58 protein-coding genes (2 of these 58 only partly in view) are annotated in these 57,671 nt (G+C 42.7%); 52 read left to right on the top strand and 6 right to left on the bottom strand.

Going from position 1 to position 57,671, the window contains the following annotated elements; translation table 11 throughout:
• The 13 genes from argJ to DQM55_RS07945 all read left to right on the top strand — a co-directional run.
• Positions 1-180: the final stretch of a bifunctional glutamate N-acetyltransferase/amino-acid acetyltransferase ArgJ gene (gene argJ / locus DQM55_RS08010; protein ID WP_111676073.1), read on the top strand. Its footprint begins 1,014 nt before the window's first position; the window shows 180 of its 1,194 coding nt (coding positions 1,015-1,194); its start codon lies beyond the left edge, outside the window; the stop codon is at positions 178-180.
• 11 nt (positions 181-191) lie between these two features.
• Positions 192-929 (top strand): acetylglutamate kinase, encoded by a 738-nt coding sequence (gene argB / locus DQM55_RS08005; RefSeq protein WP_111676072.1) that lies wholly within the window; start codon positions 192-194, stop codon positions 927-929.
• Positions 930-931: 2 nt separating this feature from the next.
• Positions 932-2,074, top strand: coding sequence for an acetylornithine transaminase (locus DQM55_RS08000; RefSeq protein ID WP_111676070.1), 1,143 nt, complete (start codon positions 932-934; stop codon positions 2,072-2,074).
• Between the two features lie 156 nt (positions 2,075-2,230).
• Positions 2,231-2,440 (top strand): helix-turn-helix transcriptional regulator, encoded by a 210-nt coding sequence (locus DQM55_RS11885; RefSeq protein ID WP_032909616.1) that lies wholly within the window; start codon positions 2,231-2,233, stop codon positions 2,438-2,440.
• Between the two features lie 97 nt (positions 2,441-2,537).
• Positions 2,538-3,302: a DUF3169 family protein gene (locus DQM55_RS07990; protein ID WP_002904127.1), complete on the top strand. Its 765-nt coding sequence runs from the start codon at positions 2,538-2,540 to the stop codon at positions 3,300-3,302.
• 28 nt (positions 3,303-3,330) lie between these two features.
• Positions 3,331-3,873, top strand: coding sequence for a DUF3267 domain-containing protein (locus tag DQM55_RS07985; protein WP_111676068.1), 543 nt, complete (start codon positions 3,331-3,333; stop codon positions 3,871-3,873).
• Positions 3,870-4,571, top strand: coding sequence for a CPBP family intramembrane glutamic endopeptidase (locus DQM55_RS07980; protein ID WP_002896027.1), 702 nt, complete (start codon positions 3,870-3,872; stop codon positions 4,569-4,571). Before DQM55_RS07985 ends, DQM55_RS07980 begins: the two co-directional genes overlap by 4 nt.
• Before the next feature lie 21 nt (positions 4,572-4,592).
• Complete coding sequence (locus DQM55_RS07975) at positions 4,593-5,246, top strand: CPBP family intramembrane glutamic endopeptidase (RefSeq protein WP_002896025.1); 654 nt, start codon at positions 4,593-4,595, stop codon at positions 5,244-5,246.
• Positions 5,247-5,406: 160 nt separating this feature from the next.
• Complete coding sequence (locus DQM55_RS07965) at positions 5,407-6,324, top strand: diacylglycerol/lipid kinase family protein (RefSeq protein ID WP_172454746.1); 918 nt, start codon at positions 5,407-5,409, stop codon at positions 6,322-6,324.
• A gap of 351 nt (positions 6,325-6,675) precedes the next feature.
• Complete coding sequence (locus DQM55_RS07960) at positions 6,676-7,611, top strand: helix-turn-helix domain-containing protein (protein WP_002904132.1); 936 nt, start codon at positions 6,676-6,678, stop codon at positions 7,609-7,611.
• A gap of 181 nt (positions 7,612-7,792) precedes the next feature.
• Positions 7,793-10,216, top strand: a complete 2,424-nt coding sequence (locus DQM55_RS07955; protein WP_002902691.1) for a GBS Bsp-like repeat-containing protein — start codon at positions 7,793-7,795, stop codon at positions 10,214-10,216.
• 94 nt (positions 10,217-10,310) lie between these two features.
• On the top strand, positions 10,311-10,925 hold the full coding sequence (locus DQM55_RS07950) for a DUF6287 domain-containing protein (protein ID WP_002900765.1): 615 nt from the start codon (positions 10,311-10,313) through the stop codon (positions 10,923-10,925).
• Positions 10,926-11,002: 77 nt separating this feature from the next.
• Positions 11,003-11,308 (top strand): hypothetical protein, encoded by a 306-nt coding sequence (locus tag DQM55_RS07945; protein WP_002900763.1) that lies wholly within the window; start codon positions 11,003-11,005, stop codon positions 11,306-11,308.
• A 58-nt stretch (positions 11,309-11,366) separates the two neighbouring features.
• Here DQM55_RS07945 and nrdF read toward each other — a convergent pair whose 3' ends face one another.
• The 3 genes from nrdF to nrdH form a co-directional block, all read right to left on the bottom strand.
• Entirely contained in the window at positions 11,367-12,326 is a 960-nt protein-coding gene (gene nrdF, locus DQM55_RS07940; RefSeq protein WP_002910202.1) for a class 1b ribonucleoside-diphosphate reductase subunit beta, read from the bottom strand.
• Positions 12,327-12,482: 156 nt separating this feature from the next.
• On the bottom strand, positions 12,483-14,642 hold the full coding sequence (gene nrdE, locus DQM55_RS07930) for a class 1b ribonucleoside-diphosphate reductase subunit alpha (RefSeq protein ID WP_002915596.1): 2,160 nt from the start codon (positions 14,640-14,642) through the stop codon (positions 12,483-12,485).
• Between the two features lie 160 nt (positions 14,643-14,802).
• Positions 14,803-15,021: a glutaredoxin-like protein NrdH gene (gene nrdH, locus DQM55_RS07925; protein WP_002897920.1), complete on the bottom strand. Its 219-nt coding sequence runs from the start codon at positions 15,019-15,021 to the stop codon at positions 14,803-14,805.
• A 598-nt stretch (positions 15,022-15,619) separates the two neighbouring features.
• Between nrdH and DQM55_RS07920 the strand changes: the two genes are divergently transcribed.
• From DQM55_RS07920 to DQM55_RS07760, 32 genes are all read left to right on the top strand, one after another.
• Positions 15,620-15,883 carry a phosphocarrier protein HPr gene (locus DQM55_RS07920; protein ID WP_002896017.1) on the top strand — a complete coding sequence of 88 codons (264 nt, stop codon included), beginning with the start codon at positions 15,620-15,622 and terminating at the stop codon, positions 15,881-15,883.
• A 1-nt stretch (position 15,884) separates the two neighbouring features.
• Entirely contained in the window at positions 15,885-17,618 is a 1,734-nt protein-coding gene (gene ptsP, locus DQM55_RS07915; RefSeq protein WP_002896016.1) for a phosphoenolpyruvate--protein phosphotransferase, read from the top strand.
• A gap of 233 nt (positions 17,619-17,851) precedes the next feature.
• Positions 17,852-19,276, top strand: a complete 1,425-nt coding sequence (locus DQM55_RS07910; RefSeq protein ID WP_002910196.1) for an NADP-dependent glyceraldehyde-3-phosphate dehydrogenase — start codon at positions 17,852-17,854, stop codon at positions 19,274-19,276.
• A gap of 385 nt (positions 19,277-19,661) precedes the next feature.
• Positions 19,662-21,572, top strand: a complete 1,911-nt coding sequence (gene glgB, locus DQM55_RS07905; protein ID WP_002902694.1) for a 1,4-alpha-glucan branching protein GlgB — start codon at positions 19,662-19,664, stop codon at positions 21,570-21,572.
• Between the two features lie 6 nt (positions 21,573-21,578).
• Positions 21,579-22,721: a glucose-1-phosphate adenylyltransferase gene (locus DQM55_RS07900; protein WP_004187682.1), complete on the top strand. Its 1,143-nt coding sequence runs from the start codon at positions 21,579-21,581 to the stop codon at positions 22,719-22,721.
• Positions 22,711-23,850: a glucose-1-phosphate adenylyltransferase subunit GlgD gene (glgD, locus tag DQM55_RS07895; RefSeq protein ID WP_002906940.1), complete on the top strand. Its 1,140-nt coding sequence runs from the start codon at positions 22,711-22,713 to the stop codon at positions 23,848-23,850. The genes DQM55_RS07900 and glgD overlap by 11 nt, the downstream gene beginning before the upstream one ends.
• Positions 23,847-25,277 (top strand): glycogen synthase GlgA, encoded by a 1,431-nt coding sequence (gene glgA, locus DQM55_RS07890; RefSeq protein ID WP_111676064.1) that lies wholly within the window; start codon positions 23,847-23,849, stop codon positions 25,275-25,277. Before glgD ends, glgA begins: the two co-directional genes overlap by 4 nt.
• 213 nt (positions 25,278-25,490) lie before the next feature.
• Positions 25,491-27,887 (top strand): glycogen/starch/alpha-glucan phosphorylase, encoded by a 2,397-nt coding sequence (locus DQM55_RS07885; protein ID WP_111676063.1) that lies wholly within the window; start codon positions 25,491-25,493, stop codon positions 27,885-27,887.
• A 142-nt stretch (positions 27,888-28,029) separates the two neighbouring features.
• Entirely contained in the window at positions 28,030-28,530 is a 501-nt protein-coding gene (locus DQM55_RS07880; RefSeq protein ID WP_111676061.1) for a phosphatase PAP2 family protein, read from the top strand.
• 125 nt (positions 28,531-28,655) lie between these two features.
• Positions 28,656-29,597: a mannose-6-phosphate isomerase, class I gene (gene manA, locus DQM55_RS07875; protein WP_111676059.1), complete on the top strand. Its 942-nt coding sequence runs from the start codon at positions 28,656-28,658 to the stop codon at positions 29,595-29,597.
• Positions 29,598-29,860: 263 nt separating this feature from the next.
• On the top strand, positions 29,861-30,061 hold the full coding sequence (locus DQM55_RS07870; RefSeq protein ID WP_002896005.1) for a F0F1 ATP synthase subunit C: 201 nt from the start codon (positions 29,861-29,863) through the stop codon (positions 30,059-30,061).
• Between the two features lie 35 nt (positions 30,062-30,096).
• Positions 30,097-30,813, top strand: a complete 717-nt coding sequence (gene atpB / locus DQM55_RS07865; protein WP_111676057.1) for a F0F1 ATP synthase subunit A — start codon at positions 30,097-30,099, stop codon at positions 30,811-30,813.
• Between the two features lie 18 nt (positions 30,814-30,831).
• Positions 30,832-31,326, top strand: coding sequence for a F0F1 ATP synthase subunit B (gene atpF / locus DQM55_RS07860; RefSeq protein WP_004187674.1), 495 nt, complete (start codon positions 30,832-30,834; stop codon positions 31,324-31,326).
• The gene (locus DQM55_RS07855; RefSeq protein ID WP_002904151.1) at positions 31,326-31,862 is read left to right on the top strand and encodes a F0F1 ATP synthase subunit delta; all 537 of its coding nucleotides are present in this window, start codon (positions 31,326-31,328) and stop codon (positions 31,860-31,862) included. Before atpF ends, DQM55_RS07855 begins: the two co-directional genes overlap by 1 nt.
• Positions 31,863-31,877: 15 nt before the next feature.
• Positions 31,878-33,383 carry a F0F1 ATP synthase subunit alpha gene (gene atpA / locus DQM55_RS07850; protein ID WP_111676055.1) on the top strand — a complete coding sequence of 502 codons (1,506 nt, stop codon included), beginning with the start codon at positions 31,878-31,880 and terminating at the stop codon, positions 33,381-33,383.
• A gap of 15 nt (positions 33,384-33,398) precedes the next feature.
• Positions 33,399-34,280: a F0F1 ATP synthase subunit gamma gene (locus tag DQM55_RS07845; RefSeq protein WP_002895995.1), complete on the top strand. Its 882-nt coding sequence runs from the start codon at positions 33,399-33,401 to the stop codon at positions 34,278-34,280.
• Between the two features lie 38 nt (positions 34,281-34,318).
• Positions 34,319-35,725, top strand: coding sequence for a F0F1 ATP synthase subunit beta (gene atpD, locus DQM55_RS07840; protein ID WP_002895993.1), 1,407 nt, complete (start codon positions 34,319-34,321; stop codon positions 35,723-35,725).
• Between the two features lie 7 nt (positions 35,726-35,732).
• Positions 35,733-36,155, top strand: a complete 423-nt coding sequence (locus tag DQM55_RS07835; RefSeq protein WP_002900740.1) for a F0F1 ATP synthase subunit epsilon — start codon at positions 35,733-35,735, stop codon at positions 36,153-36,155.
• Positions 36,156-36,329: 174 nt separating this feature from the next.
• The gene (locus DQM55_RS07830; RefSeq protein ID WP_002897901.1) at positions 36,330-36,560 is read left to right on the top strand and encodes a DUF1146 family protein; all 231 of its coding nucleotides are present in this window, start codon (positions 36,330-36,332) and stop codon (positions 36,558-36,560) included.
• A gap of 67 nt (positions 36,561-36,627) precedes the next feature.
• Positions 36,628-37,908, top strand: a complete 1,281-nt coding sequence (murA, locus tag DQM55_RS07825; protein ID WP_002912081.1) for a UDP-N-acetylglucosamine 1-carboxyvinyltransferase — start codon at positions 36,628-36,630, stop codon at positions 37,906-37,908.
• On the top strand, positions 37,901-38,083 hold the full coding sequence (locus tag DQM55_RS07820; protein ID WP_002912082.1) for a DNA-directed RNA polymerase subunit beta: 183 nt from the start codon (positions 37,901-37,903) through the stop codon (positions 38,081-38,083). The genes murA and DQM55_RS07820 overlap by 8 nt, the downstream gene beginning before the upstream one ends.
• Positions 38,084-38,141: 58 nt before the next feature.
• A complete protein-coding gene (locus DQM55_RS07815) occupies positions 38,142-39,002 on the top strand; it encodes a DNA/RNA non-specific endonuclease (protein ID WP_111676053.1) in 861 nt (286 codons plus the stop codon).
• A gap of 177 nt (positions 39,003-39,179) precedes the next feature.
• The gene (locus DQM55_RS07810; RefSeq protein WP_111676051.1) at positions 39,180-39,899 is read left to right on the top strand and encodes a matrixin family metalloprotease; all 720 of its coding nucleotides are present in this window, start codon (positions 39,180-39,182) and stop codon (positions 39,897-39,899) included.
• Positions 39,900-39,903: 4 nt separating this feature from the next.
• On the top strand, positions 39,904-40,269 hold the full coding sequence (locus tag DQM55_RS07805) for a hypothetical protein (protein ID WP_061602940.1): 366 nt from the start codon (positions 39,904-39,906) through the stop codon (positions 40,267-40,269).
• A gap of 252 nt (positions 40,270-40,521) precedes the next feature.
• Positions 40,522-42,417: an ABC-F family ATP-binding cassette domain-containing protein gene (locus DQM55_RS07795; RefSeq protein ID WP_111676049.1), complete on the top strand. Its 1,896-nt coding sequence runs from the start codon at positions 40,522-40,524 to the stop codon at positions 42,415-42,417.
• Between the two features lie 173 nt (positions 42,418-42,590).
• Positions 42,591-43,148, top strand: a complete 558-nt coding sequence (locus DQM55_RS07790) for a hypothetical protein (protein WP_002919352.1) — start codon at positions 42,591-42,593, stop codon at positions 43,146-43,148.
• Between the two features lie 88 nt (positions 43,149-43,236).
• Positions 43,237-43,968, top strand: coding sequence for a hypothetical protein (locus DQM55_RS07785; protein ID WP_002919351.1), 732 nt, complete (start codon positions 43,237-43,239; stop codon positions 43,966-43,968).
• A 90-nt stretch (positions 43,969-44,058) separates the two neighbouring features.
• A complete protein-coding gene (locus tag DQM55_RS07780) occupies positions 44,059-44,730 on the top strand; it encodes a hypothetical protein (protein WP_111676047.1) in 672 nt (223 codons plus the stop codon).
• A 169-nt stretch (positions 44,731-44,899) separates the two neighbouring features.
• Complete coding sequence (locus DQM55_RS07775; protein WP_111676045.1) at positions 44,900-45,805, top strand: beta-carotene 15,15'-monooxygenase; 906 nt, start codon at positions 44,900-44,902, stop codon at positions 45,803-45,805.
• 69 nt (positions 45,806-45,874) lie between these two features.
• Positions 45,875-46,579 (top strand): hypothetical protein, encoded by a 705-nt coding sequence (locus DQM55_RS07770; protein WP_111676043.1) that lies wholly within the window; start codon positions 45,875-45,877, stop codon positions 46,577-46,579.
• 215 nt (positions 46,580-46,794) lie between these two features.
• Positions 46,795-47,691 (top strand): hypothetical protein, encoded by an 897-nt coding sequence (locus DQM55_RS07765; protein WP_111676041.1) that lies wholly within the window; start codon positions 46,795-46,797, stop codon positions 47,689-47,691.
• 58 nt (positions 47,692-47,749) lie between these two features.
• Positions 47,750-48,409: a hypothetical protein gene (locus DQM55_RS07760; RefSeq protein WP_049547893.1), complete on the top strand. Its 660-nt coding sequence runs from the start codon at positions 47,750-47,752 to the stop codon at positions 48,407-48,409.
• A gap of 40 nt (positions 48,410-48,449) precedes the next feature.
• Here DQM55_RS07760 and DQM55_RS07755 read toward each other — a convergent pair whose 3' ends face one another.
• From DQM55_RS07755 to murT, 3 genes are read right to left on the bottom strand one after another with little or no spacing between them, the layout of a single operon-like run.
• Positions 48,450-48,707 carry a lipopolysaccharide assembly protein LapA domain-containing protein gene (locus tag DQM55_RS07755; protein ID WP_111676039.1) on the bottom strand — a complete coding sequence of 86 codons (258 nt, stop codon included), beginning with the start codon at positions 48,705-48,707 and terminating at the stop codon, positions 48,450-48,452.
• Positions 48,708-48,725: 18 nt separating this feature from the next.
• Positions 48,726-49,511, bottom strand: a complete 786-nt coding sequence (gatD, locus tag DQM55_RS07750; RefSeq protein WP_111676038.1) for a lipid II isoglutaminyl synthase subunit GatD — start codon at positions 49,509-49,511, stop codon at positions 48,726-48,728.
• Positions 49,511-50,854 carry a lipid II isoglutaminyl synthase subunit MurT gene (murT, locus tag DQM55_RS07745; RefSeq protein WP_111676035.1) on the bottom strand — a complete coding sequence of 448 codons (1,344 nt, stop codon included), beginning with the start codon at positions 50,852-50,854 and terminating at the stop codon, positions 49,511-49,513. Before murT ends, gatD begins: the two co-directional genes overlap by 1 nt.
• A gap of 232 nt (positions 50,855-51,086) precedes the next feature.
• Between murT and cdaA the strand changes: the two genes are divergently transcribed.
• The 7 genes from cdaA to DQM55_RS07710 form a co-directional block, all read left to right on the top strand.
• Positions 51,087-51,935: a diadenylate cyclase CdaA gene (gene cdaA / locus DQM55_RS07740; RefSeq protein WP_111676033.1), complete on the top strand. Its 849-nt coding sequence runs from the start codon at positions 51,087-51,089 to the stop codon at positions 51,933-51,935.
• Positions 51,923-52,687 (top strand): CdaR family protein, encoded by a 765-nt coding sequence (locus DQM55_RS07735; protein WP_002925361.1) that lies wholly within the window; start codon positions 51,923-51,925, stop codon positions 52,685-52,687. Before cdaA ends, DQM55_RS07735 begins: the two co-directional genes overlap by 13 nt.
• Positions 52,688-52,781: 94 nt before the next feature.
• Complete coding sequence (gene glmM, locus DQM55_RS07730) at positions 52,782-54,134, top strand: phosphoglucosamine mutase (protein WP_004187618.1); 1,353 nt, start codon at positions 52,782-52,784, stop codon at positions 54,132-54,134.
• Positions 54,135-54,263: 129 nt separating this feature from the next.
• Positions 54,264-55,949 (top strand): Ig-like domain-containing protein, encoded by a 1,686-nt coding sequence (locus DQM55_RS07725; protein ID WP_111676031.1) that lies wholly within the window; start codon positions 54,264-54,266, stop codon positions 55,947-55,949.
• A 117-nt stretch (positions 55,950-56,066) separates the two neighbouring features.
• Positions 56,067-56,195, top strand: coding sequence for a DUF4044 domain-containing protein (locus tag DQM55_RS07720; protein ID WP_002895969.1), 129 nt, complete (start codon positions 56,067-56,069; stop codon positions 56,193-56,195).
• Between the two features lie 50 nt (positions 56,196-56,245).
• Entirely contained in the window at positions 56,246-57,556 is a 1,311-nt protein-coding gene (obgE, locus tag DQM55_RS07715) for a GTPase ObgE (RefSeq protein WP_111676029.1), read from the top strand.
• 11 nt (positions 57,557-57,567) lie between these two features.
• Positions 57,568-57,671 carry the 5' portion of a hypothetical protein gene (locus tag DQM55_RS07710; RefSeq protein ID WP_111676027.1) on the top strand. The gene runs 58 nt beyond the window's last position, so only the first 104 of its 162 coding nucleotides appear in the window; the start codon lies at positions 57,568-57,570; its stop codon lies beyond the right edge, outside the window.

Raw genomic sequence — 57,671 nt, 5'->3', positions numbered from 1 at the left:
ATTCCAGTTATGCAGGCTTCTAGCCCTGTGGCTTTTGACCCCGAGGAAACAAGTGATGCCATGGCTAGAGAGCTGCTAACCTTGACCATTGACCTACACGATGGGGACGCTGAAGCTCAGGCCTGGGGCTGCGATCTATCCTATGATTATGTGAAAATCAATGCCCTCTATAGAACCTAAGGAGAAATGCAATGAAAGATGTGATTGTTATAAAAATTGGCGGTGTTGCTGCGCAAAAGCTGTCTGATAAGTTTATCAAGCAGATGCAAGAGTGGATAGCAGCTGGTAAGAAAATCGTGGTCGTTCATGGGGGTGGTCTGGTCATAAATCAACTCATGAAAGAGCGCCAGCTGCCTACTCGCAAGGTTAAGGGGTTGCGGGTAACAGCTAAGTCTGACTTACCCATTATTGAGCAGGCCTTGCTAGGTCAAGTTGGCCGGACACTGACACAAGAACTGAACGACTCAGATATTGAAAGCCTTCAGCTGGTTTCACATTTGGGAAAGACAGTTTCGGCGGACTTTATTGACAAAGATCTCTATGGCTATGTCGGTGATGTGACGGCGATTCAAACTGCTTATCTAGAGCAGTTGCTGGCTGCGGACATGGTCCCAGTGCTGGCTTCGCTAGGGGAAAATGCGGCTGGCGAGCTCTTAAATATCAATGCAGACTATCTAGCCGCAGCAGTTGCTAGCAGCTTGCAGGCAGAGAAGCTGATTCTGATGACAGATATAGAAGGGGTTCTGGAGGACAAAAAAGTCCTGCCCCAGCTTCTGACCAGTCAGGTTTCCAAGAAGATTCAGACAGGTGTCATCAAGGGCGGCATGATTCCTAAGATTGAGAGTGCTGTTCAGACTGTGCTTTCCGGTGTCGGACAGGTTCTGATTGGTGACAATCTTTTGACGGGCACCTTGATAGCAGAGGGATAACGATGACTTATTTATTTGAAAACTACAAGAGGGCACCCATTGAGTTTGTTAAAGCAGAGGGCTCCTATCTGATTGACAATGAGGGAAAGGCTTATTTGGACTTTTCATCGGGGATTGGTGTAACCAATCTTGGCTTTCACCCGCAGATCCAGCAGGCTTTGATCCAGCAAGCAGGGCGCATCTGGCACAGTCCCAATCTCTATCTTAGCTCTCTGCAAGAGCAGGTGGCTCAGGAACTGGCTGGTTCTTATGATTATTTGGCTTTTTTCTGCAATAGCGGAGCAGAAGCCAATGAAGCAGCTATTAAGCTAGCCCGCAAAGCTACTGGCAAGCAAGGCATTATCACTTTTCAGCAATCCTTTCACGGTCGAACCTTTGGCGCTATGGCCGCAACAGGACAGGATAAGATTAAGGAAGGATTTGGTGATGGGGTTCCCCATTTCAGCTATGCGATTTACAATGATCTGGCCAGCGTAGAAGACTTGGCCAATCAGGATACGGCAGCTGTCATGCTGGAATTGGTCCAAGGAGAATCGGGGGTTTGTCCAGCAGAAGCAGCTTTTGTCAAAAACTTGGCTGATTTTTGCCAACAAGAGGGGATTTTGCTGATTGTTGATGAGGTCCAGACAGGTATGGGGCGTACGAGTCAGCTTTATTCCTTTGAGCACTATGGGATTATACCGGATATTGTGACTCTGGCTAAGGGTCTGGCCAATGGCCTGCCCGCAGGTGCTCTATTAGGAAAATCCAGCTTGGCTTCCGCTTTTGGACCTGGCAGTCATGGTTCTACCTTTGGTGGCAATAAATTAGCCATGGCAGCCGCCTTGGAGACCTTGCATATCATGAAAGAAGCGGGTTTTCTAGAAGAAGTCAGATCTAAGAGTGATATCTTATTGGAGCAGCTGCAGCTTGCTTTTCAGAATCATCCAAAGATTTCTGCTGTTCGAGGCCTGGGCATGATGATCGGGATTGAAACAAGCGCCAGTCTGTCAAAGATTGTTGAAGCCGCTCGTCAGAAAGGCTTGATTATCCTGACCGCCGGAGAGAATGTTATCCGTCTCCTGCCACCATTGACTATCAGCATGGAGGAAATCCAGCAGGGGATTGCTGTTTTAAAAGAGGTATTTTCAGAAGTAGATGAATAAAGGAAAAGGATTCAGTTTGAGCTGGATTCTTTTTTGTCTATGATAATAGCGCATTTGACAATGATTATTATTTTTTTGACAAAGATACTTGTCAAAAAGAAAAGAATCTGTTACAATGATTTTATCCAAGGGAGAATAATAAATAAGGAGTTTATGATGCAGCTTAGAAATCGACTCAAGGAGTTGAGGGCGCGTGACGGTCTCAACCAGACAGAACTGGCTAGGCTGGCCGGTGTTTCCAGGCAGACAATCAGCCTTATAGAGAGAGGCGAATATACCCCGTCGATTGTGATTGCCCTTAAGATTGCCCATATTTTCAATGAAAACGTTGAGAATGTCTTTCGGCTGGTGGAGGAAGCAGAATGAAGAACCAATTAAGATTCATTTCAACAGGAGCTAAAACAGTCCTTCAGCCTCAGCATTCTTGTATCATCTATTGTAAAAAAATAAAGGAGAAGAAGTCGTGAAAGAGCAAAAACGTATATCTACACAGAAAAGAGTTTTATATAATGTCCTTATATTTCTAGCTGGAGCTTTAATAGGTGGTCTGTCTATTTTGTTTTCTGAAACTGGTCTGCTAAAAAACATCAGTTGGTCGACTATTTTTTCTGTTCAACTGCTGCGCCAGCTAGGTAGGGCCAGCCTTATCATCCTCTATCCCTTGGTCTTTTTCTTGATTTATCGGACTCGTAAATACAATGAAGCCTATGAAAAAGAAGCAGATGAGGATAAGAATTATGAATGGTACCGGCTAACCTTTAAAAATCTGGAATATGCGACTATTGTCTTTAATATCAGCAGTGCTATCGTTCTTTTTACGATTTTAGTTGGAGTTGTTTTTATTGGAAATATTACTAATCATAAGAGCCCTCTTCAGTGGAGTTTTATAGATTATGCGATTGCCTTTCTTTATATTATTTTGCAAGTTGTCTTTTTAAAGACAGTTCAGAAGGTGCGGCACTATAAGCTATCAGCCTTTCCGACTACTGAGGAAATAAAAGAATTTGCCCTCTCTTATGATGAGTCAGAGCTGCAAGCCAATTATGAACAGTGCTATCTCATTCTCTTCAATGTAAATCAGAGACTTCTGCCAGCCCTCTATGTTATTTTAGGGATAGTGGGAGTCTTCACACCCCTCAATGTCGTTTCCGGTTTTGTCATCCTAGTGGTAATCCATATCTATATCAATCTTATGTATTATCCAATGGTAAGAAAATATTTCAAATAAGTTTATTTTTCAATGAAAGGTTGAGGCTATGAAACTACTGAAAGAACTTGATTTTATCCATAATAAAAAGGTCAATCTGGCTCTGAATATAACGGCCGTGCTGCTGATCTTCCCTTTTCTAGCCCTCTTTACTTGGATTGCCATTCTGATGTATGGCAAGGGCAGCGAAGTTTTTCATTTCTTTGATTTATTCTACCTCCTTGTTCTAATGGTCATCCATGAACTGATCCACGGCTTTTTCTTCAAGGTCTTGGGGGATGAAAATACCAAGGTCAAGTTTGGTTTTAAAAGCGGCATGGCCTATGCGACCAGCCCAGGCAGTCGTTACAGTCAGAAAAGGATGCTCGTCATTATCCTGGCACCTTTCTTTCTGATTAGCCTAGCCCTGACCTTGATCTATGGCTTGCATATTTTAACTGCGGCTTCTTATATCGTTCTTGCTAGCTTCCATGCAGCCGGCTGTGCAGGAGATTTTTTTCTGGCTGTCGCTATTCTTCGGCAGAAGGGTGATATAGCTGTTGAGGATACGGAAGTCGGTATTAATATTTATCAAAAGGAGAATACAAAATGAACAACTTCAAATCAACTGCTTTAGGACTTGTAAAATGGATAGGCTTAATTGCTCTTAGCCTCCTTATAAATGTTGCTCCGATGCTATTCTTAAGGCTCGGGAAGAGTTTACCTATTTATGCAGAAATCTTATTGGTAGCCTTGTATCTGGTTTTAGTTTTCCTTATTTTTCGTAGCTTATGGCGGCGATACCAAAAGCATGTACCTGAAGAAAAGAAAAAATTTAAACTGTCTGGCAAGGACATCGGTTTTGCTTTTCTATTCTTTTTCCTTGCCAGAGTGGCTGCTATTGTTGGTGTTTATCTTAATCTCATCCTGAGCGGCAATTCCCAGACCAGTAATGACAGTGCCATACAAGGGCTAGGGGGAATGATGTCTTCGCAGCATATCTTCTTTGCTTTGCTCTTTGTTGCAACGATTGCTTTTATTGCTCCTATCATGGAAGAATTAATTTTCCGCGGTTTTGGAACTGCCTTCTTTTTCAAAAATAATCAAAAAGTTTTGCCTGCTATTGTGACTTCTGTGGTCTTCACTCTGCCTCATATCACCCAATTGACAGAGTTCCCAATTTATTTTGCACTTGGACTGGTTCTTTATTTGTCCTATGCTCGTCGGGGGAATATAAAAGATTCCATGTTGGTGCATATCCTGAACAATCTCCCCATGGCTATAATACTGCTGCTAGCTATGTTTAAGTAAATCAATCTATAAGGAATCACTATGAAATTAAAAACTTTCTTTACTAATTTTGGCCTTTATATTCTTGTCCTCTTGGCCTATTTTTATATCTTTTCGGCTATAGTTGTCTTCACTATAGGTTCCCTGACAGGAGGACTTTCTCAATTATTGATTTTGCTGATTTTTGTCATACTTGCGAGTCTCTATTCTTTTGCCATGTGGAAATGGTACCAGAAAGATTTGAAACTGGAAATCAAAAATACCAAGCTGACCAGTTCTATCTGGCTTCCCAGCGCCCTCTTGCTTGCTTTTATTATCTTCCAGCAGCTCGTTCCTATTGAATCTTCTGCCAATCAGAATGCTGCTGTGCAGTTGATTCAGCAGCAGCCAGTCTTTGCCTTCCTATACATGGTAATCTTTGCTCCTATTCTTGAGGAGTTGCTGACACGAGGATTTTTGGCTAAGTTTCTCTTTCCCGACCAAAATAGTTTGGCGAAAATCATGCTCTATTTAACTGTATCTGCCAGCTTCTTCTCTCTTCTGCACATGCCGGGCAATCTAGTCCAGTTTCTGGTTTACTTCATCTTGGGGGCAATCTTTGGCTTAGGCTATCTATCTAAAAAGGATCTGCGCCACTCAATGGCCTTACATCTGGCCAATAACCTCATTGCCTTTGTTCTCATTGTCTTCTTTTAATAGAAAAACTAAATATAAGACAGCACTTCTCAAGTTAACTTGACAATCTAATGGCGGAAGTGTTTTTCTGTGGAATAGAGTTTAAATACCAAACTGCTTTTCTGGTTTTTCTAAAGCCAGCAGTTTCAAATAGTTGTGAAAGTGTTTTCCAGATGGTATAATGAGCTATCAAATGAAAAGAGGTTTCCTTATGTCTAAAGTCCTATTAATTGTCAACCCTAGCTCGGGAGGCGAAAAAGCCAAGTCCTATGAAGACTTGGCAAGGGAAAAGCTGGCAAAATGTTTCGATGAGGTAGTGGTCAAGCATACTGAAAAAGGCGGAGACGCAGCAGCTTTTGCTAAGCAAGCAGCAGAAGACCATTATGATAGCGTCTTTGTCATGGGCGGCGATGGAACAGTCAATGAAGGAATCAGCGGCCTGGCTGAACTAGACTATCGTCCGACTTTTGGTTTCTTTCCACTTGGTACAGTCAATGATTTGGCGCGTGCTCTCGGCATTCCTCTAGACGCTGAAGAAGCCATTCAGAATCTGGATATCAACAAAGTCAAGCCACTTGATATCGGCAAGATTAATGACCAGTACTTTATGAATGTGGTTGCCATTGGAACTATTCCTGAGTCAATCAACAACGTAGATTCAGAAGACAAGACCAAGTGGGGCAAGTTTGCCTACTTTATCTCTGGTTTCAAGCAGTTGATGGATACTAGTTTTTACGAATTTCACTTAAATATTGATGGAGAAGAGCGTACGATAAAGAGCAGTACACTCTTGATTGGCTCTACCAACTCTATCGGAGGTTTCGAGAGCATTCTCCCTGAAGCTACTGTCAATGACGGCTTGCTCCATCTTTTGTATCTTAAGGATAAAAATCTCTTGGACACCTTGGTTTCTGTGCCGGATTTGATTTCGGGCAATGGAGAAGAAAGTGATAATATCGAGTATCTGACCTTTAGGGAAATCACAGTTGAGTTGGCTGATGACAAGGCAGAGCTCAGCGTCAACGTTGACGGAGATGAGGGTGACCAATTGCCAGTAACGATTCGTGTCTTGCCATCTCACTTGAATGTGTATTGCTAGTTTTTTGTGTTTAGACTCAAAAAAGAATATGGTAGAAGGACTCTAAACTTTTAAGTTTGGGGTCCTTTAATACTTGTAATATACTAATTTTTAGATTTACATGCTTTTCTCAAGTGATGGCGGATGTCAGCGACCTCCTGCAGAGTTCCATGACTAGCTATTGAGCCTAAGGTCTCAATAGCTCCGCTCTACCTAACTGTTGCAACAGTTAGGTAGATTTCATCACTGAGAAAAGGAAGTAATCTTTTTGGAATTTTATTAGTAAAATCTTTCCAATTATGCTATAATAAATCTAGAATAACATGATAACATAACCAAAAGTTTCCTGATTTATTTGGGAGGGGATTGACGATGCAAGGAAAAGAATTTGGACAGCATTTGAAACAGCTTCGATTAAATAGGGGCTGGACTAAGGAGCAATTGTGTGGTGATGAGTCAAAGCTTTCTATACGGCAGTTAACCCGTTTGGAGTCAGGCATTTCCCAGCCTACTCTTTCTACTTTAGAATATCTGGCTTTCTGTCTAGAGGTCGATTTGACAACTTTGACAGGAAGTAAAAAAGAAGATGTAGCTCTACCTACTGACTATCAGCGCTTGAAGTATAAGCTGATTCGGACGACCACTTATGGCAATACCGAAGCTTTGTTCGAATTGGAGCATATCATAGATGAAATTTTTGAAGTTTATTATGATGATTTGCCAGAAGCTGAGCAGAATGTAATGGATATCTTGCAATCAAAGATTTATACTTATACTTCTGAGAAATTCCATAAGTATGGAATGACTCTCTTTGCCCAGCATTTGGACGATTTGCAGAGTAAAAAGCATTATGACGTGAATGATTTACTCTACATCCAGCTCTATCAGATCTATGTGGGAGATGAAGAGGAGATTCGGTCAGCTAAGTTTGATAAGGAATTATATGCAAGAATCGCTCAGCGATTACTGCAGTCAGTTGACTATATTCCAAATGAATATCTCTTTCTCATGCGAGATGCTCTACTGACAATCCCAGGTATTGAGTGCGAGCGAAAAGAGTTCATTTATACAAAAGATACGCTCAACAAACTTAATGTAATCATGGAATTGACAGAGGACTATCAAAAGAAACCGCTGATAAGAATGTTAGAGGGAGAATATGAGCTTTTCGTACACAAGGACGAGAAAAAAGCTCAACAATACTATGAAGAGGGACTGACACTGGCAAGATTGTTAGGTCATACTTTTCTATCTAAAAAAATGGCTGAGGAGTGGAATAAAGAACTTCGGCTCTATCATCAAGGCTAGCAGGACATCTATGTCCTGTTTTTTATTTGTAATTGAGTCTATAATTGAAACATGGAAAAAGTTAAATAGGAAAGGAGAGAATCACATGTTTAGGATTTCTTATTATCTCGCCATGATTTGGTTTTGGCTTTAGGAAATTAAATGTTGTCGTGCACAAAGATTAATAAAGGGAGCAAATAAAATGAAAAATCAATTTTTTAATAAGCAGGTTCAACGTTTTTCTATTCGTAAATATTCTCTAGGAGCAGTTTCAGTGCTTCTAGGAACATTATTATTTGCAGGGACTCAAACAGTTGCTGCTGATCAAGTAATTTCGCCAACTGGTACTGATTCAGTAGTTTCTACAGCACCTTCTGACATAGCTGTGGACACAAATCAGAGTGTTTCAGAAAAGTCAAATGCAACAGTAAGTTCTGATATTGAATCGGAAACAAAAAATGCTGTAAATAACAATTTAGTTAGTATTGAAAATGGAGTAACTTCTGAAGTTCCTGAACCACTAGAAACTGAAAATAAAGCGACAAATGCAAATGATATTCCAATCAACACTGAGCCTGTTTCTGATCAAACTTCAACAGTTAATGAAAAACAGAAAACTGTTGAAATAAATCCAGTTATAGATGATCCTACTAATCCTAAACATTTAGTAACACGTGGCTATGCCGCTTCGAATGTAGATAAGCCAGCCACCTCAATTGTTAATGATGTCAGCCGCCGCCGTGCAACTAAAGAAGAAAAAACAACTCTCAAAACAACTGTTGGTAAAGTTGCAAACGGGACTGGACATACGACTTTACTGGCTACAGGGAATGGTTCAATCGCTCGAGGCGATGATTATCCAGTAAGGTTTAAAAATCTCCCTGATTATGCTGCGGACGATTGGGGACTTATTGTTAAAAATTGTACTTCATTTACTGCTTATAGATTAAGTTCAGTTAATGGTTTTAACATTCCTCGTGCGTACGGAAATGGCGGTGAATGGGGATATCGGGCAAGAAGAGAAGGATACAGGGTAGATAATCATCCAGCTCTTGGCTCAGTCGCTTGGATTGATGATGGAAGTTACGGACATGTAGCATGGGTGTCCAATGTATTGGGAAATAATGTAGAAATTGAAGAATATAACTATGCTTGGAGTAAAAGTTATAATCGCAGAGTAGTTGCTGCAAGTTCAATCTCAGGCTTTATACATTTTAAAGATATCATTGGAGGTACATCCACACCGATTTCCCAGCCTTCTGATAATCAAGGAATCCCTGCCAGTGGAGTGTATCATTTCACTCAAAGAGCCTCCATTAAAGCTGAGCCTAAGATGTCTAGTCCTGAATTAGCTTATTATGATGCAGGACAAACTGTTACATATGATCGTAAATTGGAAGCAGATGGCCATCAATGGATTAGCTATCTCTCCTTTGCTGGAAATCGTAGATATATTGCCATTGGAGTAACAAAGACAAAGGCTCCTTTAAAGGGAACCTTGACTATCCAAAACAATAATGCTCAGACAGGGACTTTTGATGTCATTGTATCTGATGTCTCTAGCCCGTATGGTGTGAAAGAAGTGAAATTACCAACTTGGTCAAGTGAAAATGGACAAGATGATATTGTTTGGTACACTGCTGCTAAACAGCCTAATGGAACATATAAAATAACTGTCAATGCAAATAAACATAAAGGTTCTACGGGAGAGTATAATATCCATCTATATTATGTTCAAAATAATGGGGAAATGGTTGGAGCTGGGGGAACGAAGACTACCGTTTCTATTAAGAAGCCTGAAGGGAAAATTACTATTCAAAATAATAATTCAAAAACAGGAACCTTTGATGTTGTTATATCTAACATTTCCAATCCTGGTGGTGTAAAAGAAGTAAAAGTACCTACATGGTCTAGTGCGAATGATCAAGATGATATTATTTGGTATACTCCTAAAAGACAATCGGATGGCACTTACAAATTGACAATAAAGGCTAGCGATCATAAATATTCCACTGGAAAATATAATGTGCATTTATACTATGTTCAAAATAATGGCCAAATGATTTGTGTAACAGGAACGACGACAGAAGTCTCCTTGGATAAGGAATTAATCCGGCCGACAGGAACTATTACTATTCGGAATAATACTTCAAAGACAGGTACCTTTGATATTATTGTGTCTAATGTTTCTAATCCTGGTGGTGTAAAAGAAGTAAAGGTACCTACATGGTCTGCTGCCAATGACCAGGATGACGTGGTTTGGTACACTGCTAGCAAGCAACCAGATGGGACTTACAAACAGACTATTAAAGTAAGTGATCATAAAAATTCCACAGGGAAATACAACGTCCACCTGTACTACGTTCAGGATGATGGAAAACTTGTAGGTGCCGGCTCAGCTACTACGGAAGTCGCATTACCAACTATATCTATTCCATCAAAAGGGAATTACGTTTTTCAAGGCTATGCTTCTATTCGGTCTGAAGCTAAAATATCAAGTCCAGAACTAGCAAACTTTGACAAAGGGAGCACAGTCTTTTATGATCAAACTTTTATTGCAGATGGTCATCAGTGGATTAGCTATGTTGGGTATAGTGGTAGCCGTCGTTATGTAGCAATAAATTAATTTTATAATATTTCAATATGATTATTGATTTTATTAATTCAAAATGTTACAATAAGATTACAAAAAGGTATTAATTCATGAGGAGGCCTCTTTTATGAAAAATGCAAAATTAATGTTTCTTGCGACTGCACTCACTTCTTCCATTATCTTGCTTGGTGCTTGCAGTAAACAGCAGGACAAGCAAACATCTCAAAGTAATAGCTCTAGCCAAACAGTTCAAACTTCTAAATCAGATTCTAAGTCTGAAGCGAAAGCTGTTCCATCAGCTAGCCCAGATGAAACTGATGCAGCGTCAGTATCTTCTGAAGCTCAGCCTAAAAATGAAACAAAGTCTGACACGAAAGACCCAGCCACTCCAGCAGCGGGTATCGATGTCAATGCTTTGGCAGCAGGAGATTTTTCGACTGTAGCCGGTACTTGGCAAAATGATTTGGGGGATGCGATAGTATTGAATAATCAAGGGGTCGTTTCTCATACTCTGAATGGAAAAGAATCCAGCGATTATACTTTACTAAAAGGTCAAGTAAGCGATGGTAGTTATGTATCTACTCTTGCTTATACTGCTGGTAGCAGTAGCGCAACCTTTTTAGTAATTCCAGAAGGAGCTGTTTTGCCTGATACTGGAAACGAGAATCCTAAAGCACAGATTCGAGTTGGACAAGATGCTATCACTGCTTCCCAGCATCCGTATTATCGCGTATCTAATTAGTGACTGCATAAGTGGAGTTAGGGATGATGTTCCTAGCTCCACCTTTATTTGGATAAAAAACATGAAGGGAGGAAAAGATGGCTACTTTAATGATGAAAAAAATAGCTGAGGATTTAAATAAGACTAGAGTATTGGATGAAAATGGAGCTTTGGTAGCTTATTATGCCCTTCTGCCAGCTGACTTTTCTGGTGGTGACAGCAAGCTTTATCTTGAAAATCCAACGAGTCAAAGGCGGATGTATAGAATTTATCAAAATATGAAGCCCTTTTTATTTCCTATTGTCCCAGCTCATGACTGTACCGTGATTTATCTAACATCTGATGTTGGAGTTGAGATTACAGTCGCAGAACATCTGGAAGAATATATCTATGATAGTCAATAGATTAATAGTCAGTCAAAGACCCCCTCTTTCCGTATTTTGGAAAGAGGGGGTCTTTGTCTTATAAACCGTAATTATAGTCGTCATCCTGCATGGCTTCAACTTCGCCTAGCAGGTAGCCGTTACCCACTTGGGAGAAGAAGTCATGGTTGGAAGTACCGGTTGAGATACCGTTCATGACGATAGGATTGACATCGTCTGCTGAGTCAGGGAAGAGCGGATCTTGCCCTAGATTCATCAGAGCCTTGTTGGCATTGTAGCGCAGGAAGGTCTTGACTTCTTCAGTCCAGCCGACTGTGTCATAGAGGCTTTCAGTGTAGCCTTCTTCATTTTCATAGAGGGTGTAGAGCAGGTCGTACATCCATTCTTTGAGTTTTTCTTGCTCGTCTTCTGGCAGCTCGTTAAAGGCTAGCTGGAACTTGTAGCCGATATAGGTTCCATGGACAGACTCGTCACGGATAATCAGCTTGATAATTTCAGCAACGTTGGCCAGTTTGTTATTACCCAGATAGTAGAGCGGAGTGAAGAAACCAGAGTAGAAGAGGAAGGTTTCCAAGAAAACGCTGGCTATTTTCTTTTCCAGAGCTGTACCGTTCAGGTAAATCTCATTGATAATCTCAGCTTTCTTTTGCAGGTATGGATTGGTGTTGGTCCAGTCAAAGATTTCATCGATTTCTGACTTGGTGTTGAGCGTAGAAAAGATAGAAGAGTAGGACTTGGCGTGAACGGACTCCATAAATTGGATGTTGTTGAAGACAGCTTCTTCGTGGGCTGTGCGGACATCCTTGCGCAGGGCATCCACACCAGACTCAGACTGGAGGGTATCCAGCAGGGTCAGGCCACCGAAGACCTTGCCGACTAGGTCTTTTTCCTTGTGGGACAGCTTTCTCCAGTCATCCAGGTCATTGGATAAGGGAATCCGCGTATCCAGCCAAAATTGCTCAGTCAGTTTTTCCCAGGTGGACTTATCGATGACATCTTCGATAGCGTTCCAGTTAATGGCTTTGTAGTAAGTTTGCATTCTTTCTCCTTTAGTAGATGGTACGACCTGATGGGGTATCAGCTATCACTTCTTGGATACTACCCCAATACTCCACGATTTTACCTTCCTGTCCATAATGAGGAAAGTAAAATTATGACATGGTCGAATTTCCTTTTCTTTTTCTAAAATCTCTTGCTAGATGACACAGCTTTCACATTGGTTGGCACCGACTTCGCCACCATCGTCAGTGAAGGTACGGACGTAGTAGATGGATTTGATACCCTTGTTGAAGGCATAGTTGCGCAGGATAGAAAGATCGCGGGTCGTCTGCTTGCTTTCTTTTTTCCATTCGTAGAGGCCTTTAGGGATATCGCTGCGCATAAAGAGAGTCAGGGAAAGACCTTGGTCCACGTGCTCAGTTGCGGCTGCATAAACATCGATAACTTTGCGCATATCCATGTCATAGGCGCTGGTGTAGTAAGGGATAGTCTCAGTTGACAGACCAGCAGCAGGATAATAGATTTTACCGATTTTCTTTTCTTGACGTTCTTCGATCCGTTGAGTAATTGGATGAATTGAAGCAGAAACGTCATTGATGTAGCTGATAGAGCCATTTGGTGCAACGGCCAAGCGGTTTTGGTGGTAGAGACCATCAGCCTTGATCTTGTCACGCAACTCTGCCCAATCCTCTGCAGATGGGATAAAGATGCCTGCGAAGAGTTCTTTGACACGGTCAGACTTAGGTACAAATTCACCTGTCAGGTATTTGTCAAAGTAAGTTCCGTTAGCATAGTCAGATTTTTCAAAGTTATGGAAGGTCACGCCACGCTCGCGAGCGATATTGTTAGACTCAACTAAAGTCCAGTAGTTCATAAGCATAAAGTAGATGCTAGTGAACTCTACAGCTTCCGCTGATCCATAATCGATCAGCTGCTGTGCCAAGTAGCTGTGCAGTCCCATAGCTCCCAGACCAAAGGTATGCGCCAGACTGTTACCATTGTCGATAGAAGGCACAGCTGTGATGTGCGAGCTGTCTGTGACAAAGGTCAAAGCGCGTGTCATAGTTCGGATAGATTTTCCGAAGTCAGGTGAAGTCATCATATTGACAACGTTAGTAGAGCCTAAGTTACATGACACATCTGTTCCTAGGTGAAGATACTCTTGCGCATCATTCAAAAGGCTAGGCTCTTGCACCTGCAGGATTTCAGAGCAAAGGTTACTCATGACGATTTTACCGTCGATTGGATTTGAACGGTTGGCCGTATCAATGTTTACGACATAAGGATAGCCAGATTCTTGTTGGAGTTTGGAAATTTCTGTTTCCAAATCACGGGCCTTGATCTTGGTCTTAGTGATATTTGGATTAGCGACCAATTCATCGTATTTTTCAGTGATGTCAAGGTAGGCAAATGGCACTCCATACTCGCGTTCAACAGAATAGGGGCTGAAGAGGTACATTTCTTCATTCTTGCGCGCTAATTCATAGAACTTATCCGGAATGACAACACCGAGTGAGAGGGTTTTAACCCGAACTTTTTCGTCAGCATTTTCTTTCTTAGTAGAAAGGAAGGCAATGATATCTGGGTGGAAGACATTGAGGTAAACAACCCCAGCTCCTTGACGTTGGCCCAGCTGGTTAGAGTAGGAGAAACTGTCCTCAAAGAGTTTCATAACAGGTACAACGCCAGATGCAGCTCCTTCATAACCCTTGATAGGTGCTCCAGCTTCCCGTAGATTGCTGAGGGAAATACCGACCCCGCCACCGATACGAGAGAGTTGCAAGGCAGAGTTGATGGAGCGGCCGATTGAGTTCATGTCATCTGTTACTTGGATGAGGAAGCAAGAAACCAATTCACCGCGACGAGCCCGACCAGCGTTGAGGAAGCTTGGTGTCGCCGGTTGATAGCGCTGGTGGATAATCTCATTGGCAATATCCTTGGCAATGGCTTCATCTCCGTTGGCAAAGTAGAGGGCGTTGAAGAGTACCCGATCTTCCATGCTTTCCAGATAGTATTCACCATCATTGGTCTTCAGTGCATACTGGTTGTAGAACTTATAAGCTGCCATGAAAGATTTAAACTTGAAATCTTGAGCATGGATAAAAGCAGTCAGCTCCTCGATGTATTCCGGAGAATAAAGTTCAATAAATTCCTTCTCCAAATAGTTTTCTTCTATTAAATATTTAATTTTTTCTGTGATAGAAGAAAATTGCTTGGTGTTTGGCTCAACGTTTTCTTTAAAAAAAGCTTTTAAGGCTTCTTGATCTTTATGAAGCATAATCTGACCATTAACTGGACGGTTGATTTCGTTGTTGAGTCGGAAGTATGTCACATCCTCTAAATGTTTGAGTCCCATGTTTTTCCTTTTCTATATAAATAAGATAATTAGCTAGCGGAAAAATATCCGCCTTACAAAAGAAACGGCCCCTATGAGCATAGGAGCTGCAGTTTGCCCTGATAATCTGTCTTTTAGTTTATCTCCCAATCAAGGCGTGCTGCCCTCAAAATAAACTACATTAAGACAGTTTTTTCAATTTACCAGGTTGGAAACCAGAAAATGCCTCAGTTGCTGTCTGAATCACAGGAGCAGCATTGAAACCAAGATCTTTGACATGGTCAATGAATTCTGGCTGTTCATCCAAGTTGATTTCGCGGTATTCTACATGATTAGTATCTAAGAAGCGCTTGGTCATTTTGCACTGAACGCAGTTGTTTTTTGAGTAAATAGTTACCATTAAAAATTCCTCTAAACTTTCGTTTTTTCTTTTAAATAATACGAAACTAGTATATCTAAAAGAAAATAGAATGTCAATAGTTTTGAACTAAATATTGTGTGATATTTTGTTATAGGATAGATTACAATACAATATATAGTGTTTACATAAACAATGAAAAGAAGTGAAAAATTGCAGAAAAGGAGCAAAATGCTGATGCGGCAATGCTTAAACAAGTCTTAAAACTTTAGACAAATGACTGGTGGCTTTTCCTCCCAAAAACCAAAATCCAATATCTTGTGTTACAGAATTTAGGGAATCACTAGCAGGAGTGGAGGGAGGAGTTTATATTCTTAATTTATGGAAATTAAGAATATAAAAATAAGAAATTTATGATTGAAAACTTGCTGGAAGAAATGTTTGAATAAAAGCTGAAAGATAGGGGCTTTTGCTTGGAAATTCCACCTTCAATATAATAAGAAGAGTTTTCATTTCCTAAGAAATATTTTGTAAGCGGGCTATAAAATTCTTGAAAAAGATTTCAAAAGGTGATATAATATCAACTTGTAAGGGTTATCACAATAACTCAAAAAGAATTATTTAAAAGGAGAGTCTAACTATGGCTTCTAAAGATTTCCACATTGTAGCAGAAACAGGTATTCACGCACGTCCAGCAACTTTGTTGGTTCAAACTGCTAGCAAATTCGCTTCAGACATCACGCTTGAATACAAAGGTAAATCAGTAAACTTGAAATCTATCATGGGTGTTATGAGTCTCGGTGTTGGCCAAGGAGCTGATGTTAAGATCTCAGCTGAAGGTGCAGATGCAGACGATGCTATCGCTGCAATCTCTGAAACAATGGAAAAAGAAGGATTGGCTTAATATGACAGAAATGCTTAAAGGAATTGCAGCATCTGACGGTGTTGCCGTTGCTAAGGCATATCTATTAGTTCAACCGGATTTATCATTTGAGACTGTTTCAGTCGAAGATACGAATGCAGAAGAGGCTCGTTTGGATGCAGCTCTTGAAGCTTCACAGAACGAGCTTTCTGTTATCCGTGAGAAAGCAGTAGATAGCCTTGGTGAGGAAGCCGCTCAGGTGTTTGACGCTCACTTAATGGTACTTGCTGACCCTGAAATGGTTGGGCAAATCAAAGAAACAATCCGTGCGAAAAAGACCAATGCAGAAGCTGGTCTGAAAGAAGTAACGGACATGTTTATCACTCTCTTTGAAAACATGGACGACAATCCATATATGCAGGAACGTGCGGCAGATATCCGCGACGTGACAAAACGTGTTCTTGCTAACCTTTTGGGCAAGAAATTGCCAAACCCAGCGTCTATCAATGAAGAATCAGTTGTGATTGCTCATGACTTGACTCCTTCTGATACAGCACAGCTGGATAAGAAATTTGTTAAAGCTTTTGTAACCAATATCGGCGGACGGACAAGCCACTCTGCTATCATGGCACGTACGCTTGAAATCGCAGCAGTATTGGGAACTAATAACATTACTGAACTTGTAAAAGACGGCGATGTGATCGCAGCTAACGGTATCACCGGTGAAGTGATTATCAACCCAACTGAAGAGCAAATCGCAGCATTTAAAGCAGCTGGTGAGGCTTATGCTAAGCAAAAAGCTGAATGGGAATTGCTTAAGGATGCTCAGACTGTGACTGCAGATGGCAAGCACTTCGAATTGGCTGCCAATATCGGTACACCAAAAGACGTTGAAGGTGTCAATGCTAACGGTGCAGAAGCAGTTGGTCTTTACCGGACTGAGTTTCTTTATATGGATTCTCAAGACTTCCCGACAGAAGATGAGCAGTATGAAGCATACAAGGCTGTGCTTGAAGGCATGAATGGAAAACCAGTTGTTGTTCGTACGATGGATATTGGTGGAGATAAGGAGCTTCCTTACTTCGATATGCCGCATGAAATGAACCCATTCCTTGGTTTCCGTGCTTTGCGTATCTCTATCTCTGAAACTGGCGATGCTATGTTCCGTACACAAATCCGCGCTCTCTTGCGTGCTTCTGTACATGGACAATTGCGCATCATGTTCCCAATGGTAGCCCTTCTAACAGAATTCCGCAAAGCTAAAGCGGTTTATGACGAAGAGAAAGCTAAGCTGCAAGCTGAAGGCGTTGCAGTAGCAGACAATATCCAAGTGGGGATTATGATTGAAATCCCAGCAGCAGCTATGTTGGCGGATCAATTTGCCAAGGAAGTAGACTTCTTCTCTATCGGTACCAACGACTTGATCCAGTACACTATGGCAGCTGACCGGATGAATGAGCAAGTCTCTTACCTCTATCAACCTTACAACCCATCTATCCTTCGCTTGATTAACAATGTTATCAAAGCAGCTCATGCTGAAGGCAAGTGGGCGGGTATGTGTGGAGAAATGGCCGGCGACCAAACAGCGGTGCCATTGCTCGTAGGTATGGGCTTGGATGAATTCTCTATGAGTGCGACTTCTGTCCTTCGGACTCGTAGCCTCATGAAGAAGCTGGATACGAAGAAGATGGAAGAACTGGCTCAGCGTGCACTGACTGAATGTGCAACGATGGAAGAAGTTCTTGAGCTTGAAAAAGAATATCTGGACTTCGATTAATCTGAAAATTAAGATCAGGGAGTTTTTCCTGGTCTTTTTTAGTTTTCTTCAAAGGCATAGTGAAGTTTGTTCAGAAAGTTGAAATCAAAGAAAATAGAAATAATCAGATATAATATGAACAAACTTAGACAATCTATCTTAATTGTGAAAAAATTCTTTAAATTTATAACTTTTGGTTGAAATTTTCAGAAAATTTGGTAAAATAATATTTAATAACATTTTGGAGGGGACAAGTGACACAATATAAAAACTATATAAATGGAGAGTGGAAAGTTTCTGAAAATGAAATTACCATCTCATCTCCTATCAACAATGAGATTTTAGGAACTGTGCCTGCCATGACTCAGGCAGAGGTTGACTATGCGATGGCAAGCGCTCGTGCGGCTTTGCCAGCTTGGCGAGCTCTTTCAGCAGTTGAACGTGCAGCTTATTTGCATAAGGTTGCGGATATTTTGGAGCGTGATCAGGAGAAGATTGGCGAAATTCTTGCAAAAGAAGTTGCCAAGGGGATCAAAGCGGCAGTCGGAGAGGTAGTCCGGACAGCAGACTTGATTCGCTATGCGGCTGAAGAAGGCATTCGTATTCACGGTCAGGTTATGGAAGGTGGCGGCTTTGAAGCTGCCAGTAAGAAAAAACTGGCTGTGGTTCGTCGTGAGCCTGTAGGAGTTGTACTGGCCATTGCGCCATTTAACTACCCAGTCAACCTGTCTGGTTCCAAAATTGCTCCTGCCCTTATCGGCGGAAACGTCGTGATGTTTAAGCCACCTACTCAAGGTTCAATTTCTGGTCTGCTCCTGGCTCAAGCTTTTGCTGAGGCTGGTCTGCCTGCTGGAGTTTTCAATACCATCACAGGACGTGGTTCAGAAATCGGGGATTACATCATTGAGCATAAGGAAGTAAACTACATTAACTTTACTGGCTCCACCCCAATCGGTGAGCGCATCGGGAAGTTAGCTGGTATGCGTCCAATTATGTTAGAATTGGGTGGTAAGGATGCTGCAGTTGTGCTGGAAGATGCTGACTTGGAGCATGCAGCTAAGCAGATTGTTGGCGGGGCATACAGTTATTCTGGCCAGCGCTGTACGGCTATTAAACGTGTCATTGTCATGGAGAGCGTAGCAGACAAATTAGCGGCGCTGATTAAGGCAGAGGTAGAGAAACTGACGGTTGGGGATCCCTTTGATAATGCGGATATCACACCAGTCATTGATAATGCATCAGCAGATTTCATCTGGGGCTTGATTGAAGATGCTCAGGAAAAGGGAGCGTCAGCCTTGACAGAAATCAAACGTGAAGCAAATCTCATCTGGCCTGCCTTGTTTGACCATGTGACACTGGATATGAAATTAGCTTGGGAAGAGCCATTTGGTCCTGTTCTTCCGATTATTCGTGTGACTTCCGTTGAAGAGGCTATTCAGATCTGTAACCAGTCAGAGTTTGGTCTTCAATCTTCAGTCTTTACAAATGATTTCCCTAAAGCATTTGAAATTGCTGAGAAACTGGAAGTGGGTACTGTACATATCAATAATAAGACCCAACGTGGTCCAGATAACTTCCCATTCCTTGGAGTTAAGGGATCTGGAGCAGGAGTGCAAGGGATTCGTTACAGTATCGAAGCGATGACACAAGTGAAATCCATCGTGTTTGATGTGAAATAATGAGAAAGGCGGCTTTGTGCGGCCTTTTTTCTTACATTGATGAACTTGTAAATCTAATAAGATTACCTCATGATTTGAAAAGAATCAAGCATTTATATGTTTAATTGCTTATTATTTTAAAATGTAAATTTACATATTGGTCTATATCTTTATGAAAATTTTCATCTTTTTCTTGTTTTGGATAGCTCCTATATTTAGCGAAAAAGGAATAAAAACATACTTAGAGGCACAAAATGCAGTGTTTTCTCTCTCATTTATTACTAATTTTAGCTAATGTTCGGTTTTAGTGATTTTCCGTAAGGATATTTGAAATTTACTTGAAAAAGAGATAAAAATAATGTAGAATAGTATTATAGAAAACGCTTACAAATAGAAAGGTGATTACATGGATAAGAACGAAGCATTAAGAACCTTTACAACAGGTGAAAACTTTCATTTGCAGCATTATCTAGGGGCGCATCAGGATGAAGTGGACGGCAAGTCTGGCTACTCTTTCCGCGTTTGGGCGCCTAATGCTCAGAGTGTCCATTTGATTGGAGATTTCACCAATTGGTATGAAGAGCAGATTCCTATGGTCCGAAATGAAGCGGGCGTTTGGGAAGTCTTCACGGAGCTGCCTAAGGAAGGAGATATTTACAAGTACAATATCAAGCGTAGCAGTGGTCAGGAAATTTTAAAAATTGATCCGCTGGCTATCTATCTGGAAGAGCGTCCGGGTACTGGAGCAGTTATTCGCACTATTCCTGAGAAGAAGTGGAAAGACGGTCTTTGGCTGGCACGCCGGAAGCGCTGGGGCTTCTTCTCTCGGCCGGTCAATATCTATGAAGTGCATGCCGGCTCGTGGAAACGCAATGAAGACGGCAGTCCTTATAGCTTTGCCCAGTTAAAAGAAGACTTGATTCCGTATCTGGTGGAGATGAACTACACGCATGTGGAATTCATGCCGCTTATGGCTCATCCGCTGGGACTTAGCTGGGGCTATCAGCTCATGGGCTACTTTGCCTTTGAGCATACCTATGGCACACCTGAGGAATTTCAAGACTTCGTCGAAGAATGTCACTTGAACAATATTGGTGTCATTGTGGACTGGGTACCAGGTCACTTTACTATTAATGATGATGCTCTGGCCTACTATGACGGGACACCGACTTTCGAGTATCAGGATCACGATCGGGCTCATAACTATGGCTGGGGTGCTCTCAACTTTGATTTGGGTAAAAATCAAGTTCAGTCTTTCTTGATTTCCAGCATTAAATTCTGGATTGATTTTTACCATCTGGATGGGATTCGGGTTGATGCTGTCAGCAATATGCTCTATCTGGACTATGACAGTGGTCCATGGCAGCCAAATAAAGATGGCGGCAATCGCAATTATGAAGGCTATTACTTCCTGCAACGCCTCAATACGGTTATCAAGCTAGCCCATCCTGATGTCATGATGATTGCAGAGGAAAGTTCCTCAGAGACCAAGATTACTGGTATGAGAGAGCTGGGTGGTCTTGGATTTGACTACAAGTGGAATATGGGCTGGATGAATGATATCCTTCGTTTCTACGAAGAAGATCCGATTTATCGTAAGTACGATTTTAATCTGGTGACCTTTAGCTTTATGTACGCTTTCTCTGAAAACTTCCTCCTGCCATTCTCGCACGACGAAGTGGTTCACGGTAAGAAGAGTCTCATGCACAAGATGTGGGGTGACCGTTACAATCAATTTGCAGGTCTCCGCAACTTGCTGACCTATCAGATTTGCCATCCGGGCAAGAAATTGCTCTTTATGGGTTCAGAATTTGGTCAGTTCTTAGAATGGAAGTCGGAAGAGCAACTAGAATGGTCGAATCTGGACGATCAGATGAACAAGAAGATGCAGGGCTTCACTGCTGCACTCAATGCCTTTTATAAAGACAATCGTCCGCTTTGGGAAATTGATCTGAGCTATGATGGTATCGAAATCATTGATGCGGATAATACCGATCAAAGTGTCCTCTCCTTCATCCGTAAGACGGAAAAAGGAGATATGTTAGTTTGTGTATTTAATATGGCGCCGGTAGAGCGGAAGAACTTTACCATTGGTGTTCCAGTGGAAGCCATTTATGAAGAAGTATGGAACACTGAATTAGAAGAATGGGGAGGTGTTTGGAAGGAACATAACGAAACAGTTCAGTCTCAAGAAGGACTTTGGAAAGATTATCCACAGACCTTGACCTTTACACTGCCAGCTCTTGGAGCCAGCATCTGGAAGATCAAGCGTCGGATTGCTCGTAAAAATGTTAAAAAAGATTCCACAAAGGAGTAATAGTCTATGAAGAATGAAATGCTAGCTTTGATTCTTGCCGGCGGGCAAGGAACTCGTCTTGGAAAGCTCACACAGAGTATCGCAAAACCTGCGGTACAGTTTGGCGGCCGCTATCGTATTATTGACTTCGCCTTGTCTAACTGTGCCAACTCCGGTATTCACAATGTCGGTGTCATTACTCAATACCAGCCATTAGCTCTGAACAGTCACATCGGAAATGGTTCTAGCTGGGGGCTTGATGGTATTAACTCAGGCGTGTCCATTCTTCAGCCTTATTCTGCGAGCGAAGGAAATCGCTGGTTTGAAGGTACCAGCCATGCGATTTATCAAAATATCGACTATATCGACAGCATTAATCCTGAATATGTCCTGATTTTGTCTGGGGACCATATCTATAAGATGGACTACGATGACATGCTTCAATCTCACAAGGACAACAATGCCAGCCTGACAGTTGCCGTTTTGGATGTGCCTCTCAAAGAAGCCAGCCGTTTTGGCATCATGAATACAGATGCTAATAATCGGATTGTTGAATTTGAGGAAAAACCAGAAAATCCTAAGTCAACCAAGGCTTCTATGGGGATTTATATCTTTGACTGGCAGCGTCTGCGCAATATGCTGGTAGCTGCTGAAAAGAGCAATGTGGATATGTCTGACTTTGGTAAGAATGTTATCCCTAACTACCTTGAATCTGGCGAAAGCGTTTATGCTTATGATTTTGAAGGCTATTGGAAAGACGTTGGTACAGTAGAGTCTCTTTGGGAAGCCAACATGGAATACATCAGCCCAGAAAATGCTCTGGATAGCCGCAATCGTCGCTGGAAAATTTATTCTCGCAACTTGATTTCTCCGCCAAACTTCATCAGTGAAAATTCCCACGTGGAAGACTCGCTGGTCGTTGATGGCTGTTTCGTTGACGGTACAGTAAAACACTCTATTCTTTCTACTGGTGCTCAGGTCAAAAAGGGGGCAGTCATTGAAGACTCTGTTATCATGAGTGGAGCTGTTATTGGCAAAGACGCTAAGATCAAGCGGGCCATTATCGGCGAAGGTGCTATCATCTCTGATGGTGTAGAGATTGATGGTACAGAGGAAGTATATGTTGTCGGATACAACGAGAAAGTGGGGGTACCAAAAGATGAAGATTGATAAATACTCAGCAATTTTAGGAAACACAGTCGGCTTCCATGATATGTCAACTCTGACAAATCATCGTCCAGTAGCCAGCTTGCCATTCGGTGGGAAATACCGCTTGATTGACTTCCCGCTTTCAAGTCTTGCCAATGCTGGTATCCGCAGTGTCTTTGGTATCTTCCAGCAGGACAATATCAGCTCTGTTTTTGACCATATTCGTTCTGGTCGTGAGTGGGGTCTGTCTACCTTGCTCAGCCACTATTACTTGGGAATCTACAATACCCGTGTAGAAAGTTCTACAGTCGGTGAGGAATACTATGATCAGCTTTTGACCTACCTGAAACGTTCCGGTTCCAACCAAACGGTTGCACTTAACTGCGATATCCTGGTTAATATTGACCTCAATCAAGTTTTCCACTTGCACAATACAACAGAGCAGCCTATTACAGTTGTCTATAAGAAATTGCATAAGGAAAATATTTCGGATGTGAATGCTGTCCTAGATATTGACGAAACGGACCATGTTAGAGGGCATAAACTCTTTGATGGCCGAGAAGATGCTGAGCTCTTCAATATGTCCACAGACATCTTTGTGGTAGATACTCCATGGCTGATTGAAAAACTGGAAGAAGAAGCTAAGAAAGAGCACCCGCAAAAACTGCGCTATGTCTTGCGTGATTTAGCAACTCAGGAAGGGGCATTTGCCTACGAATATACAGGCTATCTGGCGAATATCTATTCTGTAGAGACCTACTACAGATCCAATATCGATATGCTTGAAAGTAAGAAATTCTACTCTCTCTTCAGTCCGAACCAAAAGATTTACACCAAGGTTAAGAATGAAGAGCCAACTTACTATGCTGAGTCTTCAAAAGTATCTCGCTCCCAGTTTGCGTCAGGAAGCATTGTGGAAGGTGAGGTCATCGATTCTGTGATTTCACGGAATACCAAGATTAAGACTGGAAGCAGTGTTAAATCCAGTGTTCTCTTCCCTCGAGTGAAAGTTGGAGAAAATGCAACTGTCGAGTACGCGATTGTGGACAAGGGTGTTGAAATTGGCGAAGGAGTGGTGATTCGCGGAACTGCAGAAGACCCAATCGTAGTCAAGAAGAGCCAAAAAGTTACAGAGGACATAATTCGATGAAGATTTTATTTGCAGCAGCAGAAGGAGCTCCATTTTCTAAGACAGGTGGTTTGGGAGACGTTATCGGCGCTCTCCCCAAATCACTGGTCAAGGCTGGCCATGAAGTTGGTGTTATTCTGCCTTACTATGACATGACCCATGCCAAATTTGGCGACCAGGTGGAAGACCTTTTCTACTTTGAAGTCAGCGTTGGCTGGCGTCACCAGTACGTTGGGGTTAAGCGCCTAGTCTTGAATGGTGTGTCCTTCTATTTTATTGACAATCAGCATTATTTCTTCCGCGGTCATGTTTATGGAGACTTTGATGATGGTGAGCGCTTTGCTTACTTCCAGTTAGCAGCGGTTGAGCTGATGGAGCGGATTGATTTCATTCCGGATGTTCTGCATGTTCACGATTATCATACAGCTATGATTCCTTTCTTGGTTAAGGAAAAATACCATTGGATTCAAGCATATCAGAATATCAAAACCGTCTTGACCATTCATAATTTGGAATTCCAAGGTCAATTCCCTGACAGCATGCTTTGGGAACTATTTGGAGTAGGCTATGAGCGCTATGCAGACGGAACCCTGCGTTGGAATGACTGTCTCAACTGGATGAAGGCTGGTATTCTCTATGCAGACCGAGTGACAACTGTATCACCAAGCTATGCAGGTGAAATCCGTACACCAGAATTTGGTTGCAATTTGGATCAAATCCTGCGGATGGAGTCCGGTAAGCTGGTCGGAATTGTCAACGGTATTGATACGGATATCTATAATCCAGAAACGGATCCGCTATTAGCCCACCACTTTGACAAATCTGACTTATCTGGTAAACTAGAAAACAAGCGGGCTTTGCAAGAGCGAGTTGGCCTGCCTGTGCGTGATGATGTGCCTGTTGTTGGGATTGTTTCCCGCTTGACACGTCAGAAAGGCTTTGATTTGGTAGTGGAAGAGCTGCACAATCTCCTCCAGGAAGATGTGCAGATTATCCTCTTGGGAACAGGGGATCCAGCTTTTGAACAGGCTTTAGCTTGGTTTGGTCATGCCTATCCTGATAAGCTTTCAGCCAACATCCTCTTTGATGTGACCTTGGCTCAGGAGATTTATGCTGCCAGCGATATTTTCCTCATGCCAAGCCGCTTCGAGCCTTGTGGCTTGTCACAAATGATGGCTATGCGCTACGGAACCCTGCCTTTGGTGCATGAAGTGGGCGGTCTGCGTGATACCGTGGAGCCTTACAATGTCTATACAGGACAGGGAACTGGCTTTAGCTTCAATAACTTTTCTGGCTACTGGCTGACTTGGACCTTCAAGGAAGCACTCAGGCTTTATGCCGATGACAAGGAAGCTTGGAAATCTCTGCAAAAGCAGGCGATGGAGAGAGACTTCTCTTGGGATACAGCCAGCAAGGCATATAGTGATTTATATCAATCACTCCTATAACATTTACTTTGGAATCAGTATAAGCAAATCCTCTCTTGCCCATTGGACAAGGGAGGATTTCCGTGAGAATTACATTTTTATATATTATCATACTGTGTTGGAGCTCTGTTTTTAGCTTATGGCTGAAGTGAGTGCTTCCCATCTTGATTGAAAAAAGTATTTCTACGTTTAAATCTGCTTCCCGCTATTAAGAAAGGGAGATAACCATCCACTATGGAACTAACAAAAGAACGTTTTATTAGAGATTTTAAGGACATTCTACATGAAAGACAGCTGATTAAGGTTGCTGACGCGACTTCAGTGGAGCTTTTTCAGGCTTTGGCCAGCACTGTCCGCAAGTATATCACGCCCCTTTGGCTGGAGCGTCGCAATCAGTTGATTGAGCAGCAGCAAAAGACAGCTTATTACTTTTCTATTGAGTTTCTTCCAGGACGCATGCTGGAAACCAATCTGCTCAACTTAGGTATCCTCGATACGGTCAAGGAAGGCTTTGCTGAGTTGGGCGTTGACTTTGAGGATGTCAAGAATGCTGAGTATGACATGGCTTTGGGCAATGGCGGTCTGGGTCGCTTGGCGGCTGCCTTCATGGACTCGCTGGCAACCACTGGCTATCCAGGATTTGGAAATGGGATTCGCTATCGCTATGGCCTCTTTAAGCAACGCATCGTAGATGGCTATCAGGTAGAAATTCCTGATGCTTGGTTTGGCAGTCTAGGCAATGTCTGGGAGACCCGTAAGGACCATGATATTGTTGATGTTAAAATCTTCGGAAATGTTTCCCTCCATGCCAATGAAAAGGGCCGGATTGTGCCACTTTATGAGAATTCCAAAATCTTGCGGGCCGTTCCTTACGATGTGCCGCAGATTGGCTTTGGAAATGACAATGTCAACAATCTCCGGCTTTGGGATGTTGAAATTCCAGAGGAGTATGAACTGGACTATCCGACCATTGAAGCTCGTCGCCGGGTGCAAGACATCACTGCCATTCTCTATCCAGACGACTCTAGCTACGAAGGAAAAGAGCTGCGCTTGATCCAGGAATACTTCATGACCAGTGCAGGTCTGCAGACCATTATTAAATCCTACCTCAAGCAAGGTCGTCCGCTCAAAGATATTCATGAGAAGGTCTCTGTCCATATCAATGATACTCACCCAGCTGTCGCACCGGCTGAGTTTATGCGTCTCTTGGTGGATGAGTACGATCTGGAATGGGCAGATGCTTGGAATGCTACGGTTAAAACCATGAGCTACACCAACCATACCATTTTGTCAGAAGCCTTGGAAAAATGGGATGCGGAGCTCTTTAAGAATGTCCTGCCGCGGGTTTATCAGATTATCCTAGAAATCGACAACCGCTATGTGGCTGAAATGGCTGGACGCAGCCTTGATCCGCAAGTCATCGAAAACACTCGGATCGTCAAGGACAATCAAATCCACATGGCTCACTTGGCTATCATCGGTGGTCATTCAATCAATGGTGTTGCCAAACTCCACACCGAATTGCTTAAAGAAGATACTTTGCGTGATTTCTACAGCATTTATCCAGAGAAGTTTAATAACAAGACCAATGGCATTATCCAGCGCCGCTGGCTGCAAATTGCGGACCAGCCTCTGTCAGCTGAGATTGATAAACTAATTGGTAAGGGCTGGAGAAGTGATATCCATGAGCTGCGTAAGCTTTTGGAATTCAAGGACAATCAGCAAGTGCTGGGTGATTTCTACCGAGTGAAGCAGGAAGCCAAGGCTCGTCTGGCTGACTTCATCAAGGAATCAACTGGAGTAGAAGTTTCTACAGAAGCTATCTTTGATGTCCAGGTGAAACGCCTCCATGCTTATAAGCGTCAGCTGCTCAACCTGCTTCATATCATCAAGCTCTACTGGGACCTCAAGGACAATCCTGACAAGGACATGGTACCGCGCGTCTTTATCTTCGGTGCCAAGGCTGCTCCAGGCTACCACTTTGCTAAGTCTGTTATCAAGTTGATCAATGAAGTAGCCAATCTGGTCAACAAGGATGAAAGCCTGCAAGGCAAACTCAAGGTTGTCTTCTTGGAAAACTACCGCGTCAGCCTGGCTGAGCTCATCATTCCTGCAGCAGATGTATCAGAGCAGATTTCTCTGGCTTCCAAGGAGGCTTCTGGCACTTCCAACATGAAGTTCATGATGACAGGTGCCATTACCCTAGCTACACTGGACGGAGCCAATATCGAAATCAAGGACGAGGTGGGTGACGACAACATTGTCATTTTCGGGATGGACAAGGACCAAGTTTACGAGCACTATGCCCGCCACGATTACTACTCACGCGGTGTCTATGAAAGCAATCCAGACATTCGCCGGGTGGTCGACACCTTTGTCAATGGCACTATTCCAAACGTTCGTGAAGAAGGCTCTGAAATCTACGAAGCCCTCATCACCCACAATGATGAATATTTCCTCTTGGAAGATTTCCACTCCTATGTAGAAGCTCAAGAGAAGATTGATGCCCTCTATCGTGACAAAGAAAAATGGGCCCGCATGAGCTTGATTAATATCGCTACATCTGACAAGTTCACCTCAGACGATACCATTGAGCAATATGCCAAGGAAATCTGGAACTTGGAGAAATAATACTCCTGAGAAAACATGAACAATTAGAGATTGGGGCTGGGGTCTCAGTCTCTTTTGCTATCCATCTACCATCTTGTCTAGAAATATGCTATAGTAGAGAAAGTATGAGAGTCCAACTTTTAGAAAAGCAGGGTAAGCAAGTATGAAAGACTACACGATTTTTTATCAACAATTAACAACTCCCTTTCGCAGTCGCCCTCAGTGGCTGAAAGGACTGGTTTACTTCAATCGGGGAATGACCCTCTTCATACCTATTGTTTATGGTCTCGTTCTAATCAGTGCCTTTCTGACGGAAGGCTGGAAAGGTCTGCTTGCTTTTTTCTTCCTGCCAGCGATTGGATTTGGTCTGTTGTCAGCTATTCGTAAACGACTGAATCAAGCACGTCCTTACGAAAAATGGGATATTCAACCCTTGCTGGCCAAGGATACATCAGGTAAATCCATGCCCAGCCGCCATGTCTTTTCGGCGACAGTGATTTCCATGTGCTTGCTCTACTTTTTCTGGCTGCCGGGGCTTATCTGCCTCTTGCTTTCAGCAGTGCTGGCCGTAGTGCGCGTGATTGGCGGAGTGCACTATCCAAAGGATGTGCTGGTAGGCTATCTTTGCGGCATTTGCTGGGGAGCTTTACTTTTTTTACTATAAAAGGCTTGATTTCAGTAGAGAGTAGACAAAGGACTTCCAGCTATATTATAATAGAAGCAGTAATAACCGTTTCGACACCAAGGGTTATTCCTTGCTGGATGTTAAAAATATTTAAGGAGAATACCATGTCAGAACCATTATTTCTACAGTCTGTGATGCAGGAGAAGATTTGGGGTGGGACCAAGCTGCGCGATGTCTTTGGCTATGAGATTCCCAGCGACCATGTAGGGGAGTACTGGGCTATCTCGGCTCATCCTAATGGTGTGTCAACTGTCAAGAATGGACGCTTTGCAGGCCAGAAGTTAGATGTTCTCTATGCCAAGCACCGTGAGCTTTTTGGCAATCGCCCAGAGCCAGTCTTTCCGCTTTTGACGAAGATTTTAGATGCCAATGACTGGCTCAGTGTTCAGGTCCATCCTGATGATACCTATGGACTAGAGCACGAAGGGGAGCTAGGTAAGACTGAATGCTGGTATGTCATTGCTGCAGACGAAGGAGCAGAGATTATTTATGGTCACAATGCCAGGAGCAAGGAAGAGCTGCGCCAGCAGATTGAGAGCAAGGACTGGGACCATCTTCTGACCAAAATCCCAGTCAAGGCTGGTGACTTCTTCTATGTACCAAGTGGCACCATGCATGCCATTGGATCGGGGATTCTGATTTTAGAAACTCAGCAGTCCAGTGACACGACCTACCGTGTCTATGACTTTGATCGTAAGGACGATGCTGGTAATCTTCGTGAGCTGCATTTGGAGCAGTCGATTGATGTTTTAACTATCGGTGAGCCAGCCAATAGCCGTCCTGATACCATTCAGGCAGATAGTTTGACTTCTACTCTTTTGGTGGCCAATGACTTCTTTGCTGTTTACAAGTGGGATATCGCTGGTTCGGTTAATTTTAAAAAGACAGCAGACTATAGCTTGGTCAGTGTCTTGGAAGGTGTCGGTGAGCTAGAAGTTGGTGGGGCAGTTTATCCTCTTGAAAAAGGGGGGCATTTCATCCTGCCTAGTGATGTCAAAGAATGGACCTTGTCAGGAGATTTGCAGCTGATTGTCAGCCATCCATAACTATAGGAAAATCAAGAGCAAATAATCACTTTGCTCTTTTTTCTTTAAAAAACATATGAAATAGTGAAATTTTAATTACTTTCTTCTTATTTATATAGCAGAATAGTTTGTATATCAACAATAATTCAATTGTTTTGACAGGAAAATTTATAAATCAAAAGAATGAAACAAAAAACGCTTACAATGGTGGCAAAAGATTGACTATTCGATATTTTAGGAGTAAACTAAGGAAGTAAATTTTAAAATATAAAGGAGAAGTCATCATGAATTTAACATATTTAGGACTTTGTTTGGCCTGCTTAGGCGTATCAATTGCTGAAGGTATGATTATGAGTAATCTATTTAAGGCAGCAGCTCGTCAGCCAGAAATTATCGGTCAATTGCGAAGCCTCCTAATCTTGGGAGTAGCCTTTGTTGAAGGTACTTTCTTTGTAACGCTGGCTATGTCCTTTGTTATCAAATAAGAAAGGATTCTCTTTAGAAAAGGGGGTGTCATCTGTTGGAAGAAAGTATCAATCCAACTATCAATATAGGTCCTGTGACCTTTGATTTGACCCTGCTGGCCATGACTCTGCTAACGGTGTTTGTAACTTTTGGACTTGTTTATTGGGCAAGTCGAAAGATGACGATTAAGCCGTCAAGAAAGCAGAATGCTTTGGAATATATCTATGACTTTGTCATTGATTTTACCAAGGGAAACGTTGGCGAGCATTATATGAAGAATTACTCGCTTTTTCTATTCTCCCTCTTTCTTTTCGTTGCTGTGGCGAATAACTTGGGATTAATGGCTAAGGTTCAGACAACCAATGGTTTCAATCTCTGGACATCGCCGACAGCCAATCTCGCTTTTGACCTAGGCTTCTCTCTTTTAGTGACGGTATTCTGTCATGTCGAAGGAGTCCGACGTCAAGGGATAAAAGGATATCTAAAAGGTTTTGTGACTCCAGGTATCATGACACCCATGAATATCTTGGAAGAATTTACCAATTTTGCTTCGCTAGCCTTGCGGATTTATGGGAATATTTTTGCAGGTGAAGTATTGGCTGGTTTGCTCTTGACTTGGGCACATCAAGCAGCGTATTGGTATCCGATTGCCTTTATTATGAACATGGTTTGGACTGGTTTTTCCATCTTTATTTCCTGTATCCAAGCCTATGTTTTTACCATGCTAACATCTATGTATCTTGGTAAAAAGATTAATGGTGAGGTAGAATAAAAAGAAAGGATAGATAAAATGAATATAACCGTAGGTGAAATTATTGGCAACTTTATCTTGATTGCCGGCTCCTTTCTTCTTTTAGTATTTCTCATTAAGAAGTTTGCTTGGGGCAATATTATCGGGATTTTAGATCAGCGTGCTCAAAAGATTTCAGAAGATATTGATGGTGCAGAAGCTGCACGTCAGAAAGCTGAAGACTTGGCGCAAAAGCGTGAGGAAGCTCTAGCAGGCAGTCGGGTCGAAGCAGTTTCTATCGTTGAGACTGCTAAAGAGACGGCTGAAAAGAACAAGGCTGGAATCCTAGCTAATGCAGCAGAAGAAGCAGGGCGCTTGAAGGCTAAAGCCAATCAGGAAATTGCCCAAAATAAGGCAGAGGCTATGAGCAGCATCAAAGGAGAAGTAGCCGACTTGACAGTAACTCTGGCTAGTAAGATTTTGAGTCAGGAGCTGGATAAGGACGCTCAGAGCGAGCTCATTGACCGCTATATCAAACAGTTAGGAGATGCCTGATGGATAAGAAGCAATATGCAATCATTGAGAAATATGCTTTGCCTTTTGTTCAGACGGTCTTTGAAAAAGGTCAGCAAGAAGATGTTTTTGAAAAACTGAGTCAGATTAAGGCTGTTTTCGCGGAGACCGGCCTTGCTGACTTTTTGTCACATATCGGCATCAGTGACCACGAGAAAGAAAAGAGTCTGCGGCTCTTTCAAAACTCAGGCTCCCAGCTGCTTGATAATCTGATTGAAATTGTCATTCTCAATCATCGTGAGGATCTCTTTTATGAGATTGTACTGGAGAGTCAGCACCAGCTTGAAAAAATCAGCAATGAGTTTGAGGTGACGCTGCGCTCTGTTCAGCCTTTGACAGCCAGTCAGAAGGAGAAGATTCGACCGATTATTGAGCAGAAGATGGGTCTAAAAGTCCGCTCGCTCAAGGAAGAATTGGACAGCAGCTTGATTGGCGGCTTTGTCATCTCTGCTAATAACAAAACAATTGATGCAAGCATAAAACGTCAATTGCAAGTCGTAAAAGAAAAATTGAAATAGAAAGTGGTGTGAATTTTGGCGATTAACGCACAAGAAATCAGCGCTTTAATTAAGCAACAAATTGAAAATTTCCAGCCAAATTTTGACGTCACAGAAACAGGGGTCGTCACTTATATTGGTGATGGAATCGCGCGTGCTCATGGTCTGGATAAGACTATGAGCGGAGAGCTCTTAATCTTTGAAAATGGCTCTTATGGTATGGCGCAAAATCTAGAGTCGACCGATGTTGGGATTATCATCTTGGGAGACTTTACAGACATTCGTGAGGGAGATACCATTCGCCGGACTGGTAAAATCATGGAAGTTCCTGTGGGAGATGCCTTGATTGGGCGGGTTGTTGATCCGCTGGGTCGTCCTGTTGATGGACTTGGTGACATTGTCACGGACAAGACACGTCCGGTTGAAACACCGGCTCCGGGTGTCATGCAGCGTAAGTCAGTATCTGAGCCTTTGCAGACAGGTCTCAAGGCTATTGATGCCTTGGTTCCGATTGGCCGCGGCCAGCGGGAGCTGATTATCGGGGACCGTCAGACTGGGAAGACGACCATTGCCATTGATGCCATCCTGAACCAGAAAGGTCAGGATATGATTTGTATCTATGTGGCGATTGGTCAGAAAGAATCTACAGTCCGTACGCAGGTAGAAACGCTGCGTCAGTATGGTGCTTTGGACTATACGATTGTCGTGACAGCCTCTGCTTCACAGCCGTCGCCTTTGCTTTTCCTAGCGCCTTATGCTGGTGTAGCGATGGCAGAAGAGTTCATGTATAATGGCAAGCATGTTTTGATTGTCTATGATGACTTGTCTAAGCAGGCGGTGGCCTACCGTGAACTGTCCCTCCTGCTCCGTCGTCCGCCAGGCCGTGAGGCCTTTCCAGGGGATGTTTTCTATCTGCATAGCCGTCTCTTGGAGCGTTCAGCCAAGGTTTCTGATGAGCTGGGCGGTGGTTCGATTACAGCTCTGCCATTTATTGAAACGCAGGCAGGAGACATTTCGGCTTATATCGCGACCAACGTGATTTCAATCACTGATGGACAAATTTTCCTCAGCGACAGCTTGTTCAATGCTGGGGTACGTCCGGCCATTGATGCAGGTTCTTCTGTATCACGGGTTGGTGGCTCAGCCCAAATCAAGGCTATGAAGAAAGTAGCTGGAACCCTGCGTATCGACCTGGCTTCTTATCGGGAGCTGGAGGCCTTTACTAAGTTTGGTAGTGATTTGGATGCGGCAACGCAGGCCAAGCTCAATCGTGGCCGCAGGACTGTAGAAGTCTTGAAGCAGCCGATTCATGAGCCGCTGCCGGTTGAAAAACAGGTCGTGATTCTCTATGCTTTGACCCATGGTTTCTTAGACAGTGTGCCAGTAGACGATATTCTGCGCTTTGAGTCAGAACTATTTGCCTACTTTGATGCACATCAAGAAAGCATTTATGAAACCATTCGGACAACGAAAGACCTTCCAAGCGAAGAAGTCTTGGATGCTGCCATTACTGAGTTTATTGACCAGTCTAGCTTCAAATAAGAATAGAGGTGTCAGATGGCAGTTTCATTAAATGATATTAAAAATAAAATTGCATCCACGAAAAACACCAGTCAAATCACCAATGCCATGCAGATGGTTTCTGCTGCTAAGCTGGGAAAGTCTGAGGAAGCAGCTAAGAACTTTCAGGTCTATGCCCAGAAAGTGCGTAAGTTAGTTACGGATATGCTGCATGGCCACGAGGCAGAAAATGCCCGTCATCACTCGATGTTAATCAGTCGGCCAGTTAAGAAATCAGCCTATATCGTCATTACTTCTGACCGCGGTCTGGTAGGCGGTTATAACGCAACCATTCTCAAGGCTTTGATGGAGCTGAAAGCTGAGTACCATCCGACTGGAGAGGACTTTGAAGTCATCTGTATCGGAAGCGTCGGTGCTGATTTCTTCCGAGCTCGGGGGATTCAGCCAGTTTATGAACTGCGTGGTCTAGCCGACCAGCCTAGCTTTGATGAGGTCCGTAAAATCATTAGCAAGACCATTGAGATGTATCAGAATGAGCTCTTTGATGAGCTCTATGTCTGCTATAACCACCATGTCAACAGTCTGACCAGTCAGATGCGGGTGGAGCAGATGCTGCCAATCATTGACTTGGATCCCAATGAAGCTGATGAAGATTATACACTGAATCTGGAACTGGAATCCAGTCGGGATTCTATCTTGGATCAACTGCTGCCCCAGTTTGCGGAGAGCATGATTTACGGTGCCATTATTGATGCCAAGACGGCTGAGAATGCTGCCGGCATGACTGCTATGCAGACAGCGACAGACAATGCTAAAAAGGTCATCAGTGATTTGACTATTCAGTACAACCGCGCTCGGCAGGCTGCCATTACGCAGGAAATTACTGAAATCGTGGCGGGTGCAAGTGCCCTAGAATAAGGCCACAAATGAATTAGAAATTAAACGAGGGAAAAAACATGAGCTCAGGCAAAATTGCTCAGGTTATCGGGCCGGTCGTAGACGTTGCGTTTGCTGCTGGAGACAAGCTACCTGAGATAAATAATGCACTTGTAGTCTATAAAAATGATGAGAAAAAATCAAAAATCGTCCTTGAAGTAGCTCTTGAGCTTGGTGACGGTGTGGTGCGGACCATTGCCATGGAGTCGACCGATGGTTTGACGCGTGGTTTGGAGGTCTTGGATACTGGTCGTCCGATTTCTGTGCCAGTTGGCAAGGAAACTCTGGGGCGGGTGTTCAATGTCCTTGGGGATACTATTGACTTGGATGCGCCTTTTGCAGAAGATGCAGAGCGCCAGCCGATTCATAAAAAGGCACCGACCTTTGATGAACTATCAACTTCATCAGAAATCCTGGAAACAGGGATCAAGGTTATCGACCTCCTAGCTCCTTATCTGAAAGGTGGGAAAGTTGGTCTCTTTGGTGGTGCCGGAGTTGGGAAGACTGTACTGATTCAGGAATTGATCCACAACATTGCCCAAGAGCACGGTGGGATTTCTGTCTTTACAGGTGTTGGTGAACGGACGCGTGAAGGGAATGACCTCTACTGGGAAATGAAAGAGTCTGGCGTTATCGAAAAGACCGCCATGGTCTTCGGTCAGATGAATGAACCGCCAGGAGCTCGGATGCGGGTTGCTCTTACAGGACTGACTATCGCCGAATATTTCCGCGATGTGGAAGGTCAGGACGTGCTGCTCTTTATTGACAACATCTTCCGCTTTACGCAGGCTGGTTCGGAAGTGTCTGCCCTTTTGGGACGCATGCCATCAGCCGTTGGTTACCAACCAACACTTGCGACAGAAATGGGACAGTTACAAGAACGGATTACCTCAACCAAGAAAGGTTCCGTTACTTCTATTCAGGCTATCTATGTGCCAGCCGATGACTATACTGACCCAGCACCAGCGACAGCTTTTGCTCACTTGGACTCTACGACCAACCTGGAACGGAAATTGGTTCAGCTGGGGATTTATCCAGCTGTGGATCCACTGGCTTCCAGCTCGCGTGCCCTTTCTCCTGAGATTGTCGGAGAAGAGCACTATGCAGTGGCAGCAGAGGTTAAGCGGGTCTTGCAACGTTATCATGAATTGCAGGACATCATTGCTATCCTTGGTATGGACGAGTTGTCTGACGATGAGAAGACACTGGTAGCACGTGCGCGGCGGATTCAGTTCTTCCTATCACAGAACTTCAATGTGGCGGAGCAATTTACCGGCCAGCCAGGCTCTTATGTGCCAGTAGCTGAAACGGTTCGTGGCTTCAAAGAAATCCTTGAAGGTAAGCACGATAAGCTGCCAGAAGACGCCTTCCGCGGTGTAGGCTCCATCGAGGATGTATTGGCCAAGGCTGAGAAAATGGGATTCTAAGAGGTGAATGATGGCTCAAATGACAGTACAAATCGTGACACCGGATGGTCTTATTTATGATCACCATGCTGCATTTGTTTCCGTAAAGACCATTGATGGTGAGCTGGGGATTTTGCCCCGCCACATCAATACCATCGCTGTTTTAGAAGTGGATCAGGTTAAGGTGCGCCGGATTGATGATGACAAGCATATCGACTGGATTGCGGTTAATGGCGGAATCATTGAAATTGCAGATAATGTCATTACCATTGTGGCGGATTCAGCTGAGCGTGAGCGAGATATAGACATTAGTCGGGCTGAGCGAGCTAAGCTCCGAGCTGAGCAAGAAATCGAAGAAGCACATGATAAGCATTTGATTGACCAAGAACGCCGGGCTAAGATTGCCCTGCAGCGGGCGATTAACCGGATCAATGTCGGAACAAGATTATAAGAAGCTATTTTGCCTAGATTGATGGAAGCCATTCATCATCTGGTAGGATGCTTTCATGAATACAAACTGAATACGCAAAACTGAGGCAGAACTGTCTCAGTTTTCTTTTCCAAAGAAAAAGGGAAGGACTGTTTAGTTCGTCTCTTACTCGAGTCTTGTGGTATAATAAAAGTTATGGTAGAAGTTATATTTAAATTATGCAGTCATTTGCTCTTTATTTTCTTTGCTTTTCATCTGTTGTCAACAGTTGTTGAGTGGGAGAGGTTTTTCAAGGTCAATGCCGATAATGCGATGAAGATTCGCTTTTTGATTCTCTTGTTTAGCATTGCCTTGGGCTATTTAGTCAGCCTTTTCTTCATTGGTATTTACGATATGAGCCGGGCGATTTTTAATGGTACTTTATAAGGTCATATTTTTGATTTTATGGTATGATAGTATGGATGATTTTAAAAATTTAGAGTAAGGAATCGGTATGGAAAAAATTATTATTCAAGGTGGAGATAATCGCTTGGTCGGAAAGGTCAAGATTGAAGGAGCAAAAAATGCGGTCCTGCCTCTCTTAGCAGCGACAGTCTTGGCTAGCGAGGGCCAGTCTGTGCTGAAAAATGTTCCGGTCTTGTCTGATGTCTTTACCATGAACAATGTGGTCCGCGGTTTAAACACTCAGGTGGATTTTAATCAGGAAGAAAATACAGTTGTTGTGGATGCCACCCAGCCTTTGTCTGAGGAGGCGCCTTACAAATATGTCAGCAAAATGCGGGCGTCTATCGTTGTTTTGGGGCCAGTTCTAGCTCGTAATGGTCATGCTAAGGTTTCCATGCCAGGCGGCTGTACGATTGGCAGCCGGCCTATTGACTTGCACCTGAAGGGCTTAGAAGCCATGGGCGCTCAGATTACCCAGACAGCGGGTTATATCGAAGCGAAGGCAGATCGGCTCAAGGGTGCTCACATTTACATGGACTTTCCTAGTGTGGGAGCAACGCAAAACATCATGATGGCTGCAACGCTGGCTCAAGGAACGACAGTGATTGAAAATGCTGCTCGGGAGCCTGAAATCGTTGATCTAGCCCTATTTTTGAATGAAATGGGAGCCAAAGTCAGAGGGGCAGGTACTGAGACTCTGACGATTGTCGGAGTGGACCAGCTGCGAGGTGCCAAGCATAATGTGGTTCAAGACCGTATCGAAGCAGGAACTTTTATGGTTGCTGCAGCTATGACCAGCGGTGACTTGCTGATTGAGGATGCCATTTGGGAGCACAATCGTCCCCTGCTTTCCAAAATGCAGGAAATGGGAGTGGAAGTGACAGAGGAAGATGAAGGGATTCGGATTCGTTCCGATGTTTCGAAACTTAGACCGGTTGCGGTCAAGACTCTTCCTTATCCGGGCTTCCCTACCGACATGCAGGCTCAGTTTACGGCGCTCATGGCCATGGCCAAGGGCGAGTCTACGATGATTGAGACTGTCTTTGAGAACCGCTTCCAGCATCTGGAGGAAATGCGTCGGATGGGGCTGCACTCTGATATCATGCGTGATACAGCTCGTATCTGGGGCGGTGGCAGTCTTCAGGGAGCTGAAGTCATGTCAACTGACCTTCGGGCCAGTGCGACTTTGATTCTGATGGGCTTGATTGCTGAAGGCGAGACTAAGGTCAGCAAGCTGGTACACTTAGACCGAGGCTACTATAAATTCCATGAGAAATTGGCAGCCTTGGGAGCCAAAGTGAAGCGTGTAAAGGAAGAAGACGATGAGTGAAAATCTAAAATATTTAGGTCGGCAAATTGGCCTTGTTCTGTTGGTTCTCCTGATAGCAGTGATTCTCTTTTTCGTGTCTCTGATGATTGGCTATAACATTATCGGAAACGGTAAGGGATCAGTTTTTTCACCAGAAACCTGGCAAGAATTAATCGGGAAGTTTACTGGAAACTAGCTCCTAGTCGAACAGACTGGCTGAAATGAATCCAGTTTGCTAAGTTGAAAGAAAGAAGATGAAAAGAAAGACTAGTCAGAAAAGGAATTCTAAGAGCCTGCAAGGCTGGGCTGGGCTGACTCTGGCTTTGATTTTAGCTCTGGCTGGCTATTTCTGGGGACAGGACGGTCAGCAGCCACTTCAGAGTCCAAATTCAGAAATCAGAGTTGGGCAAGTCCAAGATCAGGGCACCCCTAGTCAGGAACTGGCTGAGAGCGTTCTGACGGATGCTGTCCGAGCTCAGCTTAAAGGCAGCATTGAATGGAATGGAGCTGGCGCCTTTATCGTGAATGGGAATAGGACAGACTTGGATGCGGGGATTTCTAGCAAACCCTACGCTGACAATAAGACCAAGTTTGTACAAGGGCAAGCTATTCCGACGGTGGCGAATGCCTTTTTATCCAAGTCTACCCGCCAGTACAAAAAACGGGAAGAAACTGGAAATGCCAACACTTCATGGGTACCGGCAGGCTGGCATCAACTCAAGAACCTCTCTGGTGAGTACAATCATGCTGTGGACCGCGGACATCTCTTGGCCTATTCACTGATTGGTGGTTTGAAGGGCTTTGATGCCTCCACCAGCAATCCTGCCAATATCGCTGTGCAGACGGCCTGGTCCAACCAAGCCAATGAGGCGGATTCGACAGGGCAGAATTACTATGAGACAAAGATCCGTAAGGCTTTGGATAAGAACAAGCGGGTGCGCTACCGGGTAACCTTGATTTATGCCACGGAGACGGATTTAGTACCGGTTGGGTCACATTTAGAGGCCAAGTCCAGCGATGGTAGTCTGGAATTCAATGTCTTTATCCCGAATGTGCAAAAAGGGATTCACCTGGACTATAATAGTGGCAGGGTCAGTCTGGATAGAGGTTCTTAATTTTATACTCAAAAATAGATTTGCAAAGAGTATTCATTAGAATGAAAAGAAATGGTTGCAGATTTGTAGTCATTTTCTTTTATACTAATAGATAGAAAGAAGGCTAATTTTTCAGTCTTCTTTAAGAAAGCGGTGGTAAAATCAACGTTCTCTTACAATCTAGTAAAGGAGGTTGCAATGGGACTTATTTTTAAAAGCATCCGGTTCCTCATGCGTCTGATTGGGCGCGTGGTTTGGGGACTTGCCTGGTCCTTTGTCCTGAGCTTTATGGTTATTGTCGGAATTTTCTATTTTACCACTTCGACAGAACCGGGTACAGAGGGATTGACGCAGGCTGTTCAGACTGCTGTTGGCAGAGTGGATCAATTTTTAAATCACCAAGGCATTTCCACGGGGCTTCACAGCAGTCAGGAGACGCAGACGGATCAGCTGACAGATGAGCATGCAACAACAGGGGCTCGTTGGGATCAGCCTAGTGCCACCATTTATATCGATACAAATAATGAAACCTTCCGTTCAGCCTATAAGGAGGCCATTGATTCTTGGAATCAAACAGGTGCCTTCACCTTTCAAATCATCAACGACAAAGACAAGGCGGACATTGTTGCAACGGAGATGAATGATGGCAACATCAGTGCGGCTGGTGAAGCTGAGTCGCAGACCAATCTCCTAACCAAGCGGTTTACCCATGTCACGGTTCGCCTTAATAGTTACTACCTGCTGGACAGTCGCTATGCCTATTCTCATGAGCGGATTGTCAATACAGCAGCGCACGAATTGGGCCATGCTATAGGATTAGACCATAATGAGGAGGAATCAGTGATGCAGTCAGCAGGCTCATTTTACAGTATCCAGCCGACAGATATCCAGGCTGTAAAAGACTTGTATCAATTGTAAGCCTATGTTAAAATCTATTTTTTACTTGATTCGACACTTTCCAGAGCAAGTTTTTCTCTTTGTTTTTAACTCAGGAATCTTTGTCTGGCTATGGAAAAGCGGCAATGAGATTGCCAACCAGCTAGGAGTGACAGCGGCTTGGGAAAATCATGTTCCGGCGCCCATTCAGCTCTTCTTCGGCCAGAATATTGAGGCAGTTCAGGGATTTTTTCACAATTCCGCCTTTATGTGGCTAGTCGGGTCCATGATTATCCTTCTGGTTATTCGTCTGATCAAGGGAATGATTAAATTTGTTGTCTTTGCGGTTCTGATTCTGCTGGGAATTTATCTGATTTTGCAGAATCAATCTATTCTCAATAGTTTTATGTAGAGGCTGGGACATAAGTCCTAGCCTCTCAATTGTCTTTGGATTGTCGAGCAAGACGCAGTGGTTGAGTGGGCTCTACTACGCTGATTTCATCAGCTTTTACAGCCCTACTCAACTGTGCGGAGGTGGGACGACGAAATCGAATTCTAACGAATTACCGATTTCTGTCCCACTCTCTTTTTCTTTTGGGGAGCTGAGTTCGCTTTCTCTTGAATTCTAATAGCTGTGCTTCTGGAAATCTGCTATAATGGTCTTATGATTATTTTACAAGCAAGCAAGATTGAACGCTCTTTTGCAGGGGAGCTTCTTTTTGACAATATTAACCTGCAGGTGGATGAGGTAGACCGGATTGCCCTCGTCGGTAAAAACGGAGCTGGGAAGTCAACCCTGCTCAAGATTTTGGTGGGTGAGGAAGAGCCTACTTCTGGTCAGATCAATAAAAAACGAGACCTGTCCCTGTCCTATCTGGCTCAGGATAGCCGCTTTGAGTCGGAGAATACTATCTACGACGAGATGCTGATGGTCTTTGATAGTCTGCGTCAGCAGGAGAAGCGCTTGCGGCAGATGGAGCTGCAAATGGGAGAATTGTCAGGGGAAGATCTGACTGCTCTCATGACCCAGTACGATCAGCTGTCAGAGGACTTTCGCCAGAAAGGTGGTTTTACCTACGAGGCCGATATTCGAGCTATTTTGAATGGCTTCAAGTTTGACCAGTCCATGTGGCAGATGAAGATTTCTGAGCTGTCAGGCGGGCAGAATACCCGTCTGGCTCTGGCTAAGATGCTTTTGGAAAAGCCAGAACTGCTGGTCTTGGACGAGCCGACCAACCATTTGGATATTGAGACCATTGCCTGGCTGGAGACTTACTTAGTCAACTACAGCGGTGCCCTGATCATCGTCAGCCACGACCGCTATTTCTTAGATAAGGTTGCAACCATCACGCTGGATTTGACCAAGCATTCCTTGGATCGCTATGTGGGTAATTACTCTAGCTTTGTGGTCCAAAAGGAGCAGAAGCTGGCCACTGAAGCCAAGAACTATGAAAAGCAACAGAAAGAAATTGCTGCGCTAGAGGACTTTGTCAATCGCAATCTAGTTCGAGCCTCCACTACCAAGCGGGCTCAGTCCCGCCGCAAGCAGCTGGAAAAGATGGAGCGTTTGGACAGGCCGGAGACCGGCAATCGCTCGGCTAATATGACCTTCAAATCCGATAAGGTTTCGGGCAATGTTGTTCTGACCTTGGAAGATGCGGCTATTGGCTACGGAGAGGAAGTCCTGTCGGAGCCAATTAACCTGGATATTCGCAAGTTTAATGCGGTAGCTATCGTCGGACCAAATGGGATTGGAAAGACGACCTTGATTAAATCACTAATCGGGCAAGTGCCCTTCATCAGAGGCAAGGAGCAGCTGGGAGCTAATGTGGAAGTGGGCTACTATGACCAGACCCAGAGCAAACTGACTGCTAGCAATACGGTTCTCGATGAGCTATGGAATGACTTCAAGCTGACACCAGAGGTCGAGATTCGCAATCGCTTAGGCGCTTTCCTCTTCTCGGGAGACGATGTCAAGAAGTCTGTCGGCATGCTATCGGGTGGAGAGCGGGCGCGGCTGCTTCTAGCCAAGCTGTCTATGGAAAACAACAACTTCCTTATCCTAGACGAGCCGACTAACCACCTGGATATTGACAGCAAGGAAGTACTGGAAAATGCCCTGATTGACTTTGACGGCACCCTGCTCTTTGTCAGCCATGACCGTTACTTTATCAATCGCGTGGCCACTCAGATCATCGAGCTTTCTGAAACAGGTTCCACTCTTTATCTGGGTGATTATGACTACTATCTGGAGAAAAAGGCAGAACAGGAAGCCTTGCGTGAAGAGACGGAGCAGGTCGATTCTGATAAGCCAGCACCTGCCAATGACTATCAAATCCAAAAGGAAAACCAGAAAGAACAGCGCCGTCTGGCCCGTCGCCTAGAACAACTGGAAGCGCAAATCGAGGACTTGGACAGCCAGATCAGTCAGCTTCAGGAAGCCATGCAGGCCACTAATGATGCCGCCGAACTCATGGAGAGTCAGCAGCAAATCGACCAGCTGACCGCCGCCCAAGAAGAAGCCATGCTAGAGTGGGAAGAGCTGGCGGAGAAGGTGTAGGAAAAGAATAGAATCAGACGAGCAACCTGCAGGAGTGAGCAGTTTCCATGAGGAATGAGCTTTATAGAGTCTGTAGTAAACATCAGGAAAAGATCGTACTCAGTGTGCTTCAGTTATTATGCTCGTTAGGATTTTGATAACTGAAGCACTTTATTAAGGAAAAAAAGGAGATAATGATGGATTTTCTAGTAATATTTATGATTGCAATGCTAGCAATTTTTGCTTTTGTCGGTTGGATAGTTTATTGGGCGATTAGTCGTTCTGCTAAAAAGAACAAAGAATATCAAGCCTTTGCTTCCGAGCACGGCTATCAATTTGACAAAGCACAAGGTAATGACTATTACAGAGATTATTCCAAGCAAAAAACAAGTAATGATCTCACACTAAAACTTTCCCAGAATCCGTATGTAGAAAAATATGCTCATTTTAGTCATTATCCATTTGGTCGTGGAAATATGGTAAAAGTTGCCTATGTAATTTCAGGTAGCTACAATGGTTCTCAATTTCGGGCTTTCACCTATCATTTTGAGGGGAATTCAATTGAGAATTCTGGTCCCGGTGGTGTATTCAGTATTGTTATGATTCAGTGCCCCGATGCACCAAAAGGTCAGCTTTTAGAGCAAATGTTTTATGAAAATGGAGTGCTCTGTGAATACCTTCGAGAAAACTTGAATGTAGAAACGATTCATGAGAGAATTGAGAAATTGGCTTATATTGCAAACGCAAAATGAGTCTTCCCGGTTTTCAATTCAGAGATTTGGTAATAGGAAGTATATAGTTAATTAGAAAGAGCTTAGAATGTTTTTTAGAAGACGGCGTATGTATTTAAATCAATATTATGACAAAGCTATTTATTTTGATCGTAAGACCCACGAAGTATTAGAAGCGCCAAAAAGCAAATTATTAGACACAGAGAAATCAAGTAAAATGAACAGGCATATTCCTTTATTAGTTGTTCTCTTTATAGCTAGTGGAAGTGGCATTTCTTCCTTCTTTAGTCTATTTTTACAAGGAACTTATAGCATGACTACTTTTTGGAGTGTTATTCTTATTTGGCTAGGAGAGTTTACTTTTATCACTATCCTCGTAGAACGGGCCTTGTATCGAAATGTCAATAGAGCGCAAGTGACTACTCAAACGGTCAGCCTTTTTACTATTTGTGATTCAGAGGATTTAAAAGAAAAGAACTTGAGCGAAAAAGAGAAGCGCAATAATACTTATTTATTTAACGCTTTGTTGTTCACTATTCCTGCAGTAGGTTTCTACTATGTCTATGATTTTATTTTTCATTTCAAAGATTTTTTGGGGCAACCAATTGGAGGTGAGATTTTTAAGATTATATTTGCAGGGCTTTTGTTAGGAATTGCTTTTGTTATATATAATCAGAATAATATTTCTGGTATTTTAGACATAACAGAAAAATTTGAGTCTGGAAAATTAAGAGTAGTATGTAGAGACGATGAAAACTCTGATGTATATTTAGAAGTGAGCGTTGGAACAGATGGAGCTATTTTGACAAAAGAGCTACATGATTATAAAGCTGGGGCTTAGCTGATTTGAAATTAAATAAAAGTGAGTGAAGCAGTAGAGATTATAAAGTTTAGTAACAGAACTTCAATAAGTAATTGGAAAGAGGTTAGAATGTTTTTTCTTAGACGTCGTCGAGTATTTATTGGCGAGTGTGATGGTCAGGCGGTCTATTATGACCAGCAGACTAGAGAGGCTTTAGCAGCTCCCAAAAGTTTTCTGCTCAATACGGAAGGTGCTTATAAGACCAATGCCTACATTCCTGAAATGGTTATCTTTCTGATGGCAGGTGGACCTGGTCTCTATGGCCTCCTTTCAGCCTTGGATATTGGTGTCTATAACTGGACTAGTTTGAGCTATGTGTTACTATTGTGGCTGGCTGAGTTTCTATTGTTTACCGCAATTCTTGAGCGAGGACTTTATAAAAATGTGCGCAAGGCTAAGCCGACAACAGAGAAGGTGTTTTATTATGCAGTGTCACATAATTTGATGGTGAGGGACGAACACTTTGATCCAGCTGAGGCATCTGCTACGATTTATCGAATCACTCGTTACATCATACTTGCCTTTGCGATCTATTATTTGTATGTTTTTTACGACTGCACTCAAAAATTCGGGCAACCGATTGAACAAGGCTATGATTTTTGGGGAGCAGGTTTAATGTTCTTCATGCTCTTTTTGTTGTACAACCAAAACAACCCGATTCGTTTTGTGAAGATTATGAAGCTATACAGCCAAGGGAAAATCCTGTTTAAGAAAGAAACAGAGAGCGAAACTTGTAACTAGGTGTTAGGTAAAACAGTCGAATCGCAGAAAGCAAGTGCTATATCTTTAACGGAGCGAGGAGTAGTTGTTGCGACAGTTGCTGTTTTGTGACACAATTTGTCTCCTATCCTCAAATGGAAGATTCCCAAGAATATGAGCCTTTCTACTAGATGAAATTTGGAGATTAAAAATGAAAAAAATCAGTATTTTTGGTGCAGACTTTGAACGAAGTAAGAAAATCGTAACGAACGGAAAGTTTGCCTTAACCTCTGGTATGCCAAATCCCATTCATATGGGGATGATCAATCGGCTGTTTACGGTCTTATTTTGCATATTTATCTTCTTTGGAATTATGGTTTACTTTCTATTAATTGCTTTGCCAAGTAGTGTAGGTCAAAGTGGCGAAGTACACTATCTTTCTCATCAATCGGTTTCTTTGTTTCAAACAATTGGGGAAATAATGCGACCAATCAGTATTGTTTTCTATCTGATTTTCCTCTTTGGTTCTATCCCTGTTTTTTGGCCCAAGAAACGCTTGAGCAGTCAGTTATGGACTTACTTTCCTTTTTATTTTTCAATGTCAATTTGTGCTTTTATATCAGGGTTATACTTTGCCAGTGCGGTAGCTTACGACGCTTATACATTGGTGGGATTCTGGTTTCAGTTCGTCTTAGGAATCGTTCTCTTTTTCTGGATTATTACGAATAGTATCCAGAATCTGAAAAGGAGACTGAACGATGAAGAAGAAAAGTCAATTCTTAAGAAAGTGATGATGATTACAGTCGGAACGATGGTAGTGCTCTTTCCGGTATCACTGGTCTATCATCTAATGAATCAACTTCCGGTCCTTTGGTATTTTTATATGTTTGGATTATTTTTGGTGGTTTGGTTTGTCATTAGCGGTTATTTTATAGCTTTTATGATGAATGTGCATATTTTTCAAGCCTATTATATCCACAAGTACCCAGAAGAGTATAAATCCTACTTAAAGATTTCAGACCGAGAATGGTACAGCAAACGATATTATAAAAAGCTGGTCAAAAGTGGCAAGCTAAAAGAAGAAACAACACAAGAGAATGGAGAAGAAAATGAGTAAAAAATTATTGCTTTTAGGAAGTGATGTCAATAAAGAACTAGATCGAAATATTAAGTCTAAAAAGCTAATATGGAGCTGTCCATTGTGAAAAAGATAAGATTATTATTTGCTGTTGATAATGGGATGGGAACTAATTTAAAAGGAACAGGCTTAGCTGCAGAGTACTATTTTTTATCAGGAGATATTGTTTGGAGAAGGCTCGATAAGGAAAAAATAGGGAATCACCAAAACATAGCTAAGAAAATTGGCAGATTAACTTGGATGTCTTCGCCATTTTTGATTGTCCCGATTATGGCTTTTATCGCTGGTTATTCTGATAATTACATTGTTCCTCAAAAAGAGTTCGGTCTTTTTTCTTTTCTGTTACCTATGATCTTAGGAATCTGGTTTTTTATACTTTTTGAATTATGGATGATTTCAATTAGAAATACTTATCCTTTGATTGAAGCTCCTAGTAGTACTGTCCAGAAAGAATATTTTGAAGTTATACACGATATAACTTTAAAACATAATGATGTTTTGAAACAGATAAAAACATCTTATCTTGCAAACATTTTAGTAGTGTTGTTTATTGTCTTTGCAGTTATTCCTTTTGTTTATTGGTTTTATTTTATGCCAAGTACAATTATAGAGTTTATAATAAAATTAGTTGTACTTGCTATACTACTTTCTTTGGTTCCAAATATTATATGGAATGGCATAGTCAAAACTGTTATAAATAATAAAATTTTAGATAAATTAAATTATGAATTGGAGAATGAAAATGGAAAATAATAACCCTATTTTACCAATTGGTTCGGTTGTCATAAACCAGTTGAGATCAAACCATGTAATGTCTGTATGTCTAGCAGAATTAAAAAAATGCTTTTAGAGATACAAAGGCCAAATTTTTTGAGGTAGAAAATGAGTGAAAAAATATAGTTTTAGGACCAGAAGAATTAAACAAGAACTACTTTCAATCACTAGGTGCGACACGAGCTTCTGTTGGGATGCTTGGTTTGGCCTGGTCCGGTATATTTGCCTTAAGTATTGCCTTGTCGCATGTGTATTATTTTATAAAAGATCAACTCAAATTGAATCCCTTTTCTAATCTTATATTCCTATTTTTTTGCGTATACCTTCTTTTTATGCTGATATGTCAAGTTATTTCTTTCAATCAAAAATTGATTTATAGACATCAATTTTTTGGTACAGCCATGCTTTTTGCAATGATTAATGGATTACTTCTGTCATTAGTTTTGACCGATTATGTTATTGTTGTACTCACTAATAATTTATTGAGAAATTCTTTTATATATACCATTATTTTTGGGCTTAGTTCTCTGATTCTATTTTGGGGTTTAATCCTTTATAATGTAAGATGGCTAAAGAAACAATTAGAAACAGACTTTTCCGAGCAACGGACTAATGCCAACTATGTTGCTGCTTCGAGTGTCTATAGTAAACCCTCTATTTGGATAATTCTAGGAGCTACCTTGCTTGGGGGAATGATGGTTGGTTTGATAACCGGCTATTATAAGCAAATATTAGGTATTTTTGGTAATCTAGTGTTTATATCAGCTTTCTCGAGACTCATTGTTGAAGTCGGATATTTACTTAAATTGAGAGCGAAAGATAAGACTTACTGGGAAGAAGTACCAGAAGAATTATATAATCAGAGTTTTTTAAAAACTTTAGATTTCAAAAAGACTAAGCCTCGTTTGATTACAGAGGTAATTCTATTTCTTGGTATTATTGTTTGTTTGCAATTATTGCATATAGATGCTGAAAATAGTCCGATTTGGCTAATATGGTTTATAAGAATTTTTGGCTATACGATTGTCTTGGATGCTACGGGGAGTTTTATTTATTATCAGTTTAAAAAGAGGAAGAAAAGAAAGTGCTGAGAACTATATCAACCTGACTTGTTTTAATTGTTGGTATATAGAGAGGAAAGGATGAAGGATGTTTTTTAGGAAAGTTATTTATATAGGGGAAAGTGATGGTCAGGCTATTTATGTAAATGTAGAAAAGCCAAGAGACCCCTTAGCAGCTCCTAAAAGTAAACTATTGAATACAGAGGCATCGCGTGGCAATCGGAAACAAATCATTTTAATTACATCATTTCTGATTGCTTTTAGTGGTGTGATGCAGCTTTTTCCTGAGACACGATTGTTTGGTGGTGTCTATGGCTATGGTACTTTGGTTTATTTTCTAATTGTTTGGTTTCTGGAAGGTACTCTTTTGCTGGTCATAGTAGAGCGAGCCCTTTATAAGAATGTTAAGTTGGCACAGCCAACCAGTAAAGAAAATTTTAGACGGGCAGTTGATACTAATCTTATTTGGGGTAATTTTGGCGATAAGAAGGTTACTCTTGGCAAGAAGATATTCGCTTGGATTTTCACAGTATTTATGGCTTTAATGGGACTGATTGGTCCAATTTTAGTCATATCTATTCTAGTTTTTAATATGATAGGGACACCTATCGGCAGTGAGATTATCACTTTAAGCTTTATGGGTATTTTACCAGCTGCAGCAGTTCTGTTATTATGGCAAAACAATATGGTTAGATGGTTTATGGCTGTTGAAAGATATAGAAAGAATAGATACAATAAAATTTTATAAAAAGAAAATACAAAAAAACTAGGCTGGAGTGATTTCCAACCTAGTTTTCTGTATGGGAATTTTTAAGTGCTTCTTTGGTTTTCTTAAGCTCTTTTTTCAGTGAGAAATTTTTCACCATGCTGATGAGAAAAGTCGTGACAGAACCCAGGAGCACTGAAATTAAAATCAATATAATCAAGGGTAGTTTGAAGCTGAACAAGATAAAGCTAACATTGACACTCTGCATATTGGCCAAGGAAATACCAGCCACCAATAGAATGGTAATTAAAAGCAGAATATAGTGCAATTTTTCTTTCATAGTGATTCTCCTGTTTATCTATTCAAACTCAGCTTTGCTCTTGATATCTCCATATTCTTCTGGGATTTCTTGGGCTAGGATATCTTCATAAGCGGCTAGTTGAATATCTGAGCCATACTTGTTTTTCAGAGCAGTGGTCACCAGACGGTAGGCCAAGTTCGCATTGCGGGACAAGATAGGGCCATGGAAGTAGGAGCCAAAGACATTTTTATAATGAACACCCTCGCAACCATCCTCTTGGTTGTTGCCATTTCCATAGACGACTTTGCCCAGAGGTTTTTCATCGTCCGAGAGGAAAGTCCGTCCTTGGTGATTTTCAAAGCCGTAGTAGGTCTCATCGAATTCATCATTATGAATCTTAATATCACCAATATAGCGATTATTGGTCTGGTTGAGGGTATAGTGACCCATGATGCCCAGACCTTCAATTCGACGGCCAGAAGCTTCGATATAGTATTGGCCTAAGAGTTGGAAGCCACCACAGATGGCTAGCACTACGCCGTTTTCATTAATAAAGCTTTCCAAAGCTTCTTTTTTAGCTGGCAGGTCACGAGCCACGATCGTTTGCTCATAGTCTTGACCTCCGCCAAAGAAGACGATGTCGTAGCTGTCCTTTTCAAAGTCATCTTCTAGAGAAACGATATCGACTTTAACTCTAGCGCCTAGCTTTTCAGCCACATACTTGAGCATGAGGACATTGCCATTGTCGCCGTAGGTATTCATGAGATTGCCATAGAGGTGGGCAATCTTTACTTCGTAGCGATAGTCCTGGTTTTCAGGAGAAGTGAGGGATCTGTATACCATTAGTTCATCTCCTTTCTGACCACTTGTCGTTCTGCCAGCAACTCACGGAATTCCAGCATGGCAGTATAAGTTGCTAAGATATAGGCATGCTTGGTTTCTTGCTGTTCAATGGCCTTAAAGACTGCTTCCAAATCTTTGACTTCGGTAATCTGATCTGCTGGATAGCCCGTTACCCGCAGTCGACGAGCAATCTCAGAGTGGCGGACACCGCCAGCAATGACATGAGGGATCTCCATCTCTAAAATCCTCTCAAAATCAGCATCCCAGATCCAGCTGGTATCAATGCCGTCTGCATAGTTTGCATTGAGCAGAACGGACAAGCTAAAGTCAAAAGGTGCCAGTCCAATCATATCCAGTGCTTGGGTCGCCCCAACCGGATTTTTAATCAAGACTAAGGTACATTCCTTATCGCCGATTTTGAAAGTTTCCTGACGGCCAAAGACAGCTCGGCTCTTGTCAAAGCCAGCCTTAATAGTAGCCGGCTCGACATCAAAGAACTGAGCTACTGATACAGCGGCTAAGGCATTGTAGATATTATAAAGGCCACCGATATTGATTTGATAGTCTTGACCATCAATGGTAAAGGCAGAGCGGTTATGCTCAAGCGTTTTTAGAGCGGTCAGGCTGTAGTCAAGCTTAGGACGCTTGAAGCCGCAGTCCTCACAGATATAAGCTCCCAGATTAGCATAGGTATTGAGCTCATACTTGAGGATATGCTCGCACTTGGGACAGAGAATGCCCTCTGTATTGTAGTGAGTCAGCTGAGCCTGGCCTTTCTCGGTATCAAATCCATAGTAGCGGACAGGATTCTTCAGGCTGACTGAGTTAAAGAGGGGGCTGTCACCATTCATGAGTACAGTCGCTTCAGGCACTTTAGCTGCAGCATCCAGAATCATCTGGTAGGTCGTGTAGATCTCCCCATAGCGATCCATTTGGTCTCGGAAAATATTGGTAAAAACGAAGAGGCTAGGCTTGATATAATCACAAATCCGAGATAGGCTGGCTTCATCTATTTCCAGCACAGCGATATGTTTGCCAGATTTGCCTTTTTTAGCAGTCAGGAAGGTTGTGGTAATCCCGGTAATCATATTGGCACCACTGGGGTTGGTCACCACTTCTCCGAAGGCTTCCTTGAGAATGCCTACTGTCAGAGCTGTAGTCAGAGTTTTCCCATTGGTTCCGGTAATAACCACGACCTCATAGTTCTTCGCTAGATTTTGTAAAATATTTTTGTCAAATGTCAGGGCAATTTTCCCTGGCAGAGTCGAACCGCGTCCCATTTTGCTGAGAACAAAGTGGGAGGACTTGCCTGCCAAGAGGCCCAATGCTGTATTTATCTTCATAAGAAATATTTTATCATAAAAAAGTAAAGAAGGTTACAGAAAAATATTGACAAACGTGATATAATGGGTTGGTAAGTCTTTAAGCATTAAGACCCACTGTATAATAAAAAGAGAGAAGTTAATTGAGTAAACTCTAAGTACAAGATAAAATCAGGCTGATACTGGATTTAATAAGTTCGATTTGTTGCTACAGCTGTTTGATTTTGCTTGTAGAGGAGTAGGAAGTCTAAGTATGAATTTTCAACAACTAACCAATCTCCAATATTGGGCCAGTTTGTTTTCTGACCCTTGGAGGATTGTAATTAATATTATTGACGTCGCTATCGTCGCATGGATTCTATATTATCTAATCAAGGCCATTGCTGGTACCAAGATTATGATTTTGGTCCGAGGTGTGCTCTTCTTTATCTTGGCACAGTTTTTTGCCAATATCATCGGCTTGACTACCATTTCTTGGTTGATCAATCAGGTCATCACTTACGGGGTTATTGCGGCCGTGGTGATTTTCTCGCCTGAGATTCGGGCAGGATTGGAAAAACTTGGCCGAGCAACGGATATCTTTTCTACAACGCCCATCAGTAACGAAGAAAAAATGGTTCAGGCCTTTGTCAAGTCTGTTGCCTATATGAGTCCGCGGAAAATCGGGGCTTTGGTAGCCATTCAGGGAACCCCTACCTTGCAGGAGTATATTGCGACAGGGATTCCCTTGGATGCAGATGTGTCCGGAGAGCTGCTAATCAACATTTTTATCCCCAATACGCCATTGCATGATGGAGCTGTCATCATAAAAAACAATAAGATTGCGGCTTCCTGTGCCTACCTGCCTCTGACAGAAAGCAGCGGCATCTCTAAGGAGTTTGGAACTCGGCATCGCGCAGCTATTGGCCTGTCTGAAGTATCAGATGCGTTTACTTTTGTCGTTTCCGAAGAAACCGGCGGTATTTCCACTACACACAATGGAATTTTCAAGCATGATTTGACTTTGGATGAGTTTGAGATAGAGCTGAGAAAGGTCTTCTTATCAGAGCAGGACAAGCCAGTAGGTTTGAAAAAACGCTTCATGGGAGGATGGAAGAAATGAAAAAACGTAAAAAAATTCTTTATATCATCTCTTCGTTTTTCTTTGCCCTAGTGCTTTTTGTCTATGCAACCTCTAGCAGTTATCAAAACAATACTGGAGTTCGACAGGTCACATCTGAAACTTATACCAATACGGTTTCCAATGTGCCAATTGACATCAAATATGACAGCGAGAATTACTTTATCAGCGGCTTCACTTCTGAAGTTTCCGTCGCCCTGACAGGCTCCAACCGGGTCAATCTAGCCAGTGAAATGCAGGAAAGTACTCGGAAGTTTCGAGTTGTAGCTGATCTTTCAAAGGCTACAGAAGGCACTGTAGAAATCCCACTAAAGGTTGAAAATCTGCCAAGCGGTCTGACTGCTACAGTCACTCCGCAAAAGATTTCGGTTAAGATTGGTAAAAAAGCCAGCAAGAAAGTTGAGGTCCGCTACCTCATCACAGACAGCCAGGTGGCTGAAAATGTGTCTATTAGCGGTGTGACCTTGGAAAACAAGGAAGCTACAGTAACTAGTGACGAGGAGACCCTTTCTAAGATTGAGTCTGTCGTAGCTATTCTCCCGACCAATGTCATTATCACTGGCAACTACAGCGGGACAGTACCGCTGCAGGCGGTTGATGGACAGGGAAATGTCATGCCAAGCGTGGTGACACCATTTGAGACAACTATGCGTGTCAACACTAAAACAGCAGAAAACTCTGGCTCGTCCTCCTCTAACAGCAGCTCGAATACGAGCTCATCAAATAAAAACTAAATAAAATTTTGAAAATAAACTTGGATTAAAGCGGTCTGCCTTGCTTGCAGCCTAAATCTTTACATCCAGGTCTTATGAAAGGAAACTATTTATAATGGGTAAATACTTTGGAACCGATGGTGTTCGCGGAGAAGCAAATGTGGAATTAACGCCAGAATTGGCCTTTAAACTCGGTCGCTTTGGTGGTTATGTTCTGAGCCAGCACGAAAGTGAAGTTCCTCGGGTCTTTGTTGGCCGGGATACTCGAATTTCAGGAGAAATGCTGGAAAGCGCCTTGGTTGCAGGACTTTTGTCCGTTGGGATTCATGTCTATAAATTGGGTGTCATTGCAACGCCTGGTGTGGCTTATCTGGTCAAGTCAGAGAAAGCTAGCGCCGGAGTCATGATTTCTGCCAGCCACAATCCGGCTTTGGATAATGGTATCAAATTCTTTGGTGGTGACGGCTATAAACTGGATGATGAGCGTGAGTTGGAAATCGAGGCTTTGTTGGATGCAGCAGAAGATACCTTGCCACGTCCGAGCGCCGAAGGTTTGGGTGACTTGGTGGATTATCCAGAAGGACTGCGCAAGTACCAACAATACTTAGTTTCAACTGGTTTGGAACTAGAAGGAATGCATGTAGCCTTAGATACGGCCAACGGTGCGGCTTCTACCAGCGCCCGTCAGATTTTTGCGGATCTAGGCGCACAGTTGACCATTATCGGAGAAAATCCAGACGGCCTCAATATCAATCTGAATGTCGGGTCTACGCATCCAGAAGCTCTGCAGGAAGTTGTCCGTGAGTCTGGTGCAGCAATTGGTCTGGCCTTTGATGGAGATAGCGATCGCCTCATTGCTGTGGATGAAAATGGTGAACTGGTAGATGGTGACAAGATTATGTACATCATCGGTAAGTACCTGTCTGAGAAAGGTGAGCTGGCGCAGAATACCATTGTTACGACTGTCATGTCCAACCTAGGCTTCCATAAGGCTTTGGATCGGGAAGGCATCCAAAAGGCTGTGACAGCAGTTGGTGACCGCTATGTAGTAGAGGAAATGCGGAAGAATGGTTATAATCTTGGTGGTGAGCAGTCTGGACATGTTATCATCATGGACTACAATACGACAGGTGACGGTCAGCTTTCAGCTGTGCAATTGACCAAGGTTATGCAGGAAACAGGTAAGAAGCTATCTGAATTGGCTGCCGAAGTAACCATCTATCCGCAGAAACTAGTCAATATCCGTGTGGAAAACAGTATGAAGGACAAGGCGATGGAAGTCCCAGCTATCAAGACGGTGATTGAGAGAATGGAAGCCGAAATGGCTGGCAATGGCCGGATTTTGGTTCGTCCGAGCGGAACAGAACCTCTGCTGAGGGTCATGGCTGAAGCACCGACTGACGAAGAAGTTAATTACTATGTAGATACCATTGCCAATGTTGTTCGAGATGAAATTGGAATTGAGTAATAAAACGTAAAGAAACTGAGACACAACGTCTTGGTTTTTTTACATTGTTATGAATTTTTAAACACTACGAATAAAAATGTTGATAAATTGCAATACTCTTGGTATAATAAGCTACGAAAGGAGAAAATGATGAAAAATAAAAATACAATTATTTTTAAAATTCTTATCTTATTAACAGCTATTGTTACAGGTTTAGGTTTTGCTGCTCGAACTCAGGCTTCTGAAGTAACTGAATACAGTCAGCAAACCAGCATTACTAAGGATGGTGAGCCATTAACAAGTGACTCAACTGTTAAGACTAATGAAACCTTGTCTGTAACAACCAACTTCACATTTCCAGCGGCTCAAAATATAGCTGAAGGGGATACCCTGACTTTTAAACTTCCGGAAGAATTAAGTCTGATTACTGCCTTAAACTTCGATGTCTATGATGTTGTTAATCATACGGGAGAGTTAGTCGGTACAGCTCAAACTGACCCGGCGACTCAGTCAGTTACAGTGACTTTCAGTAACTACTTTACAAACTATACCCAAAAGAAAGAGCTATCTTTGGGCTTTAACGTTCGCATCAATAACGAAAAAGTCAAAGAAACAGGTCCTGTTTCCTTCAAATTTGGCCAGACAGACTTTTCTTTCCAATACCAGAAAGAAGAAGGAACTGCTGGTGAGTATGAAATGAAATATGGCTACCAGGACAGCACTGATCCGAGTATTGTTAAATGGCGCATTATCCTGAATGCAAGACAGGACATGCTTCGCAACATGGTAATTTCAGACAACTTTGGTGATGGTCTGACACTGGTACCGGGTACTCTACGTGCAGTTCGTTATGCTCCTGTTGCAGGTGGTATTCGCAATGAAGCTCATATCCTGACTCTGCCAGTAGTTGATAACTTTACTAACAAGGCAGTTCTAACTCAAAACGCTAATGGCGATGCTAACGGTTTTACCATTAACTTTGGCGATAACTACAACTGGCCAATGTACATCGAGTACTCTACTCGTGTACCAGAAGGTACTAAAGTGGGGGATGTGGTTAACAACACCCTGTCTTGGACAGCAAAAGGCTTCCCAGAACGCACTATTACTAAGTCAGTCCGCTTGGAAGAGGGCTCTGGTAAAGGAAGCGCTGTGCTAGCAAAAGATGTGAAGATTCAGGCACAGAAAAAACTTGTCAATAAAGTGTTAGAGAAGGGTCAATTTACCTTTGGTCTCTTTGACGAAAACGGTGTTTTACTTCAAACAGCTACCAATGAAGCTGATGGTTCTATCAATTTCAAAGCCTTGAACTATAATGCAGCTGGTGACTACCGCTACAGCATTAAGGAAATTCCGGGCAATGATGCTAACTACATCTATGATGACAAGGAAGCTCAGCTGACAGTTACTGTTAAAGATGTGAATGGTGAGTTTTTGGGTTCTGTTAAATATGATTTGGATCCTGTCTTTACAAATACCTATAGAGGTAATGATCCAGGCAAGGCAGTTCAGCCACCTAACCCTGGAAATAACAACAATCCAAACAATCCAAATAACAACCCTAACAACAATCCTAACAATAATCCGAATAATACCCCAGGTAATGGTAACAATACCCCTGGTAACAGTTCCGATAATCCAAAGGGTGGAACAGACAATCCAGGAAATGGAAATAACAATTCAAACAATGGTACCAATGATCCGGGTGCTGCAGGAGGCAACAAAAAAGTTCTGCCTAAGACTGGTCAAGAAACTACACTTTGGCTGTCAGTTGCAGGTTTGGCAATCTTAGTTGGCTTTGGAAGCTATGTCTTTCTTCAAAAGAAGACTAGATAAGATTCAAAGGTTTTAAGAGTTTTCTCTTAAAGCCTTTTTACATACTTTTCCATTTGAAAAAACGGAGCAATCATGTTAGAATAGACCTAGTAATTTTTAAAGGATAGAGGTGTTATCGTGGCTTTTGGAGATAACGGACAACGCAAAAAAACAGGATTTGAAAAATTGACGATGCTAGTCGTGATTATCATGCTCATCGTGACAGTTGGAGCAATCTTTGCTTCTGCTCTCAGTGCAATCTTTTAATCCAAACGCTTCAGGGCGTTTTTTTAGACTAGAAAAAGAGAATAGAAAAAATGAGTATGTTTTTAGATACAGCCAAGATTCAAGTTAAGGCTGGCAATGGTGGTGATGGCATGGTGGCCTTTCGCCGTGAAAAATATGTTCCTAATGGCGGTCCTTGGGGCGGTGATGGCGGTCGTGGCGGCAATGTGGTTTTTGTTGTAGACGAGGGCCTGCGCACCCTGATGGATTTTCGCTATAATCGCCACTTCAAGGCTCAGTCTGGTGAAAAAGGCATGACTAAGGGCATGCATGGCCGAGGGGCTGAGGACTTGATTGTTCGAGTGCCGCAGGGGACGACGGTTCGTGATGCGGAGACGGGTAAGGTGCTGACGGACTTGGTAGAAAATGGCCAAGAATTTATCGTAGCGCGTGGTGGCCGAGGCGGTCGTGGAAATATTCGCTTTGCAACGCCTAAAAATCCTGCTCCAGAGATTTCTGAGAATGGAGAACCAGGTCAAGAACGGGAGCTTTTGTTGGAGCTCAAGGTCCTAGCAGACGTTGGTCTGGTCGGCTTCCCATCTGTTGGAAAATCCACTTTGCTTAGTGTTATTACAGCAGCCAAGCCTAAGATTGGTGCCTATCATTTCACGACAATCGTGCCCAATCTAGGCATGGTTCGCACTCATTCTGGAGAGTCCTTTGCGGTGGCAGATCTACCAGGTTTGATCGAAGGGGCCAGCCAAGGGGTTGGACTGGGAACCCAGTTTCTCCGTCATATTGAGCGGACACGGGTTATCCTGCATGTTATCGATATGTCAGCTAGTGAGGGACGTGACCCTTATGAGGACTATCTAGCTATCAATAAAGAGTTGGAATCCTACAACCTTCGTCTCATGGAGCGCCCGCAGATTATTGTTGCCAACAAGATGGATATGCCAGATAGTGCTGAAAATCTCAAGATATTCAAAGAGAAATTAGCAGCTAATTATGATGAGTTTGCGGAATTACCGCAGATCTTCCCGATTTCTAGCTTGACCAAGCAGGGACTTACGACCCTCTTGGATGCGACCGCAGAATTATTGGACAAGACACCAGAGTTCTTGCTCTATGATGAGTCTGAAATGGAAGAAGAAGCTTACTATGGCTTTGACGAAGAAGCACCAGCCTTTGAAATTTCTCGTGATGATGATGCGACTTGGGTGCTGTCTGGTGACAAGCTTGAGAAGCTCTTTAATATGACCAACTTTGACCGCGATGAAGCAGTTATGAAATTTGCCCGTCAACTGCGTGGTATGGGAGTTGATGAAGCCCTTCGGGCTCGTGGAGCCAAGGATGGTGACCTAGTTCGCATCGGCAAGTTCGAGTTTGAATTCGTTGACTAAGGAGGCTTGCAATGGGTGATAAACCAATATCCTTCCGCGATGAAAATGGAAATTTTGTCTCTGCAGCCGACGTCTGGAATGCAGAAAAGCTAGAAGAGCTCTTTAATAAACTCAA

The organism is Streptococcus sanguinis, from assembly GCF_900475275.1.
Lineage (GTDB): Bacteria > Bacillota > Bacilli > Lactobacillales > Streptococcaceae > Streptococcus > Streptococcus sanguinis_N.
This window is presented reverse-complemented; position numbering and strand designations above follow the sequence as displayed.

Bases quoted from the DNA above. Each gene is read 5' to 3' on its own strand.
- argB (WP_111676072.1), top strand. From the start codon at position 192: ATGAAAGATGTGATTGTTATAAAAATTGGCGGTGTTGCTGCGCAAAAG.
- DQM55_RS08000 (WP_111676070.1), top strand. From the start codon at position 932: ATGACTTATTTATTTGAAAACTACAAGAGGGCACCCATTGAGTTTGTT.
- DQM55_RS11885 (WP_032909616.1), top strand. From the start codon at position 2,231: ATGCAGCTTAGAAATCGACTCAAGGAGTTGAGGGCGCGTGACGGTCTC.
- DQM55_RS07985 (WP_111676068.1), top strand. From the start codon at position 3,331: ATGAAACTACTGAAAGAACTTGATTTTATCCATAATAAAAAGGTCAAT.
- DQM55_RS07980 (WP_002896027.1), top strand. From the start codon at position 3,870: ATGAACAACTTCAAATCAACTGCTTTAGGACTTGTAAAATGGATAGGC.
- DQM55_RS07975 (WP_002896025.1), top strand. From the start codon at position 4,593: ATGAAATTAAAAACTTTCTTTACTAATTTTGGCCTTTATATTCTTGTC.
- DQM55_RS07965 (WP_172454746.1), top strand. From the start codon at position 5,407: ATGAGCTATCAAATGAAAAGAGGTTTCCTTATGTCTAAAGTCCTATTA.
- DQM55_RS07960 (WP_002904132.1), top strand. From the start codon at position 6,676: ATGCAAGGAAAAGAATTTGGACAGCATTTGAAACAGCTTCGATTAAAT.
- DQM55_RS07955 (WP_002902691.1), top strand. From the start codon at position 7,793: ATGAAAAATCAATTTTTTAATAAGCAGGTTCAACGTTTTTCTATTCGT.
- DQM55_RS07950 (WP_002900765.1), top strand. From the start codon at position 10,311: ATGAAAAATGCAAAATTAATGTTTCTTGCGACTGCACTCACTTCTTCC.
- DQM55_RS07945 (WP_002900763.1), top strand. From the start codon at position 11,003: ATGGCTACTTTAATGATGAAAAAAATAGCTGAGGATTTAAATAAGACT.
- nrdF (WP_002910202.1), bottom strand. From the start codon at position 12,326: ATGCAAACTTACTACAAAGCCATTAACTGGAACGCTATCGAAGATGTC.
- nrdE (WP_002915596.1), bottom strand. From the start codon at position 14,642: ATGGGACTCAAACATTTAGAGGATGTGACATACTTCCGACTCAACAAC.
- nrdH (WP_002897920.1), bottom strand. From the start codon at position 15,021: ATGGTAACTATTTACTCAAAAAACAACTGCGTTCAGTGCAAAATGACC.
- DQM55_RS07920 (WP_002896017.1), top strand. From the start codon at position 15,620: ATGGCTTCTAAAGATTTCCACATTGTAGCAGAAACAGGTATTCACGCA.
- ptsP (WP_002896016.1), top strand. From the start codon at position 15,885: ATGACAGAAATGCTTAAAGGAATTGCAGCATCTGACGGTGTTGCCGTT.
- glgB (WP_002902694.1), top strand. From the start codon at position 19,662: ATGGATAAGAACGAAGCATTAAGAACCTTTACAACAGGTGAAAACTTT.
- DQM55_RS07900 (WP_004187682.1), top strand. From the start codon at position 21,579: ATGAAGAATGAAATGCTAGCTTTGATTCTTGCCGGCGGGCAAGGAACT.
- glgD (WP_002906940.1), top strand. From the start codon at position 22,711: ATGAAGATTGATAAATACTCAGCAATTTTAGGAAACACAGTCGGCTTC.
- glgA (WP_111676064.1), top strand. From the start codon at position 23,847: ATGAAGATTTTATTTGCAGCAGCAGAAGGAGCTCCATTTTCTAAGACA.
- DQM55_RS07885 (WP_111676063.1), top strand. From the start codon at position 25,491: ATGGAACTAACAAAAGAACGTTTTATTAGAGATTTTAAGGACATTCTA.
- DQM55_RS07880 (WP_111676061.1), top strand. From the start codon at position 28,030: ATGAAAGACTACACGATTTTTTATCAACAATTAACAACTCCCTTTCGC.
- manA (WP_111676059.1), top strand. From the start codon at position 28,656: ATGTCAGAACCATTATTTCTACAGTCTGTGATGCAGGAGAAGATTTGG.
- DQM55_RS07870 (WP_002896005.1), top strand. From the start codon at position 29,861: ATGAATTTAACATATTTAGGACTTTGTTTGGCCTGCTTAGGCGTATCA.
- atpF (WP_004187674.1), top strand. From the start codon at position 30,832: ATGAATATAACCGTAGGTGAAATTATTGGCAACTTTATCTTGATTGCC.
- DQM55_RS07855 (WP_002904151.1), top strand. From the start codon at position 31,326: ATGGATAAGAAGCAATATGCAATCATTGAGAAATATGCTTTGCCTTTT.
- DQM55_RS07845 (WP_002895995.1), top strand. From the start codon at position 33,399: ATGGCAGTTTCATTAAATGATATTAAAAATAAAATTGCATCCACGAAA.
- atpD (WP_002895993.1), top strand. From the start codon at position 34,319: ATGAGCTCAGGCAAAATTGCTCAGGTTATCGGGCCGGTCGTAGACGTT.
- DQM55_RS07835 (WP_002900740.1), top strand. From the start codon at position 35,733: ATGATGGCTCAAATGACAGTACAAATCGTGACACCGGATGGTCTTATT.
- DQM55_RS07830 (WP_002897901.1), top strand. From the start codon at position 36,330: ATGGTAGAAGTTATATTTAAATTATGCAGTCATTTGCTCTTTATTTTC.
- murA (WP_002912081.1), top strand. From the start codon at position 36,628: ATGGAAAAAATTATTATTCAAGGTGGAGATAATCGCTTGGTCGGAAAG.
- DQM55_RS07820 (WP_002912082.1), top strand. From the start codon at position 37,901: ATGAGTGAAAATCTAAAATATTTAGGTCGGCAAATTGGCCTTGTTCTG.
- DQM55_RS07815 (WP_111676053.1), top strand. From the start codon at position 38,142: ATGAAAAGAAAGACTAGTCAGAAAAGGAATTCTAAGAGCCTGCAAGGC.
- DQM55_RS07810 (WP_111676051.1), top strand. From the start codon at position 39,180: ATGGGACTTATTTTTAAAAGCATCCGGTTCCTCATGCGTCTGATTGGG.
- DQM55_RS07805 (WP_061602940.1), top strand. From the start codon at position 39,904: ATGTTAAAATCTATTTTTTACTTGATTCGACACTTTCCAGAGCAAGTT.
- DQM55_RS07795 (WP_111676049.1), top strand. From the start codon at position 40,522: ATGATTATTTTACAAGCAAGCAAGATTGAACGCTCTTTTGCAGGGGAG.
- DQM55_RS07790 (WP_002919352.1), top strand. From the start codon at position 42,591: ATGATGGATTTTCTAGTAATATTTATGATTGCAATGCTAGCAATTTTT.
- DQM55_RS07785 (WP_002919351.1), top strand. From the start codon at position 43,237: ATGTATTTAAATCAATATTATGACAAAGCTATTTATTTTGATCGTAAG.
- DQM55_RS07780 (WP_111676047.1), top strand. From the start codon at position 44,059: ATGTTTTTTCTTAGACGTCGTCGAGTATTTATTGGCGAGTGTGATGGT.
- DQM55_RS07775 (WP_111676045.1), top strand. From the start codon at position 44,900: ATGAAAAAAATCAGTATTTTTGGTGCAGACTTTGAACGAAGTAAGAAA.
- DQM55_RS07770 (WP_111676043.1), top strand. From the start codon at position 45,875: ATGGAGCTGTCCATTGTGAAAAAGATAAGATTATTATTTGCTGTTGAT.
- DQM55_RS07765 (WP_111676041.1), top strand. From the start codon at position 46,795: ATGCTTGGTTTGGCCTGGTCCGGTATATTTGCCTTAAGTATTGCCTTG.
- DQM55_RS07760 (WP_049547893.1), top strand. From the start codon at position 47,750: ATGTTTTTTAGGAAAGTTATTTATATAGGGGAAAGTGATGGTCAGGCT.
- DQM55_RS07755 (WP_111676039.1), bottom strand. From the start codon at position 48,707: ATGAAAGAAAAATTGCACTATATTCTGCTTTTAATTACCATTCTATTG.
- gatD (WP_111676038.1), bottom strand. From the start codon at position 49,511: ATGGTATACAGATCCCTCACTTCTCCTGAAAACCAGGACTATCGCTAC.
- murT (WP_111676035.1), bottom strand. From the start codon at position 50,854: ATGAAGATAAATACAGCATTGGGCCTCTTGGCAGGCAAGTCCTCCCAC.
- cdaA (WP_111676033.1), top strand. From the start codon at position 51,087: ATGAATTTTCAACAACTAACCAATCTCCAATATTGGGCCAGTTTGTTT.
- DQM55_RS07735 (WP_002925361.1), top strand. From the start codon at position 51,923: ATGGAAGAAATGAAAAAACGTAAAAAAATTCTTTATATCATCTCTTCG.
- glmM (WP_004187618.1), top strand. From the start codon at position 52,782: ATGGGTAAATACTTTGGAACCGATGGTGTTCGCGGAGAAGCAAATGTG.
- DQM55_RS07725 (WP_111676031.1), top strand. From the start codon at position 54,264: ATGAAAAATAAAAATACAATTATTTTTAAAATTCTTATCTTATTAACA.
- obgE (WP_111676029.1), top strand. From the start codon at position 56,246: ATGAGTATGTTTTTAGATACAGCCAAGATTCAAGTTAAGGCTGGCAAT.